This is a genomic window from Micromonospora sediminicola (genome assembly GCF_900089585.1).
In the GTDB taxonomy this organism is placed as follows: Bacteria; Actinomycetota; Actinomycetes; order Mycobacteriales; family Micromonosporaceae; genus Micromonospora; species Micromonospora sediminicola.
The window spans coordinates 1-44570 of sequence record NZ_FLRH01000001.1 but is presented as its reverse complement, the minus strand read 5'-3'; the positions used below and the strand labels follow the sequence as shown (position 1 = coordinate 44570).

The 44570-nt window shown below is 74.4% G+C and carries 45 protein-coding genes; 12 read left to right on the top strand and 33 right to left on the bottom strand.

Annotated features, from left to right (window positions below; translation table 11 throughout):
- The 4 genes from GA0070622_RS00225 to GA0070622_RS00210 form a co-directional block, all read right to left on the bottom strand.
- The coding region (locus GA0070622_RS00225; protein WP_245666085.1) for a hypothetical protein at positions 1 to 558 on the bottom strand (558 nt) is incomplete at its 3' end.
- A gap of 122 nt (positions 559 to 680) precedes the next feature.
- Complete coding sequence (locus tag GA0070622_RS00220; RefSeq protein ID WP_141684503.1) at positions 681 to 2918, bottom strand: hypothetical protein; 2238 nt, start codon at positions 2916 to 2918, stop codon at positions 681 to 683.
- Between the two features lie 92 nt (positions 2919 to 3010).
- Positions 3011 to 4612: a hypothetical protein gene (locus GA0070622_RS00215; RefSeq protein ID WP_091565105.1), complete on the bottom strand. Its 1602-nt coding sequence runs from the start codon at positions 4610 to 4612 to the stop codon at positions 3011 to 3013.
- Positions 4613 to 4663: 51 nt separating this feature from the next.
- Positions 4664 to 6490, bottom strand: coding sequence for a DUF2637 domain-containing protein (locus tag GA0070622_RS00210; RefSeq protein ID WP_091565104.1), 1827 nt, complete (start codon positions 6488 to 6490; stop codon positions 4664 to 4666).
- 104 nt (positions 6491 to 6594) lie between these two features.
- Between GA0070622_RS00210 and GA0070622_RS00205 the strand changes: the two genes are divergently transcribed.
- Genes GA0070622_RS00205 through GA0070622_RS32290 form a run of 3 tightly spaced genes read left to right on the top strand, consistent with a single transcriptional unit; the run spans position 6595 to position 10439 of the window.
- Positions 6595 to 6810, top strand: a complete 216-nt coding sequence (locus GA0070622_RS00205; RefSeq protein WP_091565114.1) for a hypothetical protein — start codon at positions 6595 to 6597, stop codon at positions 6808 to 6810.
- Positions 6807 to 8633 carry a DUF2637 domain-containing protein gene (locus GA0070622_RS00200; RefSeq protein WP_091565104.1) on the top strand — a complete coding sequence of 609 codons (1827 nt, stop codon included), beginning with the start codon at positions 6807 to 6809 and terminating at the stop codon, positions 8631 to 8633. The genes GA0070622_RS00205 and GA0070622_RS00200 overlap by 4 nt, the downstream gene beginning before the upstream one ends.
- Before the next feature lie 51 nt (positions 8634 to 8684).
- Entirely contained in the window at positions 8685 to 10439 is a 1755-nt protein-coding gene (locus GA0070622_RS32290; RefSeq protein ID WP_091565113.1) for a hypothetical protein, read from the top strand.
- A 900-nt stretch (positions 10440 to 11339) separates the two neighbouring features.
- On the opposite strand, the gene GA0070622_RS00190 is transcribed toward GA0070622_RS32290, so the two are convergent.
- The 10 genes from GA0070622_RS00190 to GA0070622_RS00145 all read right to left on the bottom strand — a co-directional run bounded on the left by GA0070622_RS00190 (position 11340) and on the right by GA0070622_RS00145 (position 20517).
- Positions 11340 to 11780: a hypothetical protein gene (locus GA0070622_RS00190; RefSeq protein ID WP_091565111.1), complete on the bottom strand. Its 441-nt coding sequence runs from the start codon at positions 11778 to 11780 to the stop codon at positions 11340 to 11342.
- Positions 11781 to 11844: 64 nt separating this feature from the next.
- A complete protein-coding gene (locus tag GA0070622_RS33395; protein WP_281186791.1) occupies positions 11845 to 12507 on the bottom strand; it encodes a hypothetical protein in 663 nt (220 codons plus the stop codon).
- Between the two features lie 31 nt (positions 12508 to 12538).
- Entirely contained in the window at positions 12539 to 12919 is a 381-nt protein-coding gene (locus GA0070622_RS00180) for a hypothetical protein (RefSeq protein WP_245666083.1), read from the bottom strand.
- Positions 12916 to 13527, bottom strand: a complete 612-nt coding sequence (locus GA0070622_RS00175; RefSeq protein ID WP_245666082.1) for a hypothetical protein — start codon at positions 13525 to 13527, stop codon at positions 12916 to 12918. Before GA0070622_RS00175 ends, GA0070622_RS00180 begins: the two co-directional genes overlap by 4 nt.
- A 121-nt stretch (positions 13528 to 13648) precedes the next feature.
- Entirely contained in the window at positions 13649 to 15886 is a 2238-nt protein-coding gene (locus GA0070622_RS00170; protein ID WP_141684503.1) for a hypothetical protein, read from the bottom strand.
- A gap of 92 nt (positions 15887 to 15978) precedes the next feature.
- The gene (locus GA0070622_RS00165; RefSeq protein WP_091565105.1) at positions 15979 to 17580 is read right to left on the bottom strand and encodes a hypothetical protein; all 1602 of its coding nucleotides are present in this window, start codon (positions 17578 to 17580) and stop codon (positions 15979 to 15981) included.
- Between the two features lie 51 nt (positions 17581 to 17631).
- A complete protein-coding gene (locus GA0070622_RS00160; RefSeq protein WP_091565104.1) occupies positions 17632 to 19458 on the bottom strand; it encodes a DUF2637 domain-containing protein in 1827 nt (608 codons plus the stop codon).
- Positions 19455 to 19700 carry a hypothetical protein gene (locus GA0070622_RS00155; protein WP_091565115.1) on the bottom strand — a complete coding sequence of 82 codons (246 nt, stop codon included), beginning with the start codon at positions 19698 to 19700 and terminating at the stop codon, positions 19455 to 19457. Before GA0070622_RS00155 ends, GA0070622_RS00160 begins: the two co-directional genes overlap by 4 nt.
- Complete coding sequence (locus GA0070622_RS00150) at positions 19700 to 20206, bottom strand: hypothetical protein (protein WP_091565103.1); 507 nt, start codon at positions 20204 to 20206, stop codon at positions 19700 to 19702. The genes GA0070622_RS00155 and GA0070622_RS00150 overlap by 1 nt, the downstream gene beginning before the upstream one ends.
- The gene (locus GA0070622_RS00145; protein ID WP_141684502.1) at positions 20203 to 20517 is read right to left on the bottom strand and encodes a hypothetical protein; all 315 of its coding nucleotides are present in this window, start codon (positions 20515 to 20517) and stop codon (positions 20203 to 20205) included. The genes GA0070622_RS00150 and GA0070622_RS00145 overlap by 4 nt, the downstream gene beginning before the upstream one ends.
- Positions 20518 to 20707: 190 nt before the next feature.
- On the opposite strand from GA0070622_RS00145, the gene GA0070622_RS00140 reads away from it, so the two are divergent.
- Genes GA0070622_RS00140 through GA0070622_RS00130 form a run of 3 tightly spaced genes read left to right on the top strand, consistent with a single transcriptional unit; the run spans position 20708 to position 22961 of the window.
- Positions 20708 to 21475, top strand: a complete 768-nt coding sequence (locus GA0070622_RS00140) for a GntR family transcriptional regulator (protein WP_141684501.1) — start codon at positions 20708 to 20710, stop codon at positions 21473 to 21475.
- Positions 21472 to 21741, top strand: coding sequence for a hypothetical protein (locus GA0070622_RS00135; protein ID WP_091565100.1), 270 nt, complete (start codon positions 21472 to 21474; stop codon positions 21739 to 21741). The genes GA0070622_RS00140 and GA0070622_RS00135 overlap by 4 nt, the downstream gene beginning before the upstream one ends.
- Complete coding sequence (locus GA0070622_RS00130; protein ID WP_091565099.1) at positions 21738 to 22961, top strand: dihydrofolate reductase family protein; 1224 nt, start codon at positions 21738 to 21740, stop codon at positions 22959 to 22961. The genes GA0070622_RS00135 and GA0070622_RS00130 overlap by 4 nt, the downstream gene beginning before the upstream one ends.
- A gap of 62 nt (positions 22962 to 23023) precedes the next feature.
- On the opposite strand, the gene GA0070622_RS00125 is transcribed toward GA0070622_RS00130, so the two are convergent.
- Positions 23024 to 23230: a hypothetical protein gene (locus tag GA0070622_RS00125; RefSeq protein WP_091565098.1), complete on the bottom strand. Its 207-nt coding sequence runs from the start codon at positions 23228 to 23230 to the stop codon at positions 23024 to 23026.
- A 230-nt stretch (positions 23231 to 23460) separates the two neighbouring features.
- Positions 23461 to 24300 (bottom strand): ParA family protein, encoded by an 840-nt coding sequence (locus GA0070622_RS00120; protein ID WP_176710393.1) that lies wholly within the window; start codon positions 24298 to 24300, stop codon positions 23461 to 23463.
- A 316-nt stretch (positions 24301 to 24616) separates the two neighbouring features.
- Between GA0070622_RS00120 and GA0070622_RS00115 the strand changes: the two genes are divergently transcribed.
- Positions 24617 to 25291, top strand: a complete 675-nt coding sequence (locus GA0070622_RS00115) for an Abi family protein (RefSeq protein WP_141684500.1) — start codon at positions 24617 to 24619, stop codon at positions 25289 to 25291.
- Here the strand turns inward: GA0070622_RS00115 and GA0070622_RS32285 are convergent.
- From GA0070622_RS32285 to GA0070622_RS00040, 15 genes are all read right to left on the bottom strand, one after another.
- Positions 25276 to 25680: a hypothetical protein gene (locus tag GA0070622_RS32285; protein ID WP_176710395.1), complete on the bottom strand. Its 405-nt coding sequence runs from the start codon at positions 25678 to 25680 to the stop codon at positions 25276 to 25278. The two genes, GA0070622_RS00115 and GA0070622_RS32285, sit on opposite strands and share 16 nt — an antisense overlap.
- Complete coding sequence (locus tag GA0070622_RS00105) at positions 25677 to 26978, bottom strand: coiled-coil domain-containing protein (RefSeq protein ID WP_176710394.1); 1302 nt, start codon at positions 26976 to 26978, stop codon at positions 25677 to 25679. The genes GA0070622_RS32285 and GA0070622_RS00105 overlap by 4 nt, the downstream gene beginning before the upstream one ends.
- Positions 26979 to 27151: 173 nt before the next feature.
- A complete protein-coding gene (locus tag GA0070622_RS00100; RefSeq protein ID WP_245666086.1) occupies positions 27152 to 29029 on the bottom strand; it encodes a hypothetical protein in 1878 nt (625 codons plus the stop codon).
- A 538-nt stretch (positions 29030 to 29567) separates the two neighbouring features.
- The gene (locus GA0070622_RS00095; protein WP_245666084.1) at positions 29568 to 29786 is read right to left on the bottom strand and encodes a hypothetical protein; all 219 of its coding nucleotides are present in this window, start codon (positions 29784 to 29786) and stop codon (positions 29568 to 29570) included.
- 2 nt (positions 29787 to 29788) lie between these two features.
- Positions 29789 to 30334, bottom strand: a complete 546-nt coding sequence (locus GA0070622_RS00090) for a Pycsar system effector family protein (RefSeq protein WP_425412749.1) — start codon at positions 30332 to 30334, stop codon at positions 29789 to 29791.
- 62 nt (positions 30335 to 30396) lie between these two features.
- Positions 30397 to 30837, bottom strand: a complete 441-nt coding sequence (locus tag GA0070622_RS00085; RefSeq protein WP_091565111.1) for a hypothetical protein — start codon at positions 30835 to 30837, stop codon at positions 30397 to 30399.
- Between the two features lie 64 nt (positions 30838 to 30901).
- A complete protein-coding gene (locus GA0070622_RS33390) occupies positions 30902 to 31564 on the bottom strand; it encodes a hypothetical protein (RefSeq protein ID WP_281186791.1) in 663 nt (220 codons plus the stop codon).
- A gap of 31 nt (positions 31565 to 31595) precedes the next feature.
- Positions 31596 to 31976, bottom strand: a complete 381-nt coding sequence (locus tag GA0070622_RS00075; protein ID WP_245666083.1) for a hypothetical protein — start codon at positions 31974 to 31976, stop codon at positions 31596 to 31598.
- The gene (locus GA0070622_RS00070) at positions 31973 to 32584 is read right to left on the bottom strand and encodes a hypothetical protein (protein WP_245666082.1); all 612 of its coding nucleotides are present in this window, start codon (positions 32582 to 32584) and stop codon (positions 31973 to 31975) included. The genes GA0070622_RS00075 and GA0070622_RS00070 overlap by 4 nt, the downstream gene beginning before the upstream one ends.
- 122 nt (positions 32585 to 32706) lie before the next feature.
- Positions 32707 to 34944: a hypothetical protein gene (locus GA0070622_RS00065; RefSeq protein ID WP_141684503.1), complete on the bottom strand. Its 2238-nt coding sequence runs from the start codon at positions 34942 to 34944 to the stop codon at positions 32707 to 32709.
- Positions 34945 to 35036: 92 nt separating this feature from the next.
- Positions 35037 to 36638, bottom strand: coding sequence for a hypothetical protein (locus GA0070622_RS00060; protein WP_091565105.1), 1602 nt, complete (start codon positions 36636 to 36638; stop codon positions 35037 to 35039).
- Positions 36639 to 36689: 51 nt separating this feature from the next.
- Positions 36690 to 38516 carry a DUF2637 domain-containing protein gene (locus tag GA0070622_RS00055; RefSeq protein ID WP_091565104.1) on the bottom strand — a complete coding sequence of 609 codons (1827 nt, stop codon included), beginning with the start codon at positions 38514 to 38516 and terminating at the stop codon, positions 36690 to 36692.
- Positions 38513 to 38758, bottom strand: a complete 246-nt coding sequence (locus GA0070622_RS00050) for a hypothetical protein (protein ID WP_091565115.1) — start codon at positions 38756 to 38758, stop codon at positions 38513 to 38515. Before GA0070622_RS00050 ends, GA0070622_RS00055 begins: the two co-directional genes overlap by 4 nt.
- On the bottom strand, positions 38758 to 39264 hold the full coding sequence (locus tag GA0070622_RS00045) for a hypothetical protein (RefSeq protein ID WP_091565103.1): 507 nt from the start codon (positions 39262 to 39264) through the stop codon (positions 38758 to 38760). The genes GA0070622_RS00050 and GA0070622_RS00045 overlap by 1 nt, the downstream gene beginning before the upstream one ends.
- Complete coding sequence (locus GA0070622_RS00040; protein WP_141684502.1) at positions 39261 to 39575, bottom strand: hypothetical protein; 315 nt, start codon at positions 39573 to 39575, stop codon at positions 39261 to 39263. Before GA0070622_RS00040 ends, GA0070622_RS00045 begins: the two co-directional genes overlap by 4 nt.
- A 190-nt stretch (positions 39576 to 39765) precedes the next feature.
- Here GA0070622_RS00040 and GA0070622_RS00035 point away from each other — a divergent pair, with 190 nt between their 5' ends.
- The 3 genes from GA0070622_RS00035 to GA0070622_RS00025 are packed head-to-tail and all read left to right on the top strand — an operon-like array spanning position 39766 to position 42019.
- Positions 39766 to 40533 (top strand): GntR family transcriptional regulator, encoded by a 768-nt coding sequence (locus tag GA0070622_RS00035; protein ID WP_141684501.1) that lies wholly within the window; start codon positions 39766 to 39768, stop codon positions 40531 to 40533.
- Positions 40530 to 40799: a hypothetical protein gene (locus tag GA0070622_RS00030; protein WP_091565100.1), complete on the top strand. Its 270-nt coding sequence runs from the start codon at positions 40530 to 40532 to the stop codon at positions 40797 to 40799. The genes GA0070622_RS00035 and GA0070622_RS00030 overlap by 4 nt, the downstream gene beginning before the upstream one ends.
- Positions 40796 to 42019 carry a dihydrofolate reductase family protein gene (locus GA0070622_RS00025; protein WP_091565099.1) on the top strand — a complete coding sequence of 408 codons (1224 nt, stop codon included), beginning with the start codon at positions 40796 to 40798 and terminating at the stop codon, positions 42017 to 42019. Before GA0070622_RS00030 ends, GA0070622_RS00025 begins: the two co-directional genes overlap by 4 nt.
- 62 nt (positions 42020 to 42081) lie before the next feature.
- On the opposite strand, the gene GA0070622_RS00020 is transcribed toward GA0070622_RS00025, so the two are convergent.
- Both GA0070622_RS00020 and GA0070622_RS00015 read right to left on the bottom strand, forming a co-directional pair.
- Entirely contained in the window at positions 42082 to 42288 is a 207-nt protein-coding gene (locus tag GA0070622_RS00020; RefSeq protein ID WP_091565098.1) for a hypothetical protein, read from the bottom strand.
- A gap of 230 nt (positions 42289 to 42518) precedes the next feature.
- Complete coding sequence (locus GA0070622_RS00015; protein ID WP_176710393.1) at positions 42519 to 43358, bottom strand: ParA family protein; 840 nt, start codon at positions 43356 to 43358, stop codon at positions 42519 to 42521.
- Between the two features lie 316 nt (positions 43359 to 43674).
- On the opposite strand from GA0070622_RS00015, the gene GA0070622_RS00010 reads away from it, so the two are divergent.
- Entirely contained in the window at positions 43675 to 44349 is a 675-nt protein-coding gene (locus tag GA0070622_RS00010) for an Abi family protein (RefSeq protein ID WP_141684500.1), read from the top strand.
- Positions 44350 to 44360: 11 nt separating this feature from the next.
- The coding region (locus GA0070622_RS00005) for a hypothetical protein (RefSeq protein ID WP_141684499.1) at positions 44361 to 44570 on the top strand (210 nt) is incomplete at its 3' end.

Here is a 44570-nt window from a genome sequence, read left to right as displayed (position 1 = left end):
GGCTGGTTGCCGGGGGCTGGTTGCCGGGGGCTGCGGGCTGGCGCATGACGTCTCCTGGTTGTGGATGGGCAGCGGGCGGGCGGGGGCGATCGCGTCGGCGTGGCTGGCCACGACCGCGGCGTACTGGTCCTGAGCGGCGTCCATGTCGGTGGCGGCGGCGGCCAGCTCGCGGGCGTCGCGGGCGCGGTCGAGTGCGGTCAGCGCCAGCGCGACGGCGGCCACGCCGAGCAGCGTTCCGCCGATCAGCGGCGGGCCGCCGGCGTTGGCGGCGAGGTGCCCGGCGGTGGCCACGGTGCCGAGCAGACCGCTGCCGCCGGCCACGGCCGGCCACCGGCGCCGGCCGGTGTGGGCGCGGTGGCGGCGGCGGGCGGCGGCGCGGATGGCGTGCTCGGCGGCGCGCATCCGTGCCCCGTCGAGCTGCCAGGCGATCAGCTCCACCGACAGTTCGTCGATGCGCTGCTGGTGGGTCAGGGCGTAGAGGGTGTCCGCCGGCTGCGCGTCGCGCTGGCGGGTGAGGCGGCGGATCTCGGACTCGAGTTCGGCGGGGCGGGCAGACATGGCGGGCGTTCTCCTTTACGGACGGTGACCTAACAGTCGGGTTCATAACAGCGGTGGGGGAGGGGGTCGGATCCTGCATAGGGCCCCCTCACCCGGGGGGAGGGCGCCCGGGTTATGAAGGGTTATGAGTTACTGGCCGTGACCGTCGTGGTCGTGGTGGTGGCGGCCTCGGGCGGCAGGTACTGCCCGGTCGCCTCCCGCTTGTCGGCGGTCTGCGGCCGCACCACCCGGCCCTGCTGGCCGAGCTGGGTCAGCGCGTTGGCGACCAACTGCGGGGTGACGGTGGTGTCGCCGGCGTCCTGGAGCGCTGCGAGGATGTCGCGCGGTCCGGCCGGGGCGGTGGTGGTGCGCCAGATGTGGCGCACCGCGGCCTCGACCCGGTCGGCGCGGGTGCGATAACCGGCCAGCGGCGTCGGCTCCACCGGCTCGGCGGCCGGCATCTCGCCTGCGGCCGGCGCCGGGGCGGCGGGAATGACGGCGGGCTTGCCGCCGAGCTTGCGGAAGATGCTGGCGACGGCGGAGGCCATCGCCTGCTCGCCGTCGCGCTCGGGCGCGGCGGTCTGCGTCTTCTTGCCGCGGGCGCGGGCATTGCGAAGGTCGGCCAGGTAGTCGTCGGTGACGAGCTGGTGCCGGGCGGCGTAGACGGGGCCGGCGGCCTGCGCCGATCCGGGGTCAAGGTCGCGCTGGTGGTGCCTGCGGTTCCAGGAGATCTCGTCGACGCGCGGGCCGTCGTGCAGCACCGGCTTGGACGGGTCGCAGGTCTGGACGTACTCGATCTTCGCGCGGACCGGCTCGCCGTCGCCGAGGCGGGCGTAGCACTCGCCGCGGTGGCGCAGCGGGGGCAGCTTGTAGTTGCCGGTGACTCGGCCGGCCTCCTGCTCGTCACCGGACATGAGCATGATCTCCCGGGCGATGTTCGCGCTGGCGTCGCCGCCGTTGTCGCCGAACGCGTGGTGCACACCGCGCTGCGTGGCCACGACCAGGTAGATCCCGGCGGAGGCGACCGCCTGGGTGCACGCGGCGTACATGTCGCCGGCGGTGACCTCCGCCCCGTCGTACTTGACCTTGTTCTTGGTGTTCAGCGCGAAGCTGCCTTCGTCGATGTAGACCATGATCTTCTTGAAGTTGTGGCGGGCGGAGAACGGCTGGTCCTGGCGCCAGCGGGCGACCTCCATCACGGCGATGAGCATCTGCAGCACGCCCTCGGCGTCGGCGCGGACCCAGTCCAGCGGCGGCCGCACGTCGGTGCCGAGGTAGGGCTCCAGCCACTGCCCGACCAGGTCGTACAACTTGCGGGTGCCGGCGACCCAGATCAGCGCGTCTTCGCAGCGGGTCACGTCAGCCCACTCGCGGTGGATGTAGGCGGACTTGCCGCCGGTCGACGCGCCGAGGATCCAGGCGTGCCGGGCGACGTCGACGCCGATCGGCATCCCGTCCATGCCCCACAGCGCGTAGGAAGGCTCGGCGAGGCGCCGCCAGATCGGCCGGCCGGTAGGGTCGACCAGCTCGTCGACGCGCTCGCGGTAGGGGCGGATCCGCTTCATGACGTCTTCGGTGTTGGCCTGGATCGTGTAGACGCCGACCCGGCCGGGGTCTTCGCTGATGCTCACCCAGTCGGGGGCGATGTCGCGGCGGGTGATGTCGCGCAGGGCCAGGGCGATGCGCCGGGCGTGGTGGTCGTCGAGCTGCGGGGCGGTCTCCGTCTTGACCTTGCCGTTGACGATGCGGCGCAGCTCGATCGGCGCCCACGCCTCGACCCGCGCGCCGAACGGCCGGTCGGCCGGGCCGACCATCTGCGGGTTGGAGATGCGCAGCCATTCCAGCCCGGCCTTGTGCACGGCCAGGCGCAGCAGCCACGCCAGGTGCGGTTCCCCGTCACGGGGGCCGCTCAGGTCGCCGGCGGTCAGCGCGAGCGGCGCGTGCGCGCCGGCGGTCAGCGCGGCCGCGGCCGGCGACGGCGCCGCCGGCGGCGCGTACCGCAGGAGGTACTCGTGGGTGCGGGCCAGCACCCAGGTGCTGCCGCCCAACGCGGGCAGGATCAGCGCCCACACAGGCCACAGGTCCGGCACCGTCACCGCGAGGGTCGACCAGCCGGCGTAGACGGTCACCGCCGCCACCAGCCAGCCCACCACCCTCGCCTTCGACGCCGAGCTGAGGCGGGCGAACATCGGCGAGATGCGCACCAGCAGCCGGGCACCGAACGCGGCCGCGGCCGCCAGCAGCGCCGTGGCCAGCCCTGCGATCCACACCGGCGAGCCGGTGACCAGCCACACCGCCACCCACACCGCGCTGATGAACGGCGCGACCACGGCCCAGAACGTCTTCCACTGAATGCCCACCGCTGCTCGCCGCTTCGTCACGACGTCCTCCCTCGTTCTTGTGCCTGGTCGTGCGGGGTGTGGGTGCGGGGGCCGCACCAGGTGCGGCGCGGCCCCCGCGCGGGTTGAACAGGTCAGCCGATGGCGCGGGCCTGGGCCTCGTACTCCTCGGCCTGCGCCTCGTAGTAGCGGGCCGCGAGGATCTCCCGCGCCGCCTCCGCCTCGGCGTCCCGCGCCGACACCGCGTGCTCGTGGGCCACGTTGGCGTCGCGGATCGTGCGGGCGGCCTGCTTGTGGTTCTCCGCGCTCTCCTGGTTGTTGCGGGCGTCACGGCGGTACTGGTCCGCCGCGTCCCGGCACGCCCGCGCCCGGGCCGCCAGGGTCTGCGCCTTCTCGACCTGCTCGGCGTAGCGGTTCGCCACGCGCATCGCGTCCTGGTCGATGTCGCTCGTCGTGGTGCTCATTTCCGGTCCTCCAAGGTGGTTGGAAACAGGGGCCTGGTGCTGGTGGTGCGGGGTGGTGCGCAGCGGGGTCGGTGCCGTCCGGTCCCACCGCTCGCTGCCAGCGGTGGAGCCGGGGTCAAAGAACGGCCCGGCACGCCGGGCCGAGCCCGTCGTCGGCCCGGCCGAGCCGGTCGACGAGCTGCCCGGCCGGCCGGGCGTCGGGCTGGTGATGTCGTCCAGGTCGACGTCGATGACCGTCTCCGCGCGGTGGCCTCCCGGCGTCGGCCGCGTGTGACCGGTCTTCGTCTTCGCGGGCCCATCCGCGCCGGCCGCCTTGCCGTCGGTCGTTTTGGCGTCCGTGGCCTTGGTCTTCTTCGCCGCCCGGGCCAGCCCGAGCAGCCCCAGCAGCGCTGCCCCGCCCACCGTCTTGGCCTTACGGCCCGCGGTGTTGTTGGTCGGCTTCGCGCCGCCGTTGCCGGCCGGCTTTCCGCCGCCGCCGGGGGTCTTGCCGCTGGTCGGGGCCTTGCCGCCCCCGCCCGGGGTCTTCCCGCCGCCGGGGGTCTTGTTGCGGCCGAACGGCCACCGCCCGCCCCCGGACCTGTCGCGGGTCTTCTTCGCGCCGTCGCCGGTCGGCTTCCCACCGGCGGGAGCCTTGCCGCCGGCCGGGGTCTTCCCGCCGCCGCCGGGGGTCTTGTTGCGGCCGAACGGCCACCACCCGCCCCCGGCCTTCTTCCGCCCGGCACCGTCGCCGGTCGGCCTCCCACCGCCGCCGGGGGTCTTGCCGCCGCCACCAGGGGTTTTCCCCCCGCCGCCGGTGGTCTTGCTGCGGCCGAACGGCCACCAACTGCCGGACTTGTCGCCGTTCTTGCCACGCCCGGCGGGGGACTTGCTGCCGCCGTTGGTGGACCTCCCGCCGGTCCGGTCGGTGCGGCCGACGCGGTCGCGGCCGAAGCGGTCCCGGCCGGTCTTGTCCCGGCGGGTGAACTTGCGCCAGGCCAGCCACCCGGCGCCGGCCAGCACCGCGACCACGATCAGCCCGGCACCCAGCAGCAGCGCCATCAGCGGCGACACCATCCACATCGCCACCACCACGGCGGCGACGACCGAGATAACCACCAACGCCACCACCAGGCCCACCGACGCCGGCGTCGTCTCCGCCAGCTCCTGCGGCGTGGCCTTGTCGTCCTTGCCCTGCTCCGCCGGCGGCTGCTCGGCCGCCAGCACCGACAGGTCCGGCGCCGGCATCTCGACCGTCTCGGCCTCGGGCGTCGGGGCCGTCGTCTCCGTCTGCATCGTGCGTTCCTCCCTTCGTTTTGGCTGCTCACGCCCCACAGTTATGAGCTGTTATGAGGCGGGGCTGCCCTTGGCGGCGGCGACGGCGGTCAGCACCGTGCGGACGGTCCGCTCGGAGGTGCCGACCTTCGGGGCGAGGTCCTTCTGGGTGGCGTCGGGGTGGTCCTTGCGGGCCTGCAGCACCGCGCGGACGGTCTCGGGGCTGACCCGGTCGACGTGCGGGACCGGCTTGCCCTCGAACAGCACCGGCTCGGCCGGCTTGCTCGATCCGGCCGGGGTGCGGCGGGGCCGGCGGCCGGCGTCGGCGGCGGCCTGGGCCAGCGCGGCGCGCAGGTCGGCGGCGTCCTGCTTGGCGGCCTCGGCCAGGGCCTCCGCGCGGTGGCGGGCGTGCTGCTGCTCGCTCAGCTCGCGGCGGGCCTGTCCCAGCGCCGTCTCAGCGGTCTGGAGCCGGCGCTGCCACTCGGCGCCGGCGGCGTCGAGCTGCCCCTGCGTGCGCGAGGCGCGTCCGGTCTCGGCGCGGGCCTCGGCGCGCGCTGCTTCCGCTTCCGCCAGCGCACGCTCCAGCGCGGTGCGTGCTTCCGCTTCCGCCCGACGGGCGAGCGCGGCGGCGTGTGCTTCCGCTTCCGCCCGGCGCGTGGCGGTCGCTGCTTCCGCTTCCGCTCGCGCCCGGTGAGTTGCTTCCGCTTCCGCCCGCTCGATCGCCGCGCGTGCTTCCGCTTCCGCTTCCGCCCGACGCACCGTTGCCGCTTCCGCCCGCGCGTCGGCGGCGTCGGCGCGTGCTTCCGCTTCCGCCAGTGCCCGTCGGGCCTCGGCGGCGTCGGCGCGGGCCGCCTCGGCTTCCGCCCGTCCGGGCGAGGGCAGCGCCAGCAGCGGCGCCGGGGTGCCCGTGGCCGCGAGCCGGGCCAGGGCCGCCAGGGCGGCGCCGGAGTCCTTGCCGGTGGCCTTGCGCAGCGCCTTCCGGGCACCGGCGGCGACCTCGGCCACCACCTTCTGCTGCCGCTCACGCTCCGCCTCGATCGCGGCCTGGCGGTGCTGCTCGGCCCGCCGGGCCTCGGCCCGGGCGATCAGCGCGGCCGCGCCGGGGGAGAGCCGGTCGCGCACGTCGGTCTTCCACGCCTCGCGGGTCTGCCGCGGGTAGGTCAGCCAGCGCCGCCACCCGAACCGCTCCGGCGGCTCCGGGATCATGCCCTTGGCGCGCAGCGCGGGGCGGTGCTTCGCTCCGGAGCGGACCTCGTAGACGATGATCCCCAGCGCGGACAGCGCGGACAGGCCGATCGCCTTGACCGGGTCGGCGTGGTGCCCGATCGCGTTGATGGACACCGCGGCCGCCGTGCAGATCCAGATCAGCGCCCGGGCCACCATCGCCCGCTCGCCGTTGAGTCGCTGGTGCTGCGCGGTCAGCGCCATCGCCAGCCCGGTGCCCTCGATGGCCACCGCGGCGATCACCCCGATCGGGGTGGGCAGGTTGTTGGCCCGGGCCGCGTCGACCTGCCCGTACACCGCCCCGGACACGGCCAGGCCGTAGATCAGCCCGGAGTAGACCGCCGCGGCGTTGTCGCGCACGTAGGCGACCCGGCCGGCGTACCAGCCGGCCAGCTCTGCCCGGCGGGCCTGCCGGCGGGCCTTGCGGTCGGCCCGCTCGTTCTCCTGCTGCTTGCGGCGCCGCTCGGCCCGTGCGTCGCGGTTGGCGTCCTTCTGCGCCGCCAGTCGAAGCTGCTCCGCCTTCGCCCGCAGTTGCCGCTCGCTAGCGGCGTCCTCCGATGCGATTCGCGTCTGCACAGCCAGGCGCTCCCGCTCGGCCGCGGCCAGGTTGCGGGCCACCTTGGCGTCGGTCGCGGCGAGCTGGGTCAGGTCCGTTCCGTGCTGCAACGTCGTCACGACGACACCTCCAGGGTTCGCGCCGGCGTCGGGATCCGCTCGTCGTCGATCAGGGTCCGGCCGGTGCCGAGCACTCCCGGCGCTCCGTCCCTCGCGCACGACTGGTGGCCGCAGGTCCGCGCCCGGTCGGCACCTGGCTGGCACCGCCCGGCCAACGACCGCGCGGTCGGCCCGCCGGCCCGCCACGGATCCGCGGCGACGCGTGCCACCAGTCGTGCGCGGAGGACGAGATCGCCCGGGAGCTGCTCGGCACCGGCCGGACCCTGATCGACGACGAGCGGATCCCGACGCCGGCGCGAACCCTGGAGGTGTCGTCGTGACGACGTTGCAGCACGGAACGGACCTGACCCAGCTCGCCGCGACCGACGCCAAGGTGGCCCGCAACCTGGCCGCGGCCGAGCGGGAGCGCCTGGCTGTGCAGACGCGAATCGCATCGGAGGACGCCGCTAGCGAGCGGCAACTGCGGGCGAAGGCGGAGCAGCTTCGACTGGCGGCGCAGAAGGACGCCAACCGCGACGCACGGGCCGAGCGGCGCCGCAAGCAGCAGGAGAACGAGCGGGCCGACCGCAAGGCCCGCCGGCAGGCCCGCCGGGCAGAGCTGGCCGGCTGGTACGCCGGCCGGGTCGCCTACGTGCGCGACAACGCCGCGGCGGTCTACTCCGGGCTGATCTACGGCCTGGCCGTGTCCGGGGCGGTGTACGGGCAGGTCGACGCGGCCCGGGCCAACAACCTGCCCACCCCGATCGGGGTGATCGCCGCGGTGGCCATCGAGGGCACCGGGCTGGCGATGGCGCTGACCGCGCAGCACCAGCGACTCAACGGCGAGCGGGCGATGGTGGCCCGGGCGCTGATCTGGATCTGCACGGCGGCCGCGGTGTCCATCAACGCGATCGGGCACCACGCCGACCCGGTCAAGGCGATCGGCCTGTCCGCGCTGTCCGCGCTGGGGATCATCGTCTACGAGGTCCGCTCCGGAGCGAAGCACCGCCCCGCGCTGCGCGCCAAGGGCATGATCCCGGAGCCGCCGGAGCGGTTCGGGTGGCGGCGCTGGCTGACCTACCCGCGGCAGACCCGCGAGGCGTGGAAGACCGACGTGCGCGACCGGCTCTCCCCCGGCGCGGCCGCGCTGATCGCCCGGGCCGAGGCCCGGCGGGCCGAGCAGCACCGCCAGGCCGCGATCGAGGCGGAGCGTGAGCGGCAGCAGAAGGTGGTGGCCGAGGTCGCCGCCGGTGCCCGGAAGGCGCTGCGCAAGGCCACCGGCAAGGACTCCGGCGCCGCCCTGGCGGCCCTGGCCCGGCTCGCGGCCACGGGCACCCCGGCGCCGCTGCTGGCGCTGCCCTCGCCCGGACGGGCGGAAGCCGAGGCGGCCCGCGCCGACGCCGCCGAGGCCCGACGGGCACTGGCGGAAGCGGAAGCACGCGCCGACGCCGCCGACGCGCGGGCGGAAGCGGCAACGGTGCGTCGGGCGGAAGCGGAAGCGGAAGCACGCGCGGCGATCGAGCGGGCGGAAGCGGAAGCAACTCACCGGGCGCGAGCGGAAGCGGAAGCAGCGACCGCCACGCGCCGGGCGGAAGCGGAAGCACACGCCGCCGCGCTCGCCCGTCGGGCGGAAGCGGAAGCACGCACCGCGCTGGAGCGTGCGCTGGCGGAAGCGGAAGCAGCGCGCGCCGAGGCCCGCGCCGAGACCGGACGCGCCTCGCGCACGCAGGGGCAGCTCGACGCCGCCGGCGCCGAGTGGCAGCGCCGGCTCCAGACCGCTGAGACGGCGCTGGGACAGGCCCGCCGCGAGCTGAGCGAGCAGCAGCACGCCCGCCACCGCGCGGAGGCCCTGGCCGAGGCCGCCAAGCAGGACGCCGCCGACCTGCGCGCCGCGCTGGCCCAGGCCGCCGCCGACGCCGGCCGCCGGCCCCGCCGCACCCCGGCCGGATCGAGCAAGCCGGCCGAGCCGGTGCTGTTCGAGGGCAAGCCGGTCCCGCACGTCGACCGGGTCAGCCCCGAGACCGTCCGCGCGGTGCTGCAGGCCCGCAAGGACCACCCCGACGCCACCCAGAAGGACCTCGCCCCGAAGGTCGGCACCTCCGAGCGGACCGTCCGCACGGTGCTGACCGCCGTCGCCGCCGCCAAGGGCAGCCCCGCCTCATAACAGCTCATAACTGTGGGGCGTGAGCAGCCAAAACGAAGGGAGGAACGCACGATGCAGACGGAGACGACGGCCCCGACGCCCGAGGCCGAGACGGTCGAGATGCCGGCGCCGGACCTGTCGGTGCTGGCGGCCGAGCAGCCGCCGGCGGAGCAGGGCAAGGACGACAAGGCCACGCCGCAGGAGCTGGCGGAGACGACGCCGGCGTCGGTGGGCCTGGTGGTGGCGTTGGTGGTTATCTCGGTCGTCGCCGCCGTGGTGGTGGCGATGTGGATGGTGTCGCCGCTGATGGCGCTGCTGCTGGGTGCCGGGCTGATCGTGGTCGCGGTGCTGGCCGGCGCCGGGTGGCTGGCCTGGCGCAAGTTCACCCGCCGGGACAAGACCGGCCGGGACCGCTTCGGCCGCGACCGCGTCGGCCGCACCGACCGGACCGGCGGGAGGTCCACCAACGGCGGCAGCAAGTCCCCCGCCGGGCGTGGCAAGAACGGCGACAAGTCCGGCAGTTGGTGGCCGTTCGGCCGCAGCAAGACCACCGGCGGCGGGGGGAAAACCCCTGGTGGCGGCGGCAAGACCCCCGGCGGCGGTGGGAGGCCGACCGGCGACGGTGCCGGGCGGAAGAAGGCCGGGGGCGGGTGGTGGCCGTTCGGCCGCAACAAGACCCCCGGCGGCGGCGGGAAGACCCCGGCCGGCGGCAAGGCTCCCGCCGGTGGGAAGCCGACCGGCGACGGCGCGAAGAAGACCCGCGACAGGTCCGGGGGCGGGCGGTGGCCGTTCGGCCGCAACAAGACCCCCGGCGGCGGGAAGACCCCGGGCGGGGGCGGCAAGGCCCCGACCAGCGGCAAGACCCCCGGCGGCGGCGGAAAGCCGGCCGGCAACGGCGGCGCGAAGCCGACCAACAACACCGCGGGCCGTAAGGCCAAGACGGTGGGCGGGGCAGCGCTGCTGGGGCTGCTCGGGCTGGCCCGGGCGGCGAAGAAGACCAAGGCCACGGACGCCAAAACGACCGACGGCAAGGCGGCCGGCGCGGATGGGCCCGCGAAGACGAAGACCGGTCACACGCGGCCGACGCCGGGAGGCCACCGCGCGGAGACGGTCATCGACGTCGACCTGGACGACATCACCAGCCCGACGCCCGGCCGGCCGGGCAGCTCGTCGACCGGCTCGGCCGGGCCGACGACGGGCTCGGCCCGGCGTGCCGGGCCGTTCTTTGACCCCGGCTCCACCGCTGGCAGCGAGCGGTGGGACCGGACGGCACCGACCCCGCTGCGCACCACCCCGCACCACCAGCACCAGGCCCCTGTTTCCAACCACCTTGGAGGACCGGAAATGAGCACCACGACGAGCGACATCGACCAGGACGCGATGCGCGTGGCGAACCGCTACGCCGAGCAGGTCGAGAAGGCGCAGACCCTGGCGGCCCGGGCGCGGGCGTGCCGGGACGCGGCGGACCAGTACCGCCGTGACGCCCGCAACAACCAGGAGAGCGCGGAGAACCACAAGCAGGCCGCCCGCACGATCCGCGACGCCAACGTGGGAGGCGCGACGCGGCGGCGGCTCGGCCCGCCCTACGCGTGCCGGGGCCTGACCTGTTCAACGCACCGGGGAGGACGTCGTAGCAGCCCCGGCGCCCGCCTCAGCTCGGCGTCTGTGTGGTGGCGCGGCGGTGCGGTGTCGACCCGCGTGACGGACGGCACGGGGCGGACGCCCAGGGCTGCGAGCGCTCCACCGCGCGCCACCGGCACCGGAGCGACCGAAGGCCCCGTGGGTGCGGCCGGTTTCCAACGGTGCGCCGCATCCCTTCCCCGGTGACGGTGCCCGGCCAATGTGACGACGAGCTGACACTGCTCGACGCAGACAGCGATGTGCGTGGCGACGAGTACCTCACGCTGCGGCTAGCCGGCGCCGCCGGCGGCGCGCACGGCCGTGCCGCCGGCGCGCGGCGTCGCGCGGCGGGTGACCGGGACGGCGGCCCGGACCAGCGTACCCGCCCGGGTGGGCAATGACGCGCGTCGTGGCCCGGCCGTCCGGTGTGCACCGCGCAGGAGAGCGTGCGGCCGAGCAACCCACACGCACGCGAGGACGCGCCCGCCAGCGATCCGCCGCGAACCGCCGAACGGTGTGCGCACGAGCACCCGCCCGAAGGTGTGCGTGCGAGCGCGCCTTGAGCCGCCGAGTCTCGCCGAGGCGGCGGCGTGACCCGTGGACGGTGATCCGAGCTACGCGGGATGCGAGGCCGGACCGCCGGTACCCCATCTCGCGCGGCGCAAGCTGACGCTGCTTTCAACCCGCCGGGGGCCGCTGGCCCGCACTGGCCGAGTGCGAGCCGGCGGCAGCAGCGCAGCCGGTCGCACGAGCCACACAGCCAGCTGGCGAAGAACGAGTTGTCGCCGGCGTTAGGCCGTGGTCGCCGTCGCACCCGCGCCGACCGGGCGAGGCCGCGGCGCCACCCACCGCCGGCGCCGGCGACCGCGCCGGCGCCGAGCAGCACGCCGGCGACCTGGAGGTAGCCGTTGGCCTTCGGGTCGACGCGGGCCAGCTCGGCGCGTACGCCGGTGATAGCGGCGTCCAGCTCGCCGACCGCGCGGTCGAGCCGGACGGGCGGCGTGGGATGGGGCACCATGATGGGCAGCTCCTGTACGTCTCGCATGGGATCAGGGAGTGGCGGGCGGCCCCGGAGCTTGGGAAGGCGGAGGGGCCGCCCGCGCGGCGTTACTGGCTGGTCGAGTAGGTGGGGGAGTCCGGGCGCGGGTACGCCTCGGCCTGGCAGAAGTGGTCGTAGCCGCACCAGTCCCAGACCGCCATGCCGGGGCGCAGCGGGACGGTGCGCTCGTCCACGACGATCTGCTCGGCGGGCTCGGTCCAGTCGACGCCGGTGGCGATCGCGGCGACGGCTGCCTGGTCGACGTGGCGGGCGCACAGCCGGCGGGCGATGGCCTGGCCGCTGGGCAGGTGGGTCAGGCTGTAGTGGCCGTCCAGGCGCTGCCCGTCGTCGTCGAGAGTGACGTTGACAGCCAGGCCGGGCGCGACGGGCCAGCCGGTGACGACCCGCTGCTCGGTGCGGGGGTACTCGGGGTCGTTGTCGCTCAGGTACAGCCGCACCGGGATCGTCGGGACGGTGGCCTTGGTCGTCGGGGTGGTCGTGGTGGTCATGGCTCCTCCTCAGTGGGTGCTATCGACGGGTCGGCGGAAAAGGGAGCGCGGCGGCCGGGTCCGGTCAGGACGCGTCGCTGGTGCGGACGGTGGCGCGCTGGCGGGACTCGGTGAGGTCGGCGACCATCGCGGCGACCGCGCTGCCGGCGAGGGGGCCGGCGTAGGCGAGCAGGGACAGGGTCAGCCACACCACGGCGGTCAGCCCGGCGGCGGCCGGGCCGGTGCCGGCCGGGGCGCCGGCGTAGACGGCCGCGCCGGTCAGGACGCCGATCGCGGCCCACCCGATGCGCCCGTAGGTGGATCCGGACACCGCAGCGGCGTAGAGCGCGCAGACGGCGACCAGCCAGGCGATCCAGGCGTCGCGGCCGCTGGCCGGCAGGCCGGTGGTGTGCGCGTCGAGATAGGCGCGCACCGGGTCGGAGATCGAGCGGGTGATCGGCCCGTCGGTGATCCAGGAACCGAGGGCGGGCGCGGCGTCGCCGACCGCCGTGGCGGCCGCGCCGAGCCCGGACAGCAGCCCGGCGATGACGACCCAGAGCAGCCACAGCAGTCCGCCGGCCACGGTCAGGGCGATCAGCGCGGCCACCACAATCGGCCAGCCCTCACGCACGGCCCGCGCGGCGCGGGAGGTGCGCCACCACGCGGCCAGCCCTCGCCGGCCGGTGATGGTGGTGTCGGTGTCGAGCAGGGCCAGCCGCGGCCGGTCGGGGTCGGGGGTGGTGTGCACGGTTCTCCTTCGATCGGTTCGGTCGGGTGGGTCAGCGGCGGGCGGCGAGAAAGGCGACCAGCCACGCGCCGGCGGCGCCGGCGATCGCGGTCAGGGCCTGGCCCCAGCCGCCGGGGGCGGCGATGCCGATGAGGGCGGCGGCCGCGGCGCAGCCGTGCAGCACGTACACGGCGGTGCGGGAGCGGCGGCGGGCCAGCACGCCCTGGTGCAGGGCGGCAAGGCTGGTCGCGGCCCAGCCCGCCCACACGGCCCAGCCCCACAGGCCGTGGGCGCCGGCCCAGTCGGTGGTGGCCGGCAGCAGCAGGGCGTGCACAGCGACGACGGCGGCCAGGGCTGCCAGCAGCCAGCCGGTGTAGCCGGCGGCGAAGACCAGGCGGCGGCGGTCGGCCAGGATCGTGCCGACCGTGGTCACGCGCTCGGCCGGGGGCCAGCGATCGCAGCAACGGACGCCGGGGTCGTGCTGATGGCGTTGGACGGGCTGGTTGCCGGGGGCTGCGGGCTGGCGCATGACGTCTCCTGGTTGTGGATGGGCAGCGGGCGGGCGGGGGCGATCGCGTCGGCGTGGCTGGCCACGACCGCGGCGTACTGGTCCTGAGCGGCGTCCATGTCGGTGGCGGCGGCGGCCAGCTCGCGGGCGTCGCGGGCGCGGTCGAGTGCGGTCAGCGCCAGCGCGACGGCGGCCACGCCGAGCAGCGTTCCGCCGATCAGCGGCGGGCCGCCGGCGTTGGCGGCGAGGTGCCCGGCGGTGGCCACGGTGCCGAGCAGACCGCTGCCGCCGGCCACGGCCGGCCACCGGCGCCGGCCGGTGTGGGCGCGGTGGCGGCGGCGGGCGGCGGCGCGGATGGCGTGCTCGGCGGCGCGCATCCGTGCCCCGTCGAGCTGCCAGGCGATCAGCTCCACCGACAGTTCGTCGATGCGCTGCTGGTGGGTCAGGGCGTAGAGGGTGTCCGCCGGCTGCGCGTCGCGCTGGCGGGTGAGGCGGCGGATCTCGGACTCGAGTTCGGCGGGGCGGGCAGACATGGCGGGCGTTCTCCTTTACGGACGGTGACCTAACAGTCGGGTTCATAACAGCGGTGGGGGAGGGGGTCGGATCCTGCATAGGGCCCCCTCACCCGGGGGAGGGCGCCCGGGTTATGAAGGGTTATGAGTTACTGGCCGTGACCGTCGTGGTCGTGGTGGTGGCGGCCTCGGGCGGCAGGTACTGCCCGGTCGCCTCCCGCTTGTCGGCGGTCTGCGGCCGCACCACCCGGCCCTGCTGGCCGAGCTGGGTCAGCGCGTTGGCGACCAACTGCGGGGTGACGGTGGTGTCGCCGGCGTCCTGGAGCGCTGCGAGGATGTCGCGCGGTCCGGCCGGGGCGGTGGTGGTGCGCCAGATGTGGCGCACCGCGGCCTCGACCCGGTCGGCGCGGGTGCGATAACCGGCCAGCGGCGTCGGCTCCACCGGCTCGGCGGCCGGCATCTCGCCTGCGGCCGGCGCCGGGGCGGCGGGAATGACGGCGGGCTTGCCGCCGAGCTTGCGGAAGATGCTGGCGACGGCGGAGGCCATCGCCTGCTCGCCGTCGCGCTCGGGCGCGGCGGTCTGCGTCTTCTTGCCGCGGGCGCGGGCATTGCGAAGGTCGGCCAGGTAGTCGTCGGTGACGAGCTGGTGCCGGGCGGCGTAGACGGGGCCGGCGGCCTGCGCCGATCCGGGGTCAAGGTCGCGCTGGTGGTGCCTGCGGTTCCAGGAGATCTCGTCGACGCGCGGGCCGTCGTGCAGCACCGGCTTGGACGGGTCGCAGGTCTGGACGTACTCGATCTTCGCGCGGACCGGCTCGCCGTCGCCGAGGCGGGCGTAGCACTCGCCGCGGTGGCGCAGCGGGGGCAGCTTGTAGTTGCCGGTGACTCGGCCGGCCTCCTGCTCGTCACCGGACATGAGCATGATCTCCCGGGCGATGTTCGCGCTGGCGTCGCCGCCGTTGTCGCCGAACGCGTGGTGCACACCGCGCTGCGTGGCCACGACCAGGTAGATCCCGGCGGAGGCGACCGCCTGGGTGCACGCGGCGTACATGTCGCCGGCGGTGACCTCCGCCCCGTCGTACTTGACCTTGTTCTTGGTGTTCAGCGCGAAGCTGCCTTCGTCGATGTAGACCATGATCTTCTTGAAGTTGTGGCGGGCGGAGAACGGCTGGTCCTGGCGCCAGCGGGCGACCTCCATCACGGCGATGAGCATCTGCAGCACGCCCTCGGCGTCGGCGCGGACCCAGTCCAGCGGCGGCCGCACGTCGGTGCCGAGGTAGGGCTCCAGCCACTGCCCGACCAGGTCGTACAACTTGCGGGTGCCGGCGACCCAGATCAGCGCGTCTTCGCAGCGGGTCACGTCAGCCCACTCGCGGTGGATGTAGGCGGACTTGCCGCCGGTCGACGCGCCGAGGATCCAGGCGTGCCGGGCGACGTCGACGCCGATCGGCATCCCGTCCATGCCCCACAGCGCGTAGGAAGGCTCGGCGAGGCGCCGCCAGATCGGCCGGCCGGTAGGGTCGACCAGCTCGTCGACGCGCTCGCGGTAGGGGCGGATCCGCTTCATGACGTCTTCGGTGTTGGCCTGGATCGTGTAGACGCCGACCCGGCCGGGGTCTTCGCTGATGCTCACCCAGTCGGGGGCGATGTCGCGGCGGGTGATGTCGCGCAGGGCCAGGGCGATGCGCCGGGCGTGGTGGTCGTCGAGCTGCGGGGCGGTCTCCGTCTTGACCTTGCCGTTGACGATGCGGCGCAGCTCGATCGGCGCCCACGCCTCGACCCGCGCGCCGAACGGCCGGTCGGCCGGGCCGACCATCTGCGGGTTGGAGATGCGCAGCCATTCCAGCCCGGCCTTGTGCACGGCCAGGCGCAGCAGCCACGCCAGGTGCGGTTCCCCGTCACGGGGGCCGCTCAGGTCGCCGGCGGTCAGCGCGAGCGGCGCGTGCGCGCCGGCGGTCAGCGCGGCCGCGGCCGGCGACGGCGCCGCCGGCGGCGCGTACCGCAGGAGGTACTCGTGGGTGCGGGCCAGCACCCAGGTGCTGCCGCCCAACGCGGGCAGGATCAGCGCCCACACAGGCCACAGGTCCGGCACCGTCACCGCGAGGGTCGACCAGCCGGCGTAGACGGTCACCGCCGCCACCAGCCAGCCCACCACCCTCGCCTTCGACGCCGAGCTGAGGCGGGCGAACATCGGCGAGATGCGCACCAGCAGCCGGGCACCGAACGCGGCCGCGGCCGCCAGCAGCGCCGTGGCCAGCCCTGCGATCCACACCGGCGAGCCGGTGACCAGCCACACCGCCACCCACACCGCGCTGATGAACGGCGCGACCACGGCCCAGAACGTCTTCCACTGAATGCCCACCGCTGCTCGCCGCTTCGTCACGACGTCCTCCCTCGTTCTTGTGCCTGGTCGTGCGGGGTGTGGGTGCGGGGGCCGCACCAGGTGCGGCGCGGCCCCCGCGCGGGTTGAACAGGTCAGCCGATGGCGCGGGCCTGGGCCTCGTACTCCTCGGCCTGCGCCTCGTAGTAGCGGGCCGCGAGGATCTCCCGCGCCGCCTCCGCCTCGGCGTCCCGCGCCGACACCGCGTGCTCGTGGGCCACGTTGGCGTCGCGGATCGTGCGGGCGGCCTGCTTGTGGTTCTCCGCGCTCTCCTGGTTGTTGCGGGCGTCACGGCGGTACTGGTCCGCCGCGTCCCGGCACGCCCGCGCCCGGGCCGCCAGGGTCTGCGCCTTCTCGACCTGCTCGGCGTAGCGGTTCGCCACGCGCATCGCGTCCTGGTCGATGTCGCTCGTCGTGGTGCTCATTTCCGGTCCTCCAAGGTGGTTGGAAACAGGGGCCTGGTGCTGGTGGTGCGGGGTGGTGCGCAGCGGGGTCGGTGCCGTCCGGTCCCACCGCTCGCTGCCAGCGGTGGAGCCGGGGTCAAAGAACGGCCCGGCACGCCGGGCCGAGCCCGTCGTCGGCCCGGCCGAGCCGGTCGACGAGCTGCCCGGCCGGCCGGGCGTCGGGCTGGTGATGTCGTCCAGGTCGACGTCGATGACCGTCTCCGCGCGGTGGCCTCCCGGCGTCGGCCGCGTGTGACCGGTCTTCGTCTTCGCGGGCCCATCCGCGCCGGCCGCCTTGCCGTCGGTCGTTTTGGCGTCCGTGGCCTTGGTCTTCTTCGCCGCCCGGGCCAGCCCGAGCAGCCCCAGCAGCGCTGCCCCGCCCACCGTCTTGGCCTTACGGCCCGCGGTGTTGTTGGTCGGCTTCGCGCCGCCGTTGCCGGCCGGCTTTCCGCCGCCGCCGGGGGTCTTGCCGCTGGTCGGGGCCTTGCCGCCCCCGCCCGGGGTCTTCCCGCCGCCGGGGGTCTTGTTGCGGCCGAACGGCCACCGCCCGCCCCCGGACCTGTCGCGGGTCTTCTTCGCGCCGTCGCCGGTCGGCTTCCCACCGGCGGGAGCCTTGCCGCCGGCCGGGGTCTTCCCGCCGCCGCCGGGGGTCTTGTTGCGGCCGAACGGCCACCACCCGCCCCCGGCCTTCTTCCGCCCGGCACCGTCGCCGGTCGGCCTCCCACCGCCGCCGGGGGTCTTGCCGCCGCCACCAGGGGTTTTCCCCCCGCCGCCGGTGGTCTTGCTGCGGCCGAACGGCCACCAACTGCCGGACTTGTCGCCGTTCTTGCCACGCCCGGCGGGGGACTTGCTGCCGCCGTTGGTGGACCTCCCGCCGGTCCGGTCGGTGCGGCCGACGCGGTCGCGGCCGAAGCGGTCCCGGCCGGTCTTGTCCCGGCGGGTGAACTTGCGCCAGGCCAGCCACCCGGCGCCGGCCAGCACCGCGACCACGATCAGCCCGGCACCCAGCAGCAGCGCCATCAGCGGCGACACCATCCACATCGCCACCACCACGGCGGCGACGACCGAGATAACCACCAACGCCACCACCAGGCCCACCGACGCCGGCGTCGTCTCCGCCAGCTCCTGCGGCGTGGCCTTGTCGTCCTTGCCCTGCTCCGCCGGCGGCTGCTCGGCCGCCAGCACCGACAGGTCCGGCGCCGGCATCTCGACCGTCTCGGCCTCGGGCGTCGGGGCCGTCGTCTCCGTCTGCATCGTGCGTTCCTCCCTTCGTTTTGGCTGCTCACGCCCCACAGTTATGAGCTGTTATGAGGCGGGGCTGCCCTTGGCGGCGGCGACGGCGGTCAGCACCGTGCGGACGGTCCGCTCGGAGGTGCCGACCTTCGGGGCGAGGTCCTTCTGGGTGGCGTCGGGGTGGTCCTTGCGGGCCTGCAGCACCGCGCGGACGGTCTCGGGGCTGACCCGGTCGACGTGCGGGACCGGCTTGCCCTCGAACAGCACCGGCTCGGCCGGCTTGCTCGATCCGGCCGGGGTGCGGCGGGGCCGGCGGCCGGCGTCGGCGGCGGCCTGGGCCAGCGCGGCGCGCAGGTCGGCGGCGTCCTGCTTGGCGGCCTCGGCCAGGGCCTCCGCGCGGTGGCGGGCGTGCTGCTGCTCGCTCAGCTCGCGGCGGGCCTGTCCCAGCGCCGTCTCAGCGGTCTGGAGCCGGCGCTGCCACTCGGCGCCGGCGGCGTCGAGCTGCCCCTGCGTGCGCGAGGCGCGTCCGGTCTCGGCGCGGGCCTCGGCGCGCGCTGCTTCCGCTTCCGCCAGCGCACGCTCCAGCGCGGTGCGTGCTTCCGCTTCCGCCCGACGGGCGAGCGCGGCGGCGTGTGCTTCCGCTTCCGCCCGGCGCGTGGCGGTCGCTGCTTCCGCTTCCGCTCGCGCCCGGTGAGTTGCTTCCGCTTCCGCCCGCTCGATCGCCGCGCGTGCTTCCGCTTCCGCTTCCGCCCGACGCACCGTTGCCGCTTCCGCCCGCGCGTCGGCGGCGTCGGCGCGTGCTTCCGCTTCCGCCAGTGCCCGTCGGGCCTCGGCGGCGTCGGCGCGGGCCGCCTCGGCTTCCGCCCGTCCGGGCGAGGGCAGCGCCAGCAGCGGCGCCGGGGTGCCCGTGGCCGCGAGCCGGGCCAGGGCCGCCAGGGCGGCGCCGGAGTCCTTGCCGGTGGCCTTGCGCAGCGCCTTCCGGGCACCGGCGGCGACCTCGGCCACCACCTTCTGCTGCCGCTCACGCTCCGCCTCGATCGCGGCCTGGCGGTGCTGCTCGGCCCGCCGGGCCTCGGCCCGGGCGATCAGCGCGGCCGCGCCGGGGGAGAGCCGGTCGCGCACGTCGGTCTTCCACGCCTCGCGGGTCTGCCGCGGGTAGGTCAGCCAGCGCCGCCACCCGAACCGCTCCGGCGGCTCCGGGATCATGCCCTTGGCGCGCAGCGCGGGGCGGTGCTTCGCTCCGGAGCGGACCTCGTAGACGATGATCCCCAGCGCGGACAGCGCGGACAGGCCGATCGCCTTGACCGGGTCGGCGTGGTGCCCGATCGCGTTGATGGACACCGCGGCCGCCGTGCAGATCCAGATCAGCGCCCGGGCCACCATCGCCCGCTCGCCGTTGAGTCGCTGGTGCTGCGCGGTCAGCGCCATCGCCAGCCCGGTGCCCTCGATGGCCACCGCGGCGATCACCCCGATCGGGGTGGGCAGGTTGTTGGCCCGGGCCGCGTCGACCTGCCCGTACACCGCCCCGGACACGGCCAGGCCGTAGATCAGCCCGGAGTAGACCGCCGCGGCGTTGTCGCGCACGTAGGCGACCCGGCCGGCGTACCAGCCGGCCAGCTCTGCCCGGCGGGCCTGCCGGCGGGCCTTGCGGTCGGCCCGCTCGTTCTCCTGCTGCTTGCGGCGCCGCTCGGCCCGTGCGTCGCGGTTGGCGTCCTTCTGCGCCGCCAGTCGAAGCTGCTCCGCCTTCGCCCGCAGTTGCCGCTCGCTAGCGGCGTCCTCCGATGCGATTCGCGTCTGCACAGCCAGGCGCTCCCGCTCGGCCGCGGCCAGGTTGCGGGCCACCTTGGCGTCGGTCGCGGCGAGCTGGGTCAGGTCCGTTCCGTGCTGCAACGTCGTCACGACGACACCTCCAGGGTTCGCGCCGGCGTCGGGATCCGCTCGTCGTCGATCAGGGTCCGGCCGGTGCCGAGCAGCTCCCGGGCGATCTCGTCCTCCGCGCACGACTGGTGGCACGCGTCGCCGCGGCCGTCGCGCATCTTCGTGGCGGTGGCACAGACCCGGCAGGGCAACGACCGGTCGCGGTCGTAGTGGCCCGGGCCGGTCCAGTCCAGGTGCACCTTCACCACCAGCAAGGCGGCCATCAGCACACCTCCCCGCGCGCCAGGCGAGCCGCGCGTACCTTCGCGAGCAGCTCCTTGCCGAGCGGGTTCAGGTCGGCCTCGTCGACGTCGACCGCGAGGGGGTGCCGGCGGTCGTCGACCCACCGGGCCGTCCGGCTCGCGCCGACGGCGGCGGCCACCAGGCCGACCGCGACGGCCGGGGAGTAGAGCAGCACCTGCGGCACCTGGTCGGCGTACTGCGCGAGGGCCTGCCCGGTCAGCGCCGCCGCCGGAGCTCCGGCGATCGCCGCGCCGGCGGCGATCCGCAGCGCCCGCGACCGGGTCGGCGCCGTCGGCGGGGTCGTCGTACGGCGGGACTCGCGCTCGGCGTCGACCAGGCGGCGCAGCTCGCCGGCGTACCAGCCCGGCAGCGCCGCCACCTCGGCGGCCCGGCGCTCCAGCCCGGCGTCCGTCAACTTCGGCAGACCCTGGCGGAACTGCGCCAGCGCGATGGCCAGGTCCAGGTGCTTCTTCGTCGGGGCGGTCATGCCGCGTCCCCCATCGTGCGGGCCGGCTCGGTCTTCGTGCGGTTGCCGGCGAGCATCTGGGAGATGCGGCCGCCGGTGATGCCGATGAATCGGCCGACGACGGTGGCGGGGATGCGGCGGCCCTCGACCAGCTCGCGGACCGCGGCGAGCCGGATGGTGAGGGCGGCGCGGCGAGCCTCGTGCAGTTGGTCGGCCATGCGCGAGGCGGCGCGCGCCCGCTCCCACGGGTCGCCGATGTTCAGGAGATCGGTGGGGGGCGTCACGGTCGGTGGTGCGCTTCCAGCGCCGGGGTGGTCGTGGACAATGCTCATGGGTCGTGCTCCTTCCCAAGGTCAGCGACCCGCCTGTGGCGAAGCCCGGTGTTCGTAGCGCCGGGCTTTGTCCCGTTTCCGAACGAACCCTGGTAGGGGATTGTCTCGGGGACACTGCTAGTGTCACCCTGTAGGCCAGGGGAGTCAACAACTCTCCCGGGGGCTCTTTGGGAGGCTGGCGTTGAGAGCTGTGAGCAGAGGCGCCGAGATCGCCGTTGATCTGCGCCGACAGATTCAGTCCGGCAAGTACCTGCCCGGCGATCGCCTGCCGCGGCTGGCCGACCTCATGGCCATCTACGAGACGCGATCGCGCTCCGCGCTCGACCGAGCCCTGAAAGAGCTGGTCGCCGAGGGACTGCTGACCGTGGTGCACGGGTCGGGCATCTACGTCCGCCGCCGCCAGGTGGTGCGACGCGACCTGCTCGCGGGCCTGCGCATGGAGTACGCGGCCGCGCGCCGGGGGGCCGACGTTCAGGCGGGCCTGTTCGAGGCGATGACCGGGGCGGACGCCAAGGTCGACATCACCTACGACTACGTGATGGCCTCAGAGCAGATCGCCCGGCTGCTGGACGTCGACGCGGAGCACAGGCTCCTGGTGCGGACGTTCCGGTACGTCGTCGAGGGAGCCCCGCACCAGGTGGCGCGGTCCTACCTGCCGGCGGAGACCGCGCAGCGCATCGGCCTCAACAACCCCGACGACGAACGTCCCGGCGTGGGCACGATTGCTCACCTGATGGCGGGCGGGATCGCTGTCGACCGCGCGAAGCTCGCGTTCGAGTCCCGCGTGCCGTCCGCCGCCGAGGTGGCCGAGCTGGCCATCCCCGGCGGGACGTCGGTGTTCGAGCACTGGCGGACGCTGTACCGGGGGTGCGAGCCGGTCGAGGTGTCCACGGCGATCGTGCCGGGAGACCGCGTCGCGTACGAGATCGACGTCAGCCTCACCGAGGGCGATCGGTGAGCCCGGCGACCTGGTCGTGGATCGCCGCCGCGGCGTCGATCGTCGGGCTGTGGATCAGCGGCCACAACCCCCGGTTCGGGTGGATCTACGGCATCGCCAGTCAGGCCGTGTGGATCACCTACGGCCTGGCCACCACACAGCCCGGGATGATCGCCCTGTCGATCGCCTTCGTCGTCATCTACTCCCGCAACATCTACCGCTGGCGCGGCACCCGCTTCCAGCCCGCCGCAGCGCAGCCGCTTCCCACCACGGACGGTCAGCCATGACGCTCGACAGCACCCAGGGAGACCCGGCGATCCTGTCGGCCCTTGAGCACCTCAGCTACACGTGGAGCTGGGGCCGGCCGCCGCGCCTCCTGACGCTCACTCATCGACCGCCGCAGCCCGCCGTCCCCACCACGCTGTCCGGTGGCGTCGGCACCCAGACAGCTTCCGACCTGCTCGACCAGTGGATCGATCAGTGCCGCCGCCACCGCGGGCTCGTCGACGTGCAGCGGGACCTGGGGGTCGACGCTGTTGGTGTGGCCTTCGAGACCGGCGACCAGCACATCCTCTACTCGATGGATCGCTCGGGTGTCGAGTACCTGGTGGAGGGCCAGCGGTACTCCACCACACGATCCGCCGCCGGCGCGAACCTCGGCGGTCAGGCTCTCGACTCCCTCGCCGAGAAGGTCGCTGAGCTGACCTGGCGCCTTGCCGGGTGGCCCGCTCCGGCCGCCGGCGCCCGCATCCGCGACATGTGGCCCAAGCCTGGGCTGGTCGACCTCGATGACGACGAGCTGCACGACCGCCTCGCCACCGACGCCGGGCACGTGCGGCTGCTGGCCGTGACCAGCATCGACGGACTGGCGGCGGTGAACGGAACCAGCGCCGCGCTGTCCAGCCCGGGCGACCAGCGCGTCTACCAGGCGGTCAAGCGAGACGCCGACGTGCTGCTCATCGGGGCGGGCACCGTCCGCGCGGAGCGGTACGGACCCACGCCGCTCTCCGCCCTCCAGATCGCCCGCCGCCGCTCGATGGGCCTGGCGCCGCACCCGACCGTTGCTGTGGTCAGCCGATCTCTCGACCTCGACCTCACCGGACCGCTGTTCCAGCAGCACACCGGCCGCCACGTCCCACCCCGCCCGATCCTCATCGCACCCGCGGCATCGGCGGCCAGCATCGATCCCGCCCTCGCCGAGCACGTCGACCTGGTGGTCGCCGGCGAAACCGACGTCGACCTGGCGGTGGCCGTGCAGCAGCTCCGCAGCCAGGGCCACCAACGGCTCGTCTGCGAGGGCGGCCCTTCGCTCGCCGGCGCGATGACACGAGCCGGACTGCTCGACGAGATCTGCATGACGATCACGCCGCAGCTCCTAGCCGTGCCCGGGCCACGGATCACTGACTCGTCAGGCGCTGGGCAAGGCGCCGACGACTGGCAGCTCCGCCGATCCCTGATCGACGAGCAGGGCAACCTGTTCCTGCGGTACGACCGCCTGCCCAGATAGCCCTTCTGTGTAGCGACACGCGCAGCGGCCCCCGGCATCCGCCGGGGGCCGCTGGTGTCTGGTCAGGCGGACCCGTCGCTGAGCGCGGCGAGCAGCTCGGCGCGGAGCTGCTGGCGCACGGCGGGAGTCGCGGCCACGGCGGCCGCGATCAGTTCGGCCAAGATGCGATGACGAGGCAGCATTCCGCTGAAGTCGCCGTGCAGCCGGTCGACGGCGTCGTCCAGGGCGCCGGCGGCAGCCAGAGAGACATAGATGGTATGCCTCGTCATGCCCTCCGGGGTCCGCCGGTTGCCCACTGTCCGTGCCGTGTCCGCACCGTGTTGGACACGGTGCGGAGGTGTTGATGATGGGGATCCTTCTTCACTCGAACGAGTGTGTGCATCAGGTACGCCAGGTGACGGATCCGGGTCGGCGATCGGGACCGGGTCGGCGTACAGCTCGGTGAGCACCGACTCCGCCGGCGGAATCTCGATCCGGCGGCCGCCGCGTCGAGCGCCGGTCACGGGCCGACCTTCCAGGCAAGCCCGAGGCGCGGCACGACCGCGGCCGCCAGGTTCCAGTACGCCGCCGTGACCGGGTTGTCTGGGGCGTAGTCGATAAGCGGTTGATGCACCCCGGGGGCCTCCTGAGCGCGAACGCTGTGCGGGATCTGGTGCACGAGCGCTCCGGGGTACTCCTGGACCAGGCGCTCGTCGAGCGACCGGGACAGCACGGTGCCGCCGTCGGTGTCGGCCATCACCACGGCGGCCGTTTCCAGCGTGGGGTTGAGCCGCTTGCGGATCAGCCCCAGGGGCTTGGCCAGCTCGGCTGCGCCGACGTAGTCCAGGGTTGAGGTCTTCATGCACACCGCCACGTGCGTGGCGGCGGTGAGCATGGAGACGGTGACCAGGCCCATGCTCGGGGCCGCGTCCAGAATCTCGACGTCGACGTCGTCCTGGTCGTCGTCGTACTCGTCGCGCAGCAAGGTGTCAGAGCCGGGCGGGCGCTCCGCGTCGACGCGGCCGAGGGTGTCCAGGCTCGGCACGATCCGCAGGCCGGGCACGGTAGTCGAAGCGGTCGCCTCTCGGATTGAGCTGTCGCCGAGCATCACGTCCAGCAGCGTCGGGTAGCCAGCCGGGCGCTGCGGGGGCAACCAGTACGTCGAGCTGGCGAACTGCGGGTCGCCATCGGTCAGGCGCACTCGCACTCCCCACGCCGCCAGTGCGGCGGCGACTTGGATCGCCGTGGTGGTCTTCCCGCTGCCGCCCTTGCGGTTGATCAGCGCCAGCCGCCGAGGTGTCTCGGCAGTCCGGTAGACGCGTAGCTCGCGCCACCGAGCCGGGGTCAGCGTGTAGGTCATCGGGGGGCCTCTTTCCGCAGCCGTTACGAACGCTGTCAGCCTGCCATCCGCATCCCGTTGGCTCACCATCCGCGTCCTCTCTGCCGCGTGTTGGACACACGTCCGTCAGGTGACCTACTGCTGTTGCACCTGATGCGCACAGGGCTGCGCGAAGTAGGGGCGAACGGTGGGTGCTGTTCGTTGAACAGGGCATGTCACTTCGCGCTCGCTGGCGGCCCCGGGAATGTCAAAACCCCGGCTGCGTGCCCTTGCGGGGCAGAGGCTGGCCGGGGTCTTCGTGCCTGAGCATAGCGCGTTTCGGCAGCGTGGTGGGCTGATGCCGACACCGGGCGCGACAGAGTTGCTGACGTTGGAGCGGCGGTGGTCGCCGGAGCGGCTGGCGCCGTACCGGGCGGCGTGCGGCGGGGACCTGGCGGCCGCCGTCGCGCTCTACCGGTGGAACGCGGAGATCTCCGCCGCGCTGGGCACCACGCTCGGGCACGTGGAGGTGCTGCTGCGCAACGCGCTGCACGAGGAACTGGCCGCCTGGTCGCTGCGCCGCTACGGGGAACCGCGCTGGTATCTGGATCCGGGCGGCGTGCTGACCGATGAGGGCCGCCGCGATGTCGCCAAGGCCCGTGCCCGGGCGACCCGGGACGGGCGTCTGGAGACGCCCGGGCGGGTGGTGGCGGAGCTGAACCTGGGGTTCTGGCGGTTCCTGCTCGCGACCCGCTACGACGGGACGCTGTGGCGGAGCTGCCTGCATCGCGCGGTGCCGGGGCGGCGCCGTCGTGAAGTGCACGCGGCGGTCAGCCGGCTGCACGAGGCCCGTAACCGAATGGCGCACCACGAGCCGATGTTCAACCGGCCGGTCGCCGACCTGCGCGCGACGGCGGTGGAGGTCGCCGGCTGGGTGTGCCCGGTCACGCGGGACTGGATCGACGCCGGCTGTCGGGTGCTGCCGCTGCTGGCCGGCCGGCCTCTCGTGGTGCTGCCTCAGCCGCGCCGCTGACCGTCGCCGAGGTGAAGCTGGAAGCGGGCGTGTTCGCTGAGCGTGTCGATGTCGTCGACGGGCTCGCCGTGGCGGCGCAGTACGACCAGGCGCGCGGCGGTCAGGTCGCGCAGGGCGGCGCGAAGCAGGGCCTCAGTGCGCCCGGTGAGCGCTTGCAGGCGGGTCAGGTGTCGACACCGTCCGGGCCGGCGCAGCCGATGGCGGAGCAGGGCGTGTACCTGCTCGGTGGTGAGTCCGTCGACCAGGTCGCCGCCGGGGATATCCACCGTCCAGTGCAGCGGCCGGCGGGTGTCGACGTCCACGCCGATCTTGCGGCCGTCGGGCATCTGGTAGAGCCACCAGCCGGTGACCTCGCCGTCGATGAGCAGGTCGGCCAGGTCGCCGGTCATCGCTTCCCGCCCGGGCGGTCGGTACGGGTCGCCTCGGCGCGGGCCTGGGCGAGCTGGGCGTGCAGCTGCTCGACGCGGGCCTCGGCGCGCTCGGCGCGCTCGGTCGCGGCTTGGGCGGTGGCCTCCACTCGGGCCAGGTCGACGCGGGCGGCCTGGGTTTCGCGGTCGGCGGTGCGCCACTGCTCGCGGTACTCGTCGGCCTGGCCCCGTACGGCGGCCAGCTCGCCGCGGGCGGCGCGCAGCTCGGCGTCCAGGTCGCGGCGGGCCGCCTCGGACTCGGCCAGCTCGGCGCGGGTGGCGTCGCGGTCCGCGGTGGCGGCCGCCAGCTCGGCACGGACCGCCGCGAGCTGGTCGGTCAGGTCGGCGGCGCGGGCCTCGGCCGCCTCGCGGACGGCCGCCAGTTCGGCGCGGGCGGCGCGCAGCTCGGCGTCCAGGTCGCGACGGCCCGCCTCGGACTCGGCCAGCTCGGCGCGGGCGGTGTCGCGCTCTGCGGTAACGGCCGCGGCGCTGGCTTCGGCCTGTTCGGCGCGGGCGGTGACGGCGGTCAGCTCGACGCGGGTCGTGGTGAGCGCCGTCTCGGCCTTGGCGCGGGCGGCGTCGGTCTTGCGGGTCTCGGCCTGGGCTGCGGTCAGGTCGCGGCGCACCGTCTTGAGCTGGTCGGCCAGGTCGCCGGCGCGGGCCTCGGCGGCCTCCCGCCGGCCGGTCTCGGTGATGACGGCCTGGGCGCGTTCGCCGGCGGCGGCCTCGGCGCGGCCCTGGGCCTCGCGGGCGTCGGCGACCTGCCGCCATGCGTCGCGCTGCACGCGTTCGGTCTCGGTTTCGGCGTCGCGGGCCCGCCGCTCGGCAGCGCGCTGGGCTTCCTTCGCGGCGGCGGCCGCCGCGGTGGCGGTCCGGGCCTCGCGCTGGGCGGCGTCCCGCGCGTCCTCGGCGCCCTGGGCCCGCTGCACGGCGCTCACGGCGGCGGTCTCGGCCTGCTCCACCCGGGCCACGGCCGAGGTGTCCAGGTCGCCCATCGCGGCCAGGACGTCGGTGAGGGTGCCCGAGAGGGCCTGCACGGCCGGCAGCACCCGGCCGGTGGCCTCCCGGTACGCGGCGAGGGGCTTGTCCAGGCCGGCGGCCAGCTCCGCCTGGCGCTGCTCGGCGTACGCCTGCCGGCAGGTCTTGCCGTCGTGGCGGCGCTCGTCGTCCGGGCAGAACTCCGGCGGGCGGCCCTTGCCCGCGTAGGCCAGGGGCCGCTGGTCGTACTTGCAGGTCGGCTGCACGCCCCGGGGCGGGCTCACCGTCGTCGGTTCAGTCATGACCCCCATCCTACCCAAGTTTCAATTTCTAGGAAGTAGAAACACTTACTCAGTTTTAGAAACTAATAACTTATCGATCATGGTTCGCCATGATCCCAAAAATGGGCCTCTGATATCGCCGTAGAGACGATTTCAGAGGCCGGGCCTTACTGAGGTACCTGGGGGGAGTACGGCTAGCGGTCCGAGTCCGATGCGCCGCCAGCGCCCGGCTGGGCAACCGGCGGCCACTCGTCGACGTCGGCGGCGGCGATCGCGCGGGCGGCGGCGTGGTCGCCGCGGCGGGCCGCCCGCGCGGCGGCGAGGGCGGCGCGGCGGGCCGCGCCGGCGCCGGCGCGCTCGGCGGCCGCGGCGTCGTCGCGCGCGCTCCAGCCGGCCCGGGCGGTGGCCAGCCCGGCGGCCGCCACGGCGGCCTGGTCGACGACGTCGCGCCGGCGCGCGGCCGCCACCTCCTGGACGTGCTGCTCGCGGCGGCGGGCCAGGTGCGGCGGCTCGTGCTCGCCGGTCAGCGCCGCCTCCAGCAGCGCCACCAGGTAGCCCAGCGGCCGCTGCGGCGCGTCCAGCAGCTCTCGGCCGCCCCGGGACCGGCCGATCGCCTCCACGATCGCCTCGGCGGTCCAGTCCGGACCGAGCCGCGCCCCGATCGCGGCCGCCACCCGAGGCAGCGGCACACCCTCCAGCCACTCCAGTGCCCGCTGGATGCCCTGGGCCAGGGGATACGCCCACCCGTGCCACTCTGGACGGGCCTGCGGCCGCCGTGGGTTCGGGCACTGGCCCTGGCGCGTCCTAGGACGCGCTACGCGATGTGCGCCTCGACCCCCCTCAGTTGGTGAGCGCGAAGCGCCGTCCTCCCCCCGACTCGGCCCGCCCGACGCGGGGTAAGCGATTTTCGGAGGCTGGACCAAACCCCGGAACAAACAGGAACTGAAGTACTCACCTTGAGGCGCTACGCGGGGGGGGAAGAAATTCCCGAGGTGGGCGGTGGCGATCAGCTCGGCGCCGGTCAGCGCGGTGTCCCGAGCTTGGGCGACGGCGGCGCGGAGCTGTGCCCGGCGGGCGAGGGCGGCGTGGTCGGTCAGCTCGCCGGCGCGGGCGGCGTGGGCGTCGACGTCGTCGTGGGCGGCCTCCAGCAGCACCAGGGCGTGGGCGAGCAGCTCGTCGAGGACCAGCAGCGCCACCGGCAGGTACGCCGCCCGGGCCGCGGCCCGCTCCGGAGCGAGGTGGGCCAGGTCGAACTCGGCCCGGTCGTAGGTGCGGCCGGTGGCGCAGCGCTGCTCGAAGGACAGCCGGCGGCCCTGCACGGTGCGCCGCATCCACTCCAGAGCCTCGGCGCGGGCCCAGCAGTCGGTGACGGTGCGCTCGGTGACCCCGGCCAGCTCGGCGGTGCGTGCCCGGCCGGGCCGGGTGATCCGGGCGGCCTGGTCGACGGCCAGGACCCCGCACACCAGGGCCAGCTTCGAGCGGCGCCCACGACTGGAGGACCGCGCTGCGGCCTCCCGCGCCAGGACGTCGGCCAGGAGGTGCACCGCGCGCTCGTGGCGGCCGCCGGTGGCGCACTGCTCGATCGTGGTGCGCAGCCGATCCACCCACCCGGTCAGCTCCGCCACCGTCTGCTCGGCCCGGGTGCGCTCGGCCAGGACCGCGAACCGGTGCTCGACGGCGGCGGCCGCGGCGGCCTGGTCGGCGGCGAACCTCGCGCGCTGCTCGGCCAGCCACGAGTAGCCGCACAGCCAGCACGCCGGCGACGGGTCCGGCTCGCCGCACGCCGCGCACGCCGGCGCGACGTCATCGAGGGCGGCGGCGCGCAGCTCGGCGGCGTGCCGCCGGCGCGCGGCGTCGGTGCGGGTGCGCCAGCACGGGATGCACAGCGGATCCGAGCCGTCGCCGTCGCGCGGCAGGCCCTGAGTGTCCCGACCAGCGCTCGCGCAAGACACGCACGACACCTGAACGCCGGTCGGGTGGGCAATCCGGCGGCGGGCACCGGCCGGGGCCACCAGGCGGGCCTGCCCGGTACGCGTCGTCTCGACCAGCAGCGCCGGCCGTCCGGTGTGCACCGCGCACCGCGTGCGGCCCTCAGCCGCCAGGACCGTGCGGCCGAACGCTGCGCAAACCGGGCAGTGCCCAGACGCGACGACACGATCCGCCGACATCGACGCGGCGTGAGGGGCGGGTGCGCTCAGCGTCATCGGACCACCGCCGGTGGTCGATGAACCAGGGTGAGGGCCGAGCGCTGACCGGCAGGTCGACGACACGCGGTGATCGCGTGTAGAGACAAGAGTGCACCCAGCCCGAAGGTGGGTGCTATGGTGTCCTCCGAGCTTGTTGGAGCCTCAGACCCCTTCTCAGCCGCCAAGCAAATGGGGGGTGTGGGGCTCTCTTGCTGTCTGCAGTTAGGGGTTGAGCCGAGGCGCTCCCTCAAGATCATTTCTGGTGCGTGACCCGTGGATCTTACGGTGACTTCCGCACGAGCAGGTGCCCCAACACGCGCCGTGGCCGGTCGTCCTGTGTGGATCTCCACCAGGATTACGCACATACCGGGATAAGCCGGGCGACCCGCGTTGGCGGGCCGCCCGGACGTGACGCGGTGAACGGTCATGCGGGCAGGTGGATGGTGTCGACGTGCACGGCGCGGTCCACCTCGTCGCCGGCGTACAGCTCGCCGTAGCGGTCGGCGGGCCCGCCGACGGCGGCCAGGAGACGCTGGGCTTGCCGGCAGGCGGGGTCGACGCCGGCGGCGGTGAAGTAGAGAACGGCCTGCGGCACGTCCGGATCCGGGTCGGTGACGACGTCCAGGCGGTAATCGCTGGCCACGGTCACCACTGGCCGATCGCCGCGGCGGCGGTCAGGGCCGCGCCGGCGTAGCCGGCGAGCAGCAGCGGCACCGCGCGGCGGATCGCGACGTACTTGGCGCGGGTGGTCCGGGACAGCCAGCACAGCTCGCGAGCGCGGGCGAGGGCGAGCAGCTCGTCGACGTCCTGGTCGACGTCGCCGCCGGCGTGGCGGTTGAGGACGTCGTACGGGTCGGCGTCGGCGTACGCGAGGGGGCCGTGGTCGCCGTCCAGGCGGGGGCGGCAGGCCAGCACCAGCAGCACCAGGGCGGCGCCGACCACTACGGCGGTCGCCGCCGCGGCGGCCAGGGCGAGGGGGCCGAGCTGGTCGCCGGCGCCGGCGAGCACGGCCAGGCCGGCGCCGAGCAGCACGCCGGCGACCTGGAGGTAGCCGTTGGCCTTCGGGTCGACGCGGGCCAGCTCGGCGCGTACGCCGGTGATAGCGGCGTCCAGCTCGCCGACCGCGCGGTCGAGCCGGACGGGCGGCGTGGGATGGGGCACCATGATGGGCAGCTCCTGTACGTCTCGCATGGGATCAGGGAGTGGCGGGCGGCCCCGGAGCTTGGGAAGGCGGAGGGGCCGCCCGCGCGGCGTTACTGGCTGGTCGAGTAGGTGGGGGAGTCCGGGCGCGGGTACGCCTCGGCCTGGCAGAAGTGGTCGTAGCCGCACCAGTCCCAGACCGCCATGCCGGGGCGCAGCGGGACGGTGCGCTCGTCCACGACGATCTGCTCGGCGGGCTCGGTCCAGTCGACGCCGGTGGCGATCGCGGCGACGGCTGCCTGGTCGACGTGGCGGGCGCACAGCCGGCGGGCGATGGCCTGGCCGCTGGGCAGGTGGGTCAGGCTGTAGTGGCCGTCCAGGCGCTGCCCGTCGTCGTCGAGAGTGACGTTGACAGCCAGGCCGGGCGCGACGGGCCAGCCGGTGACGACCCGCTGCTCGGTGCGGGGGTACTCGGGGTCGTTGTCGCTCAGGTACAGCCGCACCGGGATCGTCGGGACGGTGGCCTTGGTCGTCGGGGTGGTCGTGGTGGTCATGGCTCCTCCTCAGTGGGTGCTATCGACGGGTCGGCGGAAAAGGGAGCGCGGCGGCCGGGTCCGGTCAGGACGCGTCGCTGGTGCGGACGGTGGCGCGCTGGCGGGACTCGGTGAGGTCGGCGACCATCGCGGCGACCGCGCTGCCGGCGAGGGGGCCGGCGTAGGCGAGCAGGGACAGGGTCAGCCACACCACGGCGGTCAGCCCGGCGGCGGCCGGGCCGGTGCCGGCCGGGGCGCCGGCGTAGACGGCCGCGCCGGTCAGGACGCCGATCGCGGCCCACCCGATGCGCCCGTAGGTGGATCCGGACACCGCAGCGGCGTAGAGCGCGCAGACGGCGACCAGCCAGGCGATCCAGGCGTCGCGGCCGCTGGCCGGCAGGCCGGTGGTGTGCGCGTCGAGATAGGCGCGCACCGGGTCGGAGATCGAGCGGGTGATCGGCCCGTCGGTGATCCAGGAACCGAGGGCGGGCGCGGCGTCGCCGACCGCCGTGGCGGCCGCGCCGAGCCCGGACAGCAGCCCGGCGATGACGACCCAGAGCAGCCACAGCAGTCCGCCGGCCACGGTCAGGGCGATCAGCGCGGCCACCACAATCGGCCAGCCCTCACGCACGGCCCGCGCGGCGCGGGAGGTGCGCCACCACGCGGCCAGCCCTCGCCGGCCGGTGATGGTGGTGTCGGTGTCGAGCAGGGCCAGCCGCGGCCGGTCGGGGTCGGGGGTGGTGTGCACGGTTCTCCTTCGATCGGTTCGGTCGGGTGGGTCAGCGGCGGGCGGCGAGAAAGGCGACCAGCCACGCGCCGGCGGCGCCGGCGATCGCGGTCAGGGCCTGGCCCCAGCCGCCGGGGGCGGCGATGCCGATGAGGGCGGCGGCCGCGGCGCAGCCGTGCAGCACGTACACGGCGGTGCGGGAGCGGCGGCGGGCCAGCACGCCCTGGTGCAGGGCGGCAAGGCTGGTCGCGGCCCAGCCCGCCCACACGGCCCAGCCCCACAGGCCGTGGGCGCCGGCCCAGTCGGTGGTGGCCGGCAGCAGCAGGGCGTGCACAGCGACGACGGCGGCCAGGGCTGCCAGCAGCCAGCCGGTGTAGCCGGCGGCGAAGACCAGGCGGCGGCGGTCGGCCAGGATCGTGCCGACCGTGGTCACGCGCTCGGCCGGGGGCCAGCGATCGCAGCAACGGACGCCGGGGTCGTGCTGATGGCGTTGGACGGGCTGGTTGCCGGGGGCTGCGGGCTGGCGCATGACGTCTCCTGGTTGTGGATGGGCAGCGGGCGGGCGGGGGCGATCGCGTCGGCGTGGCTGGCCACGACCGCGGCGTACTGGTCCTGAGCGGCGTCCATGTCGGTGGCGGCGGCGGCCAGCTCGCGGGCGTCGCGGGCGCGGTCGAGTGCGGTCAGCGCCAGCGCGACGGCGGCCACGCCGAGCAGCGTTCCGCCGATCAGCGGCGGGCCGCCGGCGTTGGCGGCGAGGTGCCCGGCGGTGGCCACGGTGCCGAGCAGACCGCTGCCGCCGGCCACGGCCGGCCACCGGCGCCGGCCGGTGTGGGCGCGGTGGCGGCGGCGGGCGGCGGCGCGGATGGCGTGCTCGGCGGCGCGCATCCGTGCCCCGTCGAGCTGCCAGGCGATCAGCTCCACCGACAGTTCGTCGATGCGCTGCTGGTGGGTCAGGGCGTAGAGGGTGTCCGCCGGCTGCGCGTCGCGCTGGCGGGTGAGGCGGCGGATCTCGGACTCGAGTTCGGCGGGGCGGGCAGACATGGCGGGCGTTCTCCTTTACGGACGGTGACCTAACAGTCGGGTTCATAACAGCGGTGGGGGAGGGGGTCGGATCCTGCATAGGGCCCCCTCACCCGGGGGGAGGGCGCCCGGGTTATGAAGGGTTATGAGTTACTGGCCGTGACCGTCGTGGTCGTGGTGGTGGCGGCCTCGGGCGGCAGGTACTGCCCGGTCGCCTCCCGCTTGTCGGCGGTCTGCGGCCGCACCACCCGGCCCTGCTGGCCGAGCTGGGTCAGCGCGTTGGCGACCAACTGCGGGGTGACGGTGGTGTCGCCGGCGTCCTGGAGCGCTGCGAGGATGTCGCGCGGTCCGGCCGGGGCGGTGGTGGTGCGCCAGATGTGGCGCACCGCGGCCTCGACCCGGTCGGCGCGGGTGCGATAACCGGCCAGCGGCGTCGGCTCCACCGGCTCGGCGGCCGGCATCTCGCCTGCGGCCGGCGCCGGGGCGGCGGGAATGACGGCGGGCTTGCCGCCGAGCTTGCGGAAGATGCTGGCGACGGCGGAGGCCATCGCCTGCTCGCCGTCGCGCTCGGGCGCGGCGGTCTGCGTCTTCTTGCCGCGGGCGCGGGCATTGCGAAGGTCGGCCAGGTAGTCGTCGGTGACGAGCTGGTGCCGGGCGGCGTAGACGGGGCCGGCGGCCTGCGCCGATCCGGGGTCAAGGTCGCGCTGGTGGTGCCTGCGGTTCCAGGAGATCTCGTCGACGCGCGGGCCGTCGTGCAGCACCGGCTTGGACGGGTCGCAGGTCTGGACGTACTCGATCTTCGCGCGGACCGGCTCGCCGTCGCCGAGGCGGGCGTAGCACTCGCCGCGGTGGCGCAGCGGGGGCAGCTTGTAGTTGCCGGTGACTCGGCCGGCCTCCTGCTCGTCACCGGACATGAGCATGATCTCCCGGGCGATGTTCGCGCTGGCGTCGCCGCCGTTGTCGCCGAACGCGTGGTGCACACCGCGCTGCGTGGCCACGACCAGGTAGATCCCGGCGGAGGCGACCGCCTGGGTGCACGCGGCGTACATGTCGCCGGCGGTGACCTCCGCCCCGTCGTACTTGACCTTGTTCTTGGTGTTCAGCGCGAAGCTGCCTTCGTCGATGTAGACCATGATCTTCTTGAAGTTGTGGCGGGCGGAGAACGGCTGGTCCTGGCGCCAGCGGGCGACCTCCATCACGGCGATGAGCATCTGCAGCACGCCCTCGGCGTCGGCGCGGACCCAGTCCAGCGGCGGCCGCACGTCGGTGCCGAGGTAGGGCTCCAGCCACTGCCCGACCAGGTCGTACAACTTGCGGGTGCCGGCGACCCAGATCAGCGCGTCTTCGCAGCGGGTCACGTCAGCCCACTCGCGGTGGATGTAGGCGGACTTGCCGCCGGTCGACGCGCCGAGGATCCAGGCGTGCCGGGCGACGTCGACGCCGATCGGCATCCCGTCCATGCCCCACAGCGCGTAGGAAGGCTCGGCGAGGCGCCGCCAGATCGGCCGGCCGGTAGGGTCGACCAGCTCGTCGACGCGCTCGCGGTAGGGGCGGATCCGCTTCATGACGTCTTCGGTGTTGGCCTGGATCGTGTAGACGCCGACCCGGCCGGGGTCTTCGCTGATGCTCACCCAGTCGGGGGCGATGTCGCGGCGGGTGATGTCGCGCAGGGCCAGGGCGATGCGCCGGGCGTGGTGGTCGTCGAGCTGCGGGGCGGTCTCCGTCTTGACCTTGCCGTTGACGATGCGGCGCAGCTCGATCGGCGCCCACGCCTCGACCCGCGCGCCGAACGGCCGGTCGGCCGGGCCGACCATCTGCGGGTTGGAGATGCGCAGCCATTCCAGCCCGGCCTTGTGCACGGCCAGGCGCAGCAGCCACGCCAGGTGCGGTTCCCCGTCACGGGGGCCGCTCAGGTCGCCGGCGGTCAGCGCGAGCGGCGCGTGCGCGCCGGCGGTCAGCGCGGCCGCGGCCGGCGACGGCGCCGCCGGCGGCGCGTACCGCAGGAGGTACTCGTGGGTGCGGGCCAGCACCCAGGTGCTGCCGCCCAACGCGGGCAGGATCAGCGCCCACACAGGCCACAGGTCCGGCACCGTCACCGCGAGGGTCGACCAGCCGGCGTAGACGGTCACCGCCGCCACCAGCCAGCCCACCACCCTCGCCTTCGACGCCGAGCTGAGGCGGGCGAACATCGGCGAGATGCGCACCAGCAGCCGGGCACCGAACGCGGCCGCGGCCGCCAGCAGCGCCGTGGCCAGCCCTGCGATCCACACCGGCGAGCCGGTGACCAGCCACACCGCCACCCACACCGCGCTGATGAACGGCGCGACCACGGCCCAGAACGTCTTCCACTGAATGCCCACCGCTGCTCGCCGCTTCGTCACGACGTCCTCCCTCGTTCTTGTGCCTGGTCGTGCGGGGTGTGGGTGCGGGGGCCGCACCAGGTGCGGCGCGGCCCCCGCGCGGGTTGAACAGGTCAGCCGATGGCGCGGGCCTGGGCCTCGTACTCCTCGGCCTGCGCCTCGTAGTAGCGGGCCGCGAGGATCTCCCGCGCCGCCTCCGCCTCGGCGTCCCGCGCCGACACCGCGTGCTCGTGGGCCACGTTGGCGTCGCGGATCGTGCGGGCGGCCTGCTTGTGGTTCTCCGCGCTCTCCTGGTTGTTGCGGGCGTCACGGCGGTACTGGTCCGCCGCGTCCCGGCACGCCCGCGCCCGGGCCGCCAGGGTCTGCGCCTTCTCGACCTGCTCGGCGTAGCGGTTCGCCACGCGCATCGCGTCCTGGTCGATGTCGCTCGTCGTGGTGCTCATTTCCGGTCCTCCAAGGTGGTTGGAAACAGGGGCCTGGTGCTGGTGGTGCGGGGTGGTGCGCAGCGGGGTCGGTGCCGTCCGGTCCCACCGCTCGCTGCCAGCGGTGGAGCCGGGGTCAAAGAACGGCCCGGCACGCCGGGCCGAGCCCGTCGTCGGCCCGGCCGAGCCGGTCGACGAGCTGCCCGGCCGGCCGGGCGTCGGGCTGGTGATGTCGTCCAGGTCGACGTCGATGACCGTCTCCGCGCGGTGGCCTCCCGGCGTCGGCCGCGTGTGACCGGTCTTCGTCTTCGCGGGCCCATCCGCGCCGGCCGCCTTGCCGTCGGTCGTTTTGGCGTCCGTGGCCTTGGTCTTCTTCGCCGCCCGGGCCAGCCCGAGCAGCCCCAGCAGCGCTGCCCCGCCCACCGTCTTGGCCTTACGGCCCGCGGTGTTGTTGGTCGGCTTCGCGCCGCCGTTGCCGGCCGGCTTTCCGCCGCCGCCGGGGGTCTTGCCGCTGGTCGGGGCCTTGCCGCCCCCGCCCGGGGTCTTCCCGCCGCCGGGGGTCTTGTTGCGGCCGAACGGCCACCGCCCGCCCCCGGACCTGTCGCGGGTCTTCTTCGCGCCGTCGCCGGTCGGCTTCCCACCGGCGGGAGCCTTGCCGCCGGCCGGGGTCTTCCCGCCGCCGCCGGGGGTCTTGTTGCGGCCGAACGGCCACCACCCGCCCCCGGCCTTCTTCCGCCCGGCACCGTCGCCGGTCGGCCTCCCACCGCCGCCGGGGGTCTTGCCGCCGCCACCAGGGGTTTTCCCCCCGCCGCCGGTGGTCTTGCTGCGGCCGAACGGCCACCAACTGCCGGACTTGTCGCCGTTCTTGCCACGCCCGGCGGGGGACTTGCTGCCGCCGTTGGTGGACCTCCCGCCGGTCCGGTCGGTGCGGCCGACGCGGTCGCGGCCGAAGCGGTCCCGGCCGGTCTTGTCCCGGCGGGTGAACTTGCGCCAGGCCAGCCACCCGGCGCCGGCCAGCACCGCGACCACGATCAGCCCGGCACCCAGCAGCAGCGCCATCAGCGGCGACACCATCCACATCGCCACCACCACGGCGGCGACGACCGAGATAACCACCAACGCCACCACCAGGCCCACCGACGCCGGCGTCGTCTCCGCCAGCTCCTGCGGCGTGGCCTTGTCGTCCTTGCCCTGCTCCGCCGGCGGCTGCTCGGCCGCCAGCACCGACAGGTCCGGCGCCGGCATCTCGACCGTCTCGGCCTCGGGCGTCGGGGCCGTCGTCTCCGTCTGCATCGTGCGTTCCTCCCTTCGTTTTGGCTGCTCACGCCCCACAGTTATGAGCTGTTATGAGGCGGGGCTGCCCTTGGCGGCGGCGACGGCGGTCAGCACCGTGCGGACGGTCCGCTCGGAGGTGCCGACCTTCGGGGCGAGGTCCTTCTGGGTGGCGTCGGGGTGGTCCTTGCGGGCCTGCAGCACCGCGCGGACGGTCTCGGGGCTGACCCGGTCGACGTGCGGGACCGGCTTGCCCTCGAACAGCACCGGCTCGGCCGGCTTGCTCGATCCGGCCGGGGTGCGGCGGGGCCGGCGGCCGGCGTCGGCGGCGGCCTGGGCCAGCGCGGCGCGCAGGTCGGCGGCGTCCTGCTTGGCGGCCTCGGCCAGGGCCTCCGCGCGGTGGCGGGCGTGCTGCTGCTCGCTCAGCTCGCGGCGGGCCTGTCCCAGCGCCGTCTCAGCGGTCTGGAGCCGGCGCTGCCACTCGGCGCCGGCGGCGTCGAGCTGCCCCTGCGTGCGCGAGGCGCGTCCGGTCTCGGCGCGGGCCTCGGCGCGCGCTGCTTCCGCTTCCGCCAGCGCACGCTCCAGCGCGGTGCGTGCTTCCGCTTCCGCCCGACGGGCGAGCGCGGCGGCGTGTGCTTCCGCTTCCGCCCGGCGCGTGGCGGTCGCTGCTTCCGCTTCCGCTCGCGCCCGGTGAGTTGCTTCCGCTTCCGCCCGCTCGATCGCCGCGCGTGCTTCCGCTTCCGCTTCCGCCCGACGCACCGTTGCCGCTTCCGCCCGCGCGTCGGCGGCGTCGGCGCGTGCTTCCGCTTCCGCCAGTGCCCGTCGGGCCTCGGCGGCGTCGGCGCGGGCCGCCTCGGCTTCCGCCCGTCCGGGCGAGGGCAGCGCCAGCAGCGGCGCCGGGGTGCCCGTGGCCGCGAGCCGGGCCAGGGCCGCCAGGGCGGCGCCGGAGTCCTTGCCGGTGGCCTTGCGCAGCGCCTTCCGGGCACCGGCGGCGACCTCGGCCACCACCTTCTGCTGCCGCTCACGCTCCGCCTCGATCGCGGCCTGGCGGTGCTGCTCGGCCCGCCGGGCCTCGGCCCGGGCGATCAGCGCGGCCGCGCCGGGGGAGAGCCGGTCGCGCACGTCGGTCTTCCACGCCTCGCGGGTCTGCCGCGGGTAGGTCAGCCAGCGCCGCCACCCGAACCGCTCCGGCGGCTCCGGGATCATGCCCTTGGCGCGCAGCGCGGGGCGGTGCTTCGCTCCGGAGCGGACCTCGTAGACGATGATCCCCAGCGCGGACAGCGCGGACAGGCCGATCGCCTTGACCGGGTCGGCGTGGTGCCCGATCGCGTTGATGGACACCGCGGCCGCCGTGCAGATCCAGATCAGCGCCCGGGCCACCATCGCCCGCTCGCCGTTGAGTCGCTGGTGCTGCGCGGTCAGCGCCATCGCCAGCCCGGTGCCCTCGATGGCCACCGCGGCGATCACCCCGATCGGGGTGGGCAGGTTGTTGGCCCGGGCCGCGTCGACCTGCCCGTACACCGCCCCGGACACGGCCAGGCCGTAGATCAGCCCGGAGTAGACCGCCGCGGCGTTGTCGCGCACGTAGGCGACCCGGCCGGCGTACCAGCCGGCCAGCTCTGCCCGGCGGGCCTGCCGGCGGGCCTTGCGGTCGGCCCGCTCGTTCTCCTGCTGCTTGCGGCGCCGCTCGGCCCGTGCGTCGCGGTTGGCGTCCTTCTGCGCCGCCAGTCGAAGCTGCTCCGCCTTCGCCCGCAGTTGCCGCTCGCTAGCGGCGTCCTCCGATGCGATTCGCGTCTGCACAGCCAGGCGCTCCCGCTCGGCCGCGGCCAGGTTGCGGGCCACCTTGGCGTCGGTCGCGGCGAGCTGGGTCAGGTCCGTTCCGTGCTGCAACGTCGTCACGACGACACCTCCAGGGTTCGCGCCGGCGTCGGGATCCGCTCGTCGTCGATCAGGGTCCGGCCGGTGCCGAGCAGCTCCCGGGCGATCTCGTCCTCCGCGCACGACTGGTGGCACGCGTCGCCGCGGCCGTCGCGCATCTTCGTGGCGGTGGCACAGACCCGGCAGGGCAACGACCGGTCGCGGTCGTAGTGGCCCGGGCCGGTCCAGTCCAGGTGCACCTTCACCACCAGCAAGGCGGCCATCAGCACACCTCCCCGCGCGCCAGGCGAGCCGCGCGTACCTTCGCGAGCAGCTCCTTGCCGAGCGGGTTCAGGTCGGCCTCGTCGACGTCGACCGCGAGGGGGTGCCGGCGGTCGTCGACCCACCGGGCCGTCCGGCTCGCGCCGACGGCGGCGGCCACCAGGCCGACCGCGACGGCCGGGGAGTAGAGCAGCACCTGCGGCACCTGGTCGGCGTACTGCGCGAGGGCCTGCCCGGTCAGCGCCGCCGCCGGAGCTCCGGCGATCGCCGCGCCGGCGGCGATCCGCAGCGCCCGCGACCGGGTCGGCGCCGTCGGCGGGGTCGTCGTACGGCGGGACTCGCGCTCGGCGTCGACCAGGCGGCGCAGCTCGCCGGCGTACCAGCCCGGCAGCGCCGCCACCTCGGCGGCCCGGCGCTCCAGCCCGGCGTCCGTCAACTTCGGCAGACCCTGGCGGAACTGCGCCAGCGCGATGGCCAGGTCCAGGTGCTTCTTCGTCGGGGCGGTCATGCCGCGTCCCCCATCGTGCGGGCCGGCTCGGTCTTCGTGCGGTTGCCGGCGAGCATCTGGGAGATGCGGCCGCCGGTGATGCCGATGAATCGGCCGACGACGGTGGCGGGGATGCGGCGGCCCTCGACCAGCTCGCGGACCGCGGCGAGCCGGATGGTGAGGGCGGCGCGGCGAGCCTCGTGCAGTTGGTCGGCCATGCGCGAGGCGGCGCGCGCCCGCTCCCACGGGTCGCCGATGTTCAGGAGATCGGTGGGGGGCGTCACGGTCGGTGGTGCGCTTCCAGCGCCGGGGTGGTCGTGGACAATGCTCATGGGTCGTGCTCCTTCCCAAGGTCAGCGACCCGCCTGTGGCGAAGCCCGGTGTTCGTAGCGCCGGGCTTTGTCCCGTTTCCGAACGAACCCTGGTAGGGGATTGTCTCGGGGACACTGCTAGTGTCACCCTGTAGGCCAGGGGAGTCAACAACTCTCCCGGGGGCTCTTTGGGAGGCTGGCGTTGAGAGCTGTGAGCAGAGGCGCCGAGATCGCCGTTGATCTGCGCCGACAGATTCAGTCCGGCAAGTACCTGCCCGGCGATCGCCTGCCGCGGCTGGCCGACCTCATGGCCATCTACGAGACGCGATCGCGCTCCGCGCTCGACCGAGCCCTGAAAGAGCTGGTCGCCGAGGGACTGCTGACCGTGGTGCACGGGTCGGGCATCTACGTCCGCCGCCGCCAGGTGGTGCGACGCGACCTGCTCGCGGGCCTGCGCATGGAGTACGCGGCCGCGCGCCGGGGGGCCGACGTTCAGGCGGGCCTGTTCGAGGCGATGACCGGGGCGGACGCCAAGGTCGACATCACCTACGACTACGTGATGGCCTCAGAGCAGATCGCCCGGCTGCTGGACGTCGACGCGGAGCACAGGCTCCTGGTGCGGACGTTCCGGTACGTCGTCGAGGGAGCCCCGCACCAGGTGGCGCGGTCCTACCTGCCGGCGGAGACCGCGCAGCGCATCGGCCTCAACAACCCCGACGACGAACGTCCCGGCGTGGGCACGATTGCTCACCTGATGGCGGGCGGGATCGCTGTCGACCGCGCGAAGCTCGCGTTCGAGTCCCGCGTGCCGTCCGCCGCCGAGGTGGCCGAGCTGGCCATCCCCGGCGGGACGTCGGTGTTCGAGCACTGGCGGACGCTGTACCGGGGGTGCGAGCCGGTCGAGGTGTCCACGGCGATCGTGCCGGGAGACCGCGTCGCGTACGAGATCGACGTCAGCCTCACCGAGGGCGATCGGTGAGCCCGGCGACCTGGTCGTGGATCGCCGCCGCGGCGTCGATCGTCGGGCTGTGGATCAGCGGCCACAACCCCCGGTTCGGGTGGATCTACGGCATCGCCAGTCAGGCCGTGTGGATCACCTACGGCCTGGCCACCACACAGCCCGGGATGATCGCCCTGTCGATCGCCTTCGTCGTCATCTACTCCCGCAACATCTACCGCTGGCGCGGCACCCGCTTCCAGCCCGCCGCAGCGCAGCCGCTTCCCACCACGGACGGTCAGCCATGACGCTCGACAGCACCCAGGGAGACCCGGCGATCCTGTCGGCCCTTGAGCACCTCAGCTACACGTGGAGCTGGGGCCGGCCGCCGCGCCTCCTGACGCTCACTCATCGACCGCCGCAGCCCGCCGTCCCCACCACGCTGTCCGGTGGCGTCGGCACCCAGACAGCTTCCGACCTGCTCGACCAGTGGATCGATCAGTGCCGCCGCCACCGCGGGCTCGTCGACGTGCAGCGGGACCTGGGGGTCGACGCTGTTGGTGTGGCCTTCGAGACCGGCGACCAGCACATCCTCTACTCGATGGATCGCTCGGGTGTCGAGTACCTGGTGGAGGGCCAGCGGTACTCCACCACACGATCCGCCGCCGGCGCGAACCTCGGCGGTCAGGCTCTCGACTCCCTCGCCGAGAAGGTCGCTGAGCTGACCTGGCGCCTTGCCGGGTGGCCCGCTCCGGCCGCCGGCGCCCGCATCCGCGACATGTGGCCCAAGCCTGGGCTGGTCGACCTCGATGACGACGAGCTGCACGACCGCCTCGCCACCGACGCCGGGCACGTGCGGCTGCTGGCCGTGACCAGCATCGACGGACTGGCGGCGGTGAACGGAACCAGCGCCGCGCTGTCCAGCCCGGGCGACCAGCGCGTCTACCAGGCGGTCAAGCGAGACGCCGACGTGCTGCTCATCGGGGCGGGCACCGTCCGCGCGGAGCGGTACGGACCCACGCCGCTCTCCGCCCTCCAGATCGCCCGCCGCCGCTCGATGGGCCTGGCGCCGCACCCGACCGTTGCTGTGGTCAGCCGATCTCTCGACCTCGACCTCACCGGACCGCTGTTCCAGCAGCACACCGGCCGCCACGTCCCACCCCGCCCGATCCTCATCGCACCCGCGGCATCGGCGGCCAGCATCGATCCCGCCCTCGCCGAGCACGTCGACCTGGTGGTCGCCGGCGAAACCGACGTCGACCTGGCGGTGGCCGTGCAGCAGCTCCGCAGCCAGGGCCACCAACGGCTCGTCTGCGAGGGCGGCCCTTCGCTCGCCGGCGCGATGACACGAGCCGGACTGCTCGACGAGATCTGCATGACGATCACGCCGCAGCTCCTAGCCGTGCCCGGGCCACGGATCACTGACTCGTCAGGCGCTGGGCAAGGCGCCGACGACTGGCAGCTCCGCCGATCCCTGATCGACGAGCAGGGCAACCTGTTCCTGCGGTACGACCGCCTGCCCAGATAGCCCTTCTGTGTAGCGACACGCGCAGCGGCCCCCGGCATCCGCCGGGGGCCGCTGGTGTCTGGTCAGGCGGACCCGTCGCTGAGCGCGGCGAGCAGCTCGGCGCGGAGCTGCTGGCGCACGGCGGGAGTCGCGGCCACGGCGGCCGCGATCAGTTCGGCCAAGATGCGATGACGAGGCAGCATTCCGCTGAAGTCGCCGTGCAGCCGGTCGACGGCGTCGTCCAGGGCGCCGGCGGCAGCCAGAGAGACATAGATGGTATGCCTCGTCATGCCCTCCGGGGTCCGCCGGTTGCCCACTGTCCGTGCCGTGTCCGCACCGTGTTGGACACGGTGCGGAGGTGTTGATGATGGGGATCCTTCTTCACTCGAACGAGTGTGTGCATCAGGTACGCCAGGTGACGGATCCGGGTCGGCGATCGGGACCGGGTCGGCGTACAGCTCGGTGAGCACCGACTCCGCCGGCGGAATCTCGATCCGGCGGCCGCCGCGTCGAGCGCCGGTCACGGGCCGACCTTCCAGGCAAGCCCGAGGCGCGGCACGACCGCGGCCGCCAGGTTCCAGTACGCCGCCGTGACCGGGTTGTCTGGGGCGTAGTCGATAAGCGGTTGATGCACCCCGGGGGCCTCCTGAGCGCGAACGCTGTGCGGGATCTGGTGCACGAGCGCTCCGGGGTACTCCTGGACCAGGCGCTCGTCGAGCGACCGGGACAGCACGGTGCCGCCGTCGGTGTCGGCCATCACCACGGCGGCCGTTTCCAGCGTGGGGTTGAGCCGCTTGCGGATCAGCCCCAGGGGCTTGGCCAGCTCGGCTGCGCCGACGTAGTCCAGGGTTGAGGTCTTCATGCACACCGCCACGTGCGTGGCGGCGGTGAGCATGGAGACGGTGACCAGGCCCATGCTCGGGGCCGCGTCCAGAATCTCGACGTCGACGTCGTCCTGGTCGTCGTCGTACTCGTCGCGCAGCAAGGTGTCAGAGCCGGGCGGGCGCTCCGCGTCGACGCGGCCGAGGGTGTCCAGGCTCGGCACGATCCGCAGGCCGGGCACGGTAGTCGAAGCGGTCGCCTCTCGGATTGAGCTGTCGCCGAGCATCACGTCCAGCAGCGTCGGGTAGCCAGCCGGGCGCTGCGGGGGCAACCAGTACGTCGAGCTGGCGAACTGCGGGTCGCCATCGGTCAGGCGCACTCGCACTCCCCACGCCGCCAGTGCGGCGGCGACTTGGATCGCCGTGGTGGTCTTCCCGCTGCCGCCCTTGCGGTTGATCAGCGCCAGCCGCCGAGGTGTCTCGGCAGTCCGGTAGACGCGTAGCTCGCGCCACCGAGCCGGGGTCAGCGTGTAGGTCATCGGGGGGCCTCTTTCCGCAGCCGTTACGAACGCTGTCAGCCTGCCATCCGCATCCCGTTGGCTCACCATCCGCGTCCTCTCTGCCGCGTGTTGGACACACGTCCGTCAGGTGACCTACTGCTGTTGCACCTGATGCGCACAGGGCTGCGCGAAGTAGGGGCGAACGGTGGGTGCTGTTCGTTGAACAGGGCATGTCACTTCGCGCTCGCTGGCGGCCCCGGGAATGTCAAAACCCCGGCTGCGTGCCCTTGCGGGGCAGAGGCTGGCCGGGGTCTTCGTGCCTGAGCATAGCGCGTTTCGGCAGCGTGGTGGGCTGATGCCGACACCGGGCGCGACAGAGTTGCTGACGTTGGAGCGGCGGTGGTCGCCGGAGCGGCTGGCGCCGTACCGGGCGGCGTGCGGCGGGGACCTGGCGGCCGCCGTCGCGCTCTACCGGTGGAACGCGGAGATCTCCGCCGCGCTGGGCACCACGCTCGGGCACGTGGAGGTGCTGCTGCGCAACGCGCTGCACGAGGAACTGGCCGCCTGGTCGCTGCGCCGCTACGGGGAACCGCGCTGGTATCTGGATCCGGGCGGCGTGCTGACCGATGAGGGCCGCCGCGATGTCGCCAAGGCCCGTGCCCGGGCGACCCGGGACGGGCGTCTGGAGACGCCCGGGCGGGTGGTGGCGGAGCTGAACCTGGGGTTCTGGCGGTTCCTGCTCGCGACCCGCTACGACGGGACGCTGTGGCGGAGCTGCCTGCATCGCGCGGTGCCGGGGCGGCGCCGTCGTGAAGTGCACGCGGCGGTCAGCCGGCTGCACGAGGCCCGTAACCGAATGGCGCACCACGAGCCGATGTTCAACCGGCCGGTCGCCGACCTGCGCGCGACGGCGGTGGAGGTCGCCGGCTGGGTGTGCCCGGTCACGCGGGACTGGATCGACGCCGGCTGTCGGGTGCTGCCGCTGCTGGCCGGCCGGCCTCTCGTGGTGCTGCCTCAGCCGCGCCGCTGACCGTCGCCGAGGTGAAGCTGGAAGCGGGCGTGTTCGCTGAGCGTGTCGATGTCGTCGACGGGCTCGCCGTGGCGGCGCAGTACGACCAGGCGCGCGGCGGTCAGGTCGCGCAGGGCGGCGCGAAGCAGGGCCTCAGTGCGCCCGGTGAGCGCTTGCAGGCGGGTCAGGTGTCGACACCGTCCGGGCCGGCGCAGCCGATGGCGGAGCAGGGCGTGTACCTG

Coding starts and splice junctions, on each gene's coding strand:
- GA0070622_RS00010 (WP_141684500.1), top strand. CDS start 43,675: ATGCCGACACCGGGCGCGACAGAGTTGCTGACGTTGGAGCGGCGGTGG.
- GA0070622_RS00165 (WP_091565105.1), bottom strand. CDS start 17,580: ATGCAGACGGAGACGACGGCCCCGACGCCCGAGGCCGAGACGGTCGAG.
- GA0070622_RS00175 (WP_245666082.1), bottom strand. CDS start 13,527: ATGTCTGCCCGCCCCGCCGAACTCGAGTCCGAGATCCGCCGCCTCACC.
- GA0070622_RS00120 (WP_176710393.1), bottom strand. CDS start 24,300: ATGACCTACACGCTGACCCCGGCTCGGTGGCGCGAGCTACGCGTCTAC.
- GA0070622_RS00025 (WP_091565099.1), top strand. CDS start 40,796: ATGACGCTCGACAGCACCCAGGGAGACCCGGCGATCCTGTCGGCCCTT.
- GA0070622_RS32290 (WP_091565113.1), top strand. CDS start 8,685: ATGCAGACGGAGACGACGGCCCCGACGCCCGAGGCCGAGACGGTCGAG.
- GA0070622_RS00105 (WP_176710394.1), bottom strand. CDS start 26,978: ATGACTGAACCGACGACGGTGAGCCCGCCCCGGGGCGTGCAGCCGACC.
- GA0070622_RS00150 (WP_091565103.1), bottom strand. CDS start 20,206: ATGACCGCCCCGACGAAGAAGCACCTGGACCTGGCCATCGCGCTGGCG.
- GA0070622_RS00060 (WP_091565105.1), bottom strand. CDS start 36,638: ATGCAGACGGAGACGACGGCCCCGACGCCCGAGGCCGAGACGGTCGAG.
- GA0070622_RS00090 (WP_425412749.1), bottom strand. CDS start 30,334: ATGCGAGACGTACAGGAGCTGCCCATCATGGTGCCCCATCCCACGCCG.
- GA0070622_RS00130 (WP_091565099.1), top strand. CDS start 21,738: ATGACGCTCGACAGCACCCAGGGAGACCCGGCGATCCTGTCGGCCCTT.
- GA0070622_RS00015 (WP_176710393.1), bottom strand. CDS start 43,358: ATGACCTACACGCTGACCCCGGCTCGGTGGCGCGAGCTACGCGTCTAC.
- GA0070622_RS00115 (WP_141684500.1), top strand. CDS start 24,617: ATGCCGACACCGGGCGCGACAGAGTTGCTGACGTTGGAGCGGCGGTGG.
- GA0070622_RS00070 (WP_245666082.1), bottom strand. CDS start 32,584: ATGTCTGCCCGCCCCGCCGAACTCGAGTCCGAGATCCGCCGCCTCACC.
- GA0070622_RS00020 (WP_091565098.1), bottom strand. CDS start 42,288: ATGACGAGGCATACCATCTATGTCTCTCTGGCTGCCGCCGGCGCCCTG.
- GA0070622_RS00145 (WP_141684502.1), bottom strand. CDS start 20,517: ATGAGCATTGTCCACGACCACCCCGGCGCTGGAAGCGCACCACCGACC.
- GA0070622_RS00155 (WP_091565115.1), bottom strand. CDS start 19,700: ATGGCCGCCTTGCTGGTGGTGAAGGTGCACCTGGACTGGACCGGCCCG.
- GA0070622_RS32285 (WP_176710395.1), bottom strand. CDS start 25,680: ATGACCGGCGACCTGGCCGACCTGCTCATCGACGGCGAGGTCACCGGC.
- GA0070622_RS00085 (WP_091565111.1), bottom strand. CDS start 30,837: ATGACCACCACGACCACCCCGACGACCAAGGCCACCGTCCCGACGATC.
- GA0070622_RS00125 (WP_091565098.1), bottom strand. CDS start 23,230: ATGACGAGGCATACCATCTATGTCTCTCTGGCTGCCGCCGGCGCCCTG.
- GA0070622_RS00050 (WP_091565115.1), bottom strand. CDS start 38,758: ATGGCCGCCTTGCTGGTGGTGAAGGTGCACCTGGACTGGACCGGCCCG.
- GA0070622_RS00190 (WP_091565111.1), bottom strand. CDS start 11,780: ATGACCACCACGACCACCCCGACGACCAAGGCCACCGTCCCGACGATC.
- GA0070622_RS00045 (WP_091565103.1), bottom strand. CDS start 39,264: ATGACCGCCCCGACGAAGAAGCACCTGGACCTGGCCATCGCGCTGGCG.
- GA0070622_RS00040 (WP_141684502.1), bottom strand. CDS start 39,575: ATGAGCATTGTCCACGACCACCCCGGCGCTGGAAGCGCACCACCGACC.
- GA0070622_RS00215 (WP_091565105.1), bottom strand. CDS start 4,612: ATGCAGACGGAGACGACGGCCCCGACGCCCGAGGCCGAGACGGTCGAG.